Genomic DNA, 57,671 nt, shown 5'->3' on the forward strand with positions numbered 1-57,671 from the left:
CTATTAGCCAAACAGTATGGCGTTAAATGGAACGGACGTCGTTACGATCCTAAACAGTGGGACGCCTCGGATGTCGCAAACCAATGCCTATCAGCAGCAACCGCCTGCCTATACGGGATTACCGAAGCGGCTATTTTGGCAGCAGGCTACGCCCCCGCCATCGGGTATCTGCACACCGGCAAGCCGTTGAGTTTTGTTTATGACATTGCCGACATCGTGAAGTTTGAAACGGTGGTACCCGCGGCCTTTAGAGTCGCGGCGCGCAATCCGCCTATGCCGGAAAGAGAGGTTCGTATCGCCTGCCGCAATGCATTCAAGCAATCCCGCATACTCCAACGCTTAATCCCCATGATCGAAGATGTGCTTGCCGCTGGTGATATTCAGCCGCCGCCACCAGCACCCGATGCAGTACCGCCTGCGATTCCCGAACCACCTTCGGTCGGCGATGCCGGTCATAGGAGCGGATAAATGGCGATGCTCGTGGTAATTACAGAAGCCGTGCCGCCTCGTCTACGTGGCCGGTTGGCAGTATGGCTCTTGGAGATTAGAGCCGGAGTTTACGTGGGCGATGTTAGCAGGCGTATTCGTGAAATGATTTGGGAGCAGGTCGAGGCCCTAGCCGAAGATGGCAACGTAGCTATGGCCTGGGCCAGCAACCATGAATCCGGTTTTGAATTTCAAACCTATGGAGAAAACCGCCGAGAGCCAGTCGATCATGACGGACTACGTTTGGTGCGCTTTTTACCGCCACAAGTTAACTAGCTGATTTTATTGGATCTTTAAAAATTTAAGATGGTTAAAAAGTAAGCAAAATAGCTGGTAGAATTTTTATCTGCTATTTTTTTCTTGTAGATCAACTGTCTACAACAAGTCCGATCCCCGCACGAGCGGGGATGAACCACGCGCATCATTTAAGGGCAGCGATGCCGAGCCCCGATCCCCGCACGAGCGGGGATGAACCGCCAATCGTCGTCGCGAAAAACTGTTTCAGGCTCCGATCCCCGCACGAGCGGGGATGAACCGCACGACCTCAATTGTCACCAGCGGCGGAGTCGCCGATCCCCGCACGAGCGGGGATGAACCATAATCATTCTCATTGTAAGGTCTTGATTTTATCCGATCCCCGCACGAGCGGGGATGAACCGGTGGCGGCCCATATTTGCATTTGCCCGATGCGCCGATCCCCGCACGAGCGGGGATGAACCGGTTGAGCAGTTATGGGAGCAGTTGACGGCGCTCCGATCCCCGCACGAGCGGGGATGAACCGCTGGCACAAAGCAACAACACTGAAAGCAAAGACCGATCCCCGCACGAGCGGGGATGAACCGCACTGTCCAGAGGTAGAAGGTGACGCTTTCCGCCGATCCCCGCACGAGCGGGGATGAACCGAAAGCAACCGTAGCAAAGCCCTGGAAGCCGCCCCGATCCCCGCACGAGCGGGGATGAACCGCCAGGCAGCGGCGCGGCTTGCATCATCAACCACCGATCCCCGCACGAGCGGGGATGAACCGTACAAGAAGATGATACGCCGCCCGATTCACAGCCGATCCCCGCACGAGCGGGGATGAACCGGTAATACGTCGCGCTCGGATGCTGCACCAGGTCCGATCCCCGCACGAGCGGGGATGAACCGAGCGAGAAGCGGCGACGCATCCCCTACGACGCCCGATCCCCGCACGAGCGGGGATGAACCGGCGGCCAGCGAATCCATCCGTAACCGCACGAACCGATCCCCGCACGAGCGGGGATGAACCGGTAGTTTAATAAATAAACGTAATTCAGTCCCTCCGATCCCCGCACGAGCGGGGATGAACCGCGTTGCCGGGCCAACGGCGCCGTCTTCCTTCACCGATCCCCGCACGAGCGGGGATGAACCGACTCCGACGCTTCACAGCGTGAGAAGTAGGCGCCGATCCCCGCACGAGCGGGGATGAACCGGCGCCAATGTACTTAGTCGCTTTCTTCATGAGCCGATCCCCGCACGAGCGGGGATGAACCGAGGACGGAGCGCGCCATTCTTCAGGGTCAATACCGATCCCCGCACGAGCGGGGATGAACCGCAGGAGTCGCAAAAAACCAGCTATAACTAGGGCCGATCCCCGCACGAGCGGGGATGAACCGCTCCCGAGTAGTGCGAACAACGTCTATTGTGGCCGATCCCCGCACGAGCGGGGATGAACCGTGATGTTGCTTGGCGGGAAGGGTTGGCCATAGCCGATCCCCGCACGAGCGGGGATGAACCGGGTCGGGGCGCTAAGCCCTGATCGCCCGTAAACCGATCCCCGCACGAGCGGGGATGAACCGGGTAATCACTCCATCGTCATATACCCATTCCACCGATCCCCGCACGAGCGGGGATGAACCGGCCACAGCCGCAAGGGCAATAGCCAACACATACCGATCCCCGCACGAGCGGGGATGAACCGCTAAGCGCAGCGATAGACGACGCGGCGGACCGATCCCCGCACGAGCGGGGATGAACCGCCCAGCGTCTGGCTAGAGGCCGTAGTCAATCCCCGATCCCCGCACGAGCGGGGATGAACCGTGGCCACGTCTTTCAGTTTGATATGGCGTCGGCCGATCCCCGCACGAGCGGGGATGAACCGTTGGCTCAAAAGTGGGCACCACCCGAACGGATCCGATCCCCGCACGAGCGGGGATGAACCGATCGACTTGTGGCCCTCGGCCAGGCCGACAATCCGATCCCCGCACGAGCGGGGATGAACCGCGACCAGCTTTATGCCATTCGCCATACGCCGCCCGATCCCCGCACGAGCGGGGATGAACCGTTACTCATAAACACCTCTCTAATTAGGCGCGCCCGATCCCCGCACGAGCGGGGATGAACCGGAGGGCTCCACGTGTGAACTCCTGGCGCTGGACCGATCCCCGCACGAGCGGGGATGAACCGCTGTCGATTCGGCTTTCGATGTCATCAAGATCCCGATCCCCGCACGAGCGGGGATGAACCGATCATGCGCCGTGTAGTACCGGACGCCGTCGCCCGATCCCCGCACGAGCGGGGATGAACCGCAGATTACATATCTGGCCTTGAGGCCGACCTGCCGATCCCCGCACGAGCGGGGATGAACCGGACGCGGCGACCCTGTTTGCAGGCGGCATGATCCGATCCACGCACGAGCGGGGATGAACCGCCCGGTTTTGCCCTCTTTTTAAGATCATGCGCCCGATCCCCGCACGAGCGGGGATGAACCGTGCTTTATCGCTCCCGAGAAGCTGCGCGCCTTCCCGATCCCCGCACGAGCGGGGATGAACCGACACCAACGCTAACCAGGAGCAGCACTAATGACCGATCCCCGCACGAGCGGGGATGAACCGGACGGAACCCGGCGACGGTTTTCGAGTTTCACCCGATCCCCGCACGAGCGGGGATGAACCGTTCGGCGATCTCATCGACTAAGTCGTTAGCCGCCGATCCCCGCACGAGCGGGGATGAACCGGGTGGTCATTTTAGGGCGGCGGCTTGTTGGTTCCGATCCCCGCACGAGCGGGGATGAACCGCCCGGTCAGCGTGGTCGCCATCAATGCCCAATCCGATCCCCGCACGAGCGGGGATGAACCGCATAACCGAGCCCTTCGGCGGATTAAGTACTACCGATCCCCGCACGAGCGGGGATGAACCGGAAAAATGGGACGCCGCCATTGATTACCTGAACCGATCCCCGCACGAGCGGGGATGAACCGCTTGCCTAGCTTCTTCGTCCATGCCGTTCGCCCCGATCCCCGCACGAGCGGGGATGAACCGCCAGCGAGGTGCTCGAGGAGCGCGCGGTGAACCCGATCCCCGCACGAGCGGGGATGAACCGTTTTCGTAATAGAATTGCGCGCGGTCGCTGAACCGATCCCCGCACGAGCGGGGATGAACCGGTGGACAAGAAGCGTAAAGCCGAAACCCCTAAACCGATCCCCGCACGAGCGGGGATGAACCGCCCAGCGCGGACTGGCCGTAGAACCGGCCACCCCGATCCCCGCACGAGCGGGGATGAACCGAGCAGTTCGAGAACCTTGGCGCTACTGCTATCCCGATCCCCGCACGAGCGGGGATGAACCGCCCTGCTCTACCGCTTCGGCACCCGTTAGCCACCGATCCCCGCACGAGCGGGGATGAACCGGCGGGCGGCTTCGTGGGCGCTGATGGCGGGTGCCGATCCCCGCACGAGCGGGGATGAACCGCACCACCGGGATGTCGCGAATCATCGTCTTGACCGATCCCCGCACGAGCGGGGATGAACCGTGCTCGTTGTCTGCCTCGCCCCAGTCAACAGACCGATCCCCGCACGAGCGGGGATGAACCGTATTGAAAGTCATCGACCACGATTATTGATCGCCGATCCCCGCACGAGCGGGGATGAACCGTTGCGCGCCTTGATGGCGTCAGACCCGGCGACCCGATCCCCGCACGAGCGGGGATGAACCGTTAGCGAAACTTTTTGATCAATCCCCTGGAGACCGATCCCCGCACGAGCGGGGATGAACCGGTCAACGACATACACCGGCTGGTCAGGCGCATCCGATCCCCGCACGAGCGGGGATGAACCGCTAGCACCATTCAACTTGCACTAGCTAAGATTCCGATCCCCGCACGAGCGGGGATGAACCGGCGGCTAATTCATTGTCACTATAGGTTTAAAACCGATCCCCGCACGAGCGGGGATGAACCGCTAGTTAAAAAAGGCGACGCGGCTGGACTGGTCCGATCCCCGCACGAGCGGGGATGAACCGCCGATATTCAGAACCGACAGGACGAAGCGATTCCGATCCCCGCACGAGCGGGGATGAACCGTCGTCATAGGCCAATTCGTAGCTTTTGCCGTCCCGATCCCCGCACGAGCGGGGATGAACCGGGAACGGGGCGGCGCTGCGTTTGCTTATCGGTCCGATCCCCGCACGAGCGGGGATGAACCGGATCTCGGCAACGTAGAACGCCGCGCCATGCTCCGATCCCCGCACGAGCGGGGATGAACCGGAATCAACACCATGAAAATCAAAACAGCAGAACCGATCCCCGCACGAGCGGGGATGAACCGCCTGCATGATCAGGAGATAAAATGGCAGCACCCCGATCCCCGCACGAGCGGGGATGAACCGGCACGGCAGTGTTGATCGGCATGGCGTTAGGGCCGATCCCCGCACGAGCGGGGATGAACCGCACATTGATGCCGGATTGATCGAGCACTGGCCCCGATCCCCGCACGAGCGGGGATGAACCGCCGTTCAAAATTGTCGAGGATACAGATATTCCCCGATCCCCGCACGAGCGGGGATGAACCGGCCAACGCCTTTACCGTCGCGCACGGCAACGCCCGATCCCCGCACGAGCGGGGATGAACCGTACCAGGTGGCCCCGATCTGCCTAGACTTGAGCCGATCCCCGCACGAGCGGGGATGAACCGGTGCTGAGTTGGTCAGGGATCGGCTGAGAGAACCGACCCCCGCACGAGCGGGGATGAACCCCTTGATGGCATGCTTTCCGGCTTGCAAGAGCACCGATCCCCGCACGAGCGGGGATGAACCGTCAGTTGCTGGCGCACGCTTGAGGATTTTCAGCCGATCCCCGCACGAGCGGGGATGAACCGTGATATTGCAGTCCGTTTCCTCTTTGACGCACCCGATCCCCGCACGAGCGGGGATGAACCGTGCCCTTACGGCCAGCGCGACAAAAACCCACCCCGATCCCCGCACGAGCGGGGATGAACCGTCAACGGATACCGCCTTCCTTCATCTTCAAAACCGATCCCCGCACGAGCGGGGATGAACCGCCACGGCCCAGCTACGTAACCAACCCCGAGTACCGATCCCCGCACGAGCGGGGATGAACCGGATTCGGAATACCTCGCGCTTGAGCAGGTAGCCCGATCCCCGCACGAGCGGGGATGAACCGCACCAGTACAGTTACAACGGCTATCAAGATCGCCGATCCCCGCACGAGCGGGGATGAACCGCCGCGACCAATCCCCGGGCTGCATCCAGCGCTCCCGATCCCCGCACGAGCGGGGATGAACCGTGCGGTGTGGCCGGTGCGGTTGCCGCCGCGTTCCGATCCCCGCACGAGCGGGGATGAACCGCGAGAGTTAGCCAGGCTGAATGAGCAATTAGACCGATCCCCGCACGAGCGGGGATGAACCGTCGATGATGTCTTGTTCATCGTCGTACGCCAGCCGATCCCCGCACGAGCGGGGATGAACCGTACGGATGGTATAAGCGGGTAAGTCGCCTTGACCGATCCCCGCACGAGCGGGGATGAACCGCCGAGCGCCGACGTGCGCCAGGTATTGACGCGCCGATCCCCGCACGAGCGGGGATGAACCGCATGGGATCAACGACTCGCTAATGAGGGGGCCCCGATCCCCGCACGAGCGGGGATGAACCGGCTTAAGGTTATCCGTTCCGCGGAGCGATCTTCCGATCCCCGCACGGGCGGGGATGAACCGATCGATGAGGCAGAAGAAGAGCTTCAGCAGTGCCGATCCCCGCACGGGCGGGGATGAACCGACATGTATCAGGCGGCGATAGCGGACGTGGAGCCGATCCCCGCACGGGCGGGGATGAACCGGACGTGGAAAAGCTGAGCTCCTCATCAGTCCACCAATCCCCGCACGGGCGGGGATGAACCGGGCTCGCCGGCGCCAGGGTCGCGAAACTCAGCCCGATCCCCGCACGGGCGGGGATGAACCGTGCTCTCGGAAGTCGACCAAGGCGTTAGAATCCCAATCCCCGCACGGGCGGGGATGAACCGCTTTTTGTTCGTCCAGCACAGCGGGCGAGACTCCGATCCCCGCACGGGCAGGGATGAACCGCGTGAGAACCGCCACTACGTCAGCCACATCCTCCGATCCCCGCACGAGCGGGGATGAACCGTATTTCCCCATGATCCAGCAACACGCCGAGACCCGATCCCCGCACGAGCGGGGATGAACCGGGCATTACCGAGCAGCTTAGCGGCAGCGTTCCCCGATCCCCGATCCCCGATCCCCGCACGGTCGGGGTTGAACCGATCGAGCCGACCGGCGACGCAAACCGCGACCACCGATTCCCACACGGGTGGGGATGAATCGGTCGAACCATGTTTCTGTAGCTTTGTTTGAGCAGGTTCCCTGCGCCAGCGGGGTCTAATTTTATGGGTGTGAGTAGCCTCACTCCTCCGGACTTGGCTCCATAGCGCGCTTGTCATCGGGGAGGCGGACAATGTCGCCTTTGTGAAGCTTGCCGTGGCTGTCCAGGCGTTGGCCCTGGGGGCCAATGATTGCTACCACCGGGCCGATGCTGACCGCTTCATCTTCCTGGTAGCTTTGCACGTCGACTCGAACCGAGCAGCCCTGGTAGCGGGCTGAGAGAATGTCGCCGATATGCGGTCTGGCGTCGTGGTTGGGATCCTGGGCGTAGTGGTGCGCGACGCTGGCGCTGCCTGGCATATCCCATTCAATGTGCCGATGCATAGAAAACTCCTTCTTCGTGGTGCGTTGCAAGCGACATAGCTAAATATCGTTATATTAGCGTAGCTTACTTATTCGCTACTTTCGCCCTGGTTAGGCTGCCCGACGTGCTGAAACATGAAGTTAAGCGCCGCGGGCAGGCTGGCCCGCCAGACTTTCCAGGTGTGGCCGCCGGGGTAAAGGTCCATGTGCACCGAGGTGGGTTGAATCTTTTCCATGGCCTGGCGCAGTTGGCGTGCGTGAAACTCGGCGTCATAGACGTCACTGCGCCCTGCGCTGATATACATGGGAACGTGAGGCACATCGCTACGTTCTGCCATGGGGCGAGGCGTCACTTTGATGCGGTAGTCCTCGAGGTGCACGGTATAGTTCAACTGCTGCCAGAGCTCGCGGTCGAACTCGCCCTGTTCATCAAGAAAGGCAGGGTGACGGTTGGCCGAGGAGTTGCTGGGCGGAAAAGGTGCATAGCTCGCGGGGCTGAGCGCGGCGACGGCGGCGAAAAGGTCGGGACGTTCCAGCGCGAAGTTAACCGCGCCAAAACCGCCGGCCGAGAGCCCGCCCACGCCGCGCATCGAGCGCTCGTCGCCCACGCGGTAGTGCTCTTCCACATGGGGCATGAGGTCGTTGAAAAAGGCACTGCGGGCCGGGCCGTTATGGCCGTCGACCCACCAGCTGCGGCTACCGGGCATGATGAAGACGCTGGGCGGAATGTGCCCGGCGCGAATCAGCCGGTCAGCGGTCTGCTGCAAATTACCCTTGGCCAGCCAGTCACGTTCGTTACCAAACGAGCCGTGCAATAGGTAAACCACGGGGTAGACCGTATCGCTGTTTTCAGCATAACCATCAGGCAGGTAAACCGTGTAGGGGTAGGGGGCACCAAGCGTTGGTGAATCGAAGTGATGCCGTTCCACGCTGCTGGCGAGAGCGGTTGAAGTGGCCGCCAACAGGCCAGCGAATAAACCGAACAGGCTGATGAACGCGAACCGCCAAAGGGGGCGTTTCCTCATGTGCACCTCATCTGTCGGGAATTATCGTGTTCTACCCGGGTCGGACAGCTCACGGAGTGGGATGTTCAAAGCGCTCATGCGTTAGCGTCGCGCAATACAACCTGGCGGGAGGGTTCATGCAAAAAGTGGAAGAAATCTTCTGGCTGAGAGCGTATGGCTGTATCGCCGTTTTTTTATTCCATTTGATGGACCAGGTTAACAACTACGTCGACACTCTCGTCACCGATTTCATGCGCATCCCCATGGTGTTGGGGACGCCGATTTTCCTGTTTATTTCAGTCTTTGTATTCGCCGTTCGCTACGATAAAGCGGTACCTGATGGGTTTATACGCCAGCGGGTTAAATACGTCATGCTGCCATATTTCGTGTATGGATTTATCTATTCAACGGCGGAGTGGGCGACCAGATGGGCAGAAGGCGATTCGGTCAACTTCTGGGCCAATGCCGTTGAGTATTTTGTTTATGCAGGCTGGCACGGTTACTTCCTGATCATTGCGATGCAGTTTTATGTCGGCTATTGGCTGTTTACCCGCTTGCGTCTCTGGCGGGTCAATCCGGTGCCGTGGTTCTGGCTATCCTGCTTGATCAGCATGGCTTACTGGGGAACGGCGTATTGGCAGGGCGTCGACCCGCCGGGGTATCTGCTCTGGGTGGCGCCGCTCGGCTGGCTGTACCTGTTTTTCCTGGCGTTGGTACTCGTGCGTTACTACCCGCTGGCACCTGATGGTGACAAAGCAAAGCGACCGATGTGGATAAAGTACCTGGCTCACCCGGCCTGCCTGGGCCTGTTTGTACTGGGGCTTTGCGTGGCAACGCTTGCCCGCCTGCCGGAGTTCACCTCGAAAGAGGTCTGGGTCATTCCATTCTTTGTGCTGTTTACCCTCTGCGCGACGCGTCAGCTGAAAGGCTATGCCGCACCGAATTGGGTCCGCCAGATCAATGTGTATTCGTTTGGTATCTATCTGGCGCATCCGATGTTTTTCATCGTCACCGACCTGATCATCGCACCGTTGTCGCTGCCCATCATGGTTTACGCCGGGATTCTTGCGCTGGTGAGCATGACCGGCTGCATTGTGCTAAGCAAAGTGGTCAATACGTCCCGAATCGGGTCGATGATGTTTGGCAAGCAATTGAAGGTGGCAGTGCGCTAGGCGGCCCCTGGGGAGAAAGTGTCGTTGCTTGTCAGGGTGTGGATGCGGGTCGGGCAGGCGTGCAGTCGCTGGAGGAAATCGTGTAGAGCGCTGCGGTCGAGGTCGGGGTCGAACCCCCCCAGGCGCTCCAACCAGGTTCGTCGGACCGCTATGTAGGGCGGCGACTGTAGCGCCGTGGCCAAAAAGCGTTGCAGCAGGCGTGCGGGCAGGGTGGGTTCACTGGAGCCGAGTACGACGGCATCCACGGCGTAGCTATCCAGCATGGGGAGCATCGCCGACCACAGGGTGACCGGCAAGGCCGTGGCGTGCAGGGCAAATACCAGCCATTCGGCCTGGCTGGCGGCGGCCGCATGGTTAAGGCGTGCCCCCAGTGCGGTGCCTGGCAGTGTGGTGCAATGTGCGTCGAAGCGTTGCGCCATCTGCGTTAGCCGGTGGTCGTTATTTTGGCTGGTCACTTTGAGCGTGCAAAGGGTGTGTATGTCGGCAGTGGCTTGGTAAATGGTGTAAAGATGGCGAGGCAATTGGGCACCCGTTACGCAGGTGTCAACAATAAAGCAGACCGACTTCATGGGGTGCCCTCCGGCCTATGTACGTAGTTTTTTGCTTATTGTAACTAATTGTGTTGAAAAGTTTAATATAGTATCTACTGCTTGGCGCGCAAGCAAATTATGCGAGAGGGCCAGGCTTTATTGTTGTTCGCACCAAGATTGTGCAAAAGACCGCGTTTTTGTTCTTTATTGGTGCATAGAAAGGCCTTGTCGGGCCGTGTATTGGCAGCCACGCGTGAAATGCAACATGAAGTGGCACAAAACTGATTTTAAAAATTATTTAAAAACAAAAAGTTGCTATTTATTTATGCCATATTGGTGCAGAAGTGGCACGCAATCTGCATTGTCAACGGCAGCGGCTATGTAGGTCATAGGCAACTCGCCTTGCGGCGTGCTACAACATTAGCCGGTTTCTATCGCTAGACGTTCTGTTGATTGCAACGGACAAACGTTGAGTGAATAAGCAAGGCAGGCGTGCCATGATGCACGCAACATGTCGAACAACATTTACTGGTAGCTTACTGTCATTAGCTTTAAGCCACGCTCATACCGGAGGACACTATGTCAGCCAAGACTCTCGCGCTAATTGAAGAGCATGATGTTAAGTGGGTAGACCTGCGTTTCACCGACACCCGCGGTAAAGAGCAGCACGTGACCGTGCCCGCCCGCGATGTCGACGAAGAGTTTTTCGAAAACGGTCAGATGTTCGATGGTTCGTCCATCAACGGCTGGAAGGGCATCAACGAATCCGACATGATTCTGCGTCCGGAAGACGGTACTGCCTATCTTGACCCCTTCACCGAAGATGCCACCCTGGTGCTCCGCTGCGATATCATCGAGCCGGCCACCATGCAGGGCTATGACCGTGACCCACGCTCCATTGCCAAGCGCGCTGAGGCGTACCTGCAGTCAACCGGTCTTGGTGACACTGCTTTCTTCGGTCCTGAGCCCGAATTCTTCATCTTTGACGAAGTCCACTGGAAATCCGACATCCAGGGCGCCATGTACAAGATCACCTCTGAAGAAGGTGCATGGGCCACGGACAGTCAGGTAGAAGGCGGCAACCTGGGTCACCGCCCGCGTGTCAAAGGCGGTTACTTCCCGGTTCCTCCGGTCGACAGCTTCCACGATATCCGCGGTGCCATGTGTAACACCCTGGAAGCGATTGGCCAGTCGGTGGAAGTTCACCACCACGAGGTGTCCAACGCCGGTCAGAACGAAATCGGTGTGAAATTCAACACCTTGGTGAAGAAAGCCGACGAAGTCCAGGAAATGAAGTACGTTATCCACAACGTAGCGCATGCCTATGGCAAGACGGCCACCTTCATGCCGAAGCCGCTGGTAGGCGATAACGGCTCGGGCATGCACGTTCACCAGTCGTTCTGGAAAGACGGTACCAACCAGTTCGCGGGTGATGAGTACGCGGGTCTTTCTGAAATGGCGCTGTATTACATTGGCGGCATCATCAAGCATGCCCGTGCCCTGAACGCCTTCACCAACGCCTCGACCAACTCGTACAAGCGTCTGGTACCTGGCTTCGAAGCCCCGGTCATGCTGGCCTACAGTGCCCGTAACCGTTCGGCGTCCATCCGTATCCCGTATACCGCCAGCCCGAAAGGCAAGCGCGTTGAAACCCGCTTCCCTGACCCGACAGCCAACCCGTACCTGGCCTTTGCGGCCATGCTGATGGCCGGTATCGACGGCATCAAGAACAAGATCCATCCTGGCGATGCCATGGACAAGAACCTGTACGACCTGCCGCCGGAAGAAGGCAAGGCCGTGCCGACCGTGGCGAGCAGCCTGGATCAGGCGCTGGAAGCGCTGGACACCGACCGTGCCTTCCTCACCGAAGGCGGTGTGTTCACCGACGAAATGATCGATGCCTACATCGAGCTCAAGATGGAAGACGTGGAGCGTATTCGCATGACCACGCACCCGGTCGAGTTTGATATGTACTACAGCTGTTAAGAACGACAGCTGCTAAGAACAGCTGCTAATCTCACCGATGTGGTGCAGATAAGCCTAAACCCCGCCACGGCGGGGTTTTTTTTGTTAAGGGGGGGCATATGTCGCGTAAGGCGTTAGTGGCGCAGGCAAAGGGCTGGGGCATGGGCCTGGTGCTGGTCGCATGGGTGAATATCACGGCTGCATCGTCAACCGTCTATCGAGTGGTCGATGAACACGGCAATGTCACCTTTTCCGACACCCCGAGCGAGGGCGGCGAAGCGCTTGAGCTGGCGCCGCTGCCTGGATTGCCAAGCGAATACGCGGAGGCGCCCAATAAGCCACCGGCCACCTCGCCTGGCCAGCCCTTCATGCCTTACGACCGCTTCCTGATTCGCTCGCCAAGCGCTGGTGCCGAGGTGGGCGCCGCCACGCCGGTCATGCTCAGCATTGTGCCGCGGTTACGCGATGACCATCGGGTGCAGCTGCGGGTGAATGGCGAGATCAGCCAGTCGGCGCTGCACAGCGATGTGTTCTGGCTGGCGAACTTGCCCGCTGGTCGGCATCGGCTTCAGGCTGAGTTGTTGGATAGCCAGGGTCGACGGCAGCACCGCACAACCGCGGTGACGATTGTGGTGGCAGAATAGCACTAATGCGCCATTATGGTGCATGCGATGGCTGGAGGCGTCGATGGCCTGCGCTAAAACAGCTCGCCATGCACCGCCACACGGCGCAAGTGACGTGCAAATCAGCGCGCTGGCGCATTTGGCGCGCTTTTTGCAGTTCTCTCTACATCTTTCCAGCGGAAGGTTGACCCAAGATAATGGACGAGGCGACTTTGCAAGACACCACCATGCACCAGCGTTTACTTGAACACCTCACCACGGCGGTGCTGCTGCTGGACGGCCGCCTTAATGTGCGCTGGATGAACCCTGCCGCCGAGGCGTTGTTTGCCGTGAGTCTGAGCCGAGTACAGGGGATGAGCCTTGACGGAATGCTGGGCGGTGATGAAAGCATCGACGAAGTGCTGGCCAAGGCCCGCGACGCCTTTCATCCCTTTACCCAACGCGAGGCGCGCATTTCGCCGCTGAATAGCGATCCGCTCACCGTCGACTATACGGTGACACCGCTCTCCGACATGGAACTGCTGCTGGAAGTGGAGCCCCGCGACCGGCTGATGCAGATTTCCCGCGAGGAAGCGCTAACCACCCGCCAGGAAACCATCAAGGTGCTGGCCCGCGGCCTTGCTCACGAAGTCAAAAACCCGCTGGGCGGTATTCGCGGCGCGGCGCAGCTGCTGGAGCGCGACCTGGATAACCCGGCGTTGCGTGAATTTACCCATATCATCGTCGAGGAAGTCGACCGGCTACGGGATATGGTGGATTCCATGCTGGGGCCCAACTACATCGTCAAGCACGAGCCGGTCAATATTCACAAGGTGCTCGAACGCGTGCGTTCATTGCTGATCGCCGAGCACCCCTGGGTGGATATTCAGCGCGATTACGATCCCAGCCTGCCGGAGCTGTTCGGCGATGAAGCACAGATGATCCAGGCGGTACTGAACGTGGCCCGCAATGCGGTCCAGGCCATGGGCGATGCCGAGACGCCGACGCCGACCCTGGTACTGCGCACGCGCGCGCGCCGCCAGTTTACGCTGGGTGCCGAGCGTCATCGTCTGGTCAGCGAGGTGGGTATTATCGACAACGGTCCGGGCATTCCCGGCACCCTGCAGGAAACCCTGTTTTACCCGATGGTCTCGGGCCGTGCCGAAGGCAGCGGCCTGGGACTGTCGATCGCCCAATCAATTTTGCACCAACATCAAGGGCTGATCGAATGCGACTCACGCCCGGGGCGCACCGAATTTCGTTTATTGATTCCCTTGGTTATTAATGTCACCGGAGAAGCGTCATGACAGAGCCTGCCCGTAATGATGTTGCGCGGGTCGTCATTGTTGATGATGACCGTGCGATTCGCTGGGTACTTGAACGTGCGCTGGCGCAACCCGACCTCGAGGTTGAATGTATCGAGCGTGCCGACACGGCCCTTTCCCGCTTGCTTGAGAGTCCGCCGGATGTCCTGGTTACCGATATTCGCATGCCGGGAATAGATGGCCTGGACCTGATGGCACGGGTACGCGAGGCCCACCCCGACTTGCCGGTCATCGTGATGACCGCGCACTCGGACCTGGACAGTGCGGTGGCGTCCTACCAGGGCGGTGCCTTCGAGTATCTGCCCAAGCCGTTTGACGTTGATGAGGCGCTGGCGCTGGTGCGTCGTGCCATTGCCCATGCTCGCGAACGCCAGCGCCCGGTCACGGTACCGGAGGGGCTCAACGCCGAAATTATCGGTGAAGCCCCTGCCATGCAGGAGGTGTTCCGGGCCATTGGTCGGCTATCCCACTCGCACATTACCGTGCTGATCAACGGTGAGTCGGGGACCGGTAAAGAACGTGTTGCCGAGGCGCTGCATCAGCACAGCCCGCGCCAGGGCAAGCCGTTCATCGCGCTGAACATGGCGGCGATTCCCCGGGACTTGATCGAGTCCGAGCTGTTCGGCCATGAGAAAGGGGCCTTTACCGGTGCCACCTCACAGCGCCAGGGGCGCTTTGAACAGGCCAATGGCGGTACGCTGTTTCTGGATGAGATTGGCGATATGCCAGCGGAAACCCAGACGCGCCTGCTGCGCGTACTGGCCGACGGCGAGTTCTATCGGGTGGGGGGGCACACCCCGACCAAGGTCGACGTGCGGATTATCGCGGCCACCCACCAGAACCTGGAATCCCTGGTCGACGACGGGCGCTTCCGGGAAGACTTGTTTCACCGCCTGAACGTCATTCGCATCCACTTGCCGAAACTGGCCGAGCGGCGTGAGGATATCCCCAGGCTGACGAGTCATTTTCTGGCTGAGGCGGCCAAAGAGCTGTCCACGGATGTGAAGGTGCTGACCCCCGAAGCGGAAGCGCATCTGACCCGCCTGCCCTGGCCGGGTAATGTTCGCCAGTTGGAGAACATCTGCCGCTGGCTGACGGTGATGGCCTCGGGACGAGAAGTGCTGGTGGAGGATTTGCCAGCAGAGCTGCGCTCACCCAGCGCCTCGGAGTCCAGCGCCCATGGCGATTGGCGCAGCGCTTTTCGCGACTGGGCGGATCACGCCTTGGCGGAGGGCCATACCCATTTGCTGGAAGAGGCGGTGCCGGACTTTGAGCGCATCTTGATAGAAACCGCACTCAAGCATACCGGCGGACGTAAGGGCGAGGCGGCAGAGCTATTGGGTTGGGGGCGCAATACGCTGACCCGTAAGCTGAAGACGCTCTTACCTGCGCTGGCGGACGAGTAGCTGAAACGACCGCCAGGCGTTGCTACTTGTCTGCTTTTTTAAGGCGCTCTATTTCAGCGAGCAGCGCATCGGCTTCTTCCGTCAAGGTGGCGTTCGCTCGCATGTCACCGTTGCGGGAAGCTTCCATGGCGGCTTGCAGCTTGCGTTCGTAGTCTTGCTGTAGCTTCTTTTTAGGGTCGCGCTTGAAAAGGCCAAACATGGACGCTCTCCTTCTGTGTGTACATTCTTTGTACACCTTTGGAGAGTGTTTGTCTAATGCCGTGAGGCCTTTAGCGGCGTGAACAGGCGATCGAGCGGGCGTGCAATACGGCGCTGCATCGCATCAGGAAGGCGTCGAAGTCGCTGAGCAGGGTATCTAGGCTTTCGTGGAGGCGATGATCGTCATCCAGCATGCGCAGTGACAGCTGCTGACGTTCGGCCCAGTCAATGACGGGGCGAGGTGGGATCACATCATCCTGCCAGCCATGAATGACGTGAGTGCAGCTGGCTTGGAGCGTGGGGTCGGTTTCCGGATAATGCGGCAGCCCGATGGCCGGGGCCAATAAAAAGCAGCCCAACACGGGCTGCTGCGAACTGACCGCTGCGCTTAGCCAGCCGCCCAGGCTTGAACCGGCAAAAACGCAGCGTTCAGGGTCATCACCCCGGGTCTCCAGCGTCGCCATTAGGTGCTGAAGGCGCTGTTGCGGGTCGGGCTGGTCACGGTAATCCATTACCACGGCCTCACAATCGTCGAGCTTTTCGGCGATGCCTTTCAGCGCCTGCATTTTCAGCGCCCCGGGGCCGCTTTCCAGACCGTGTGACAGGTAGACCGTTAGCATAACCGTATTAACTCGCTGATTGCTGGATGGCTTCTCCACCCTGCTCGATGTCTTCACCCGCACCGCGGATGGTGTTGCAACCGCTCACCAGGAGCAGAACAGTGGTGCATAGAATGGCAATGGCCGTGACGCGTTTCATGGAAGTCTCCTTACTCAGGCAGATCGTGATATCAGCTAGATTAGCAAAGGTTTGCCGTTTAGCCACACCGCCAGTATGTACCTCTTTTGTCATATCACCATGCTGTTTTGTCGCATGTGCCAATACGCTACATGTTTTTTGTGCCATCGGCGCGATGAGTGGCCCATGTCGGTATAAGCTAAGTTCATGATTTAAATTAATTTTGTATTTTTTAAAGCCTGGTTGGCCTGATGTCTGCTCCATTAGCATTACATGCGAAATGTCATGGATGCTTTTTTATTCGCATGGATAAACCTCACTGTTATCAACGTCAAGGCAGTTGGTCAGTGTTGTTAAACAGAAAGTGGAAAGTTATTTCACAGGAAATTGAAAAGTTGTATTGGAAAGCTGTATTGGAAAGTCGTTACGTAGCAAGGTTGCTCTCGTGTTGGAAGGTAATAGGAAGGTAGTCGTCAGCTAGAAGGTAATGGGTAGGAAGTTACGGCAGTCGAAACGTCAGTAGTTGAAAGGTAAAGCGGGTCAGGGGAGTGTCGCAGTAGTAAAAGGAAGGCAGGAAGCCAATTGATAATGGATGGAACATTCAAAGGAATGGGCACTCCCCGCTTTAGCGTAAGGATGCGCTAAACATCAGCGTCATGGAATGGCGGCGATGCGAAATTACCACCTTGTTCCGGCGAGGTGGTTTTTTTGCGTCTGGACGATCACCCATCGCTGGACTGGCTAGCCCATAAGGTAAAGGCTGAGCAGCGCAAAGCCATAGCCCATGGCACCCCCGGCGATAACATCGCTTGTGTAGTGCAGGCCCAGGCCAACCCGGGAGATCGCAATCAGCATCGCCAAGGGGATGACCACAGGCAATAACCAAGGGGTGTGAGCGGCGACCAAGGCGCTGAACATCACGGCATGCATGGTATGCCCGCTGGGGAAGCTATAGCGATCCCGGGCCGGTGCGTTGCACTGAATACCGTTGCGATAAGTAATATACGGCCGCTCACGGCACAGGCGGGTTTTCACCAACCGGTAAATGGCGATGGCGATGATGGCGATCAGGGTGTACTGCAACATTCGCCAGGCACCATCAGGCTGGAGCCAGGGTTGCGCCAGGATCAGCAGCACCCAGGCTGGCCAGTCTCCCAGCCGGCTGGCGGCCTGGAGGGTCAGTCGCCAGGGCCGGTAGAGCGATAGGCGCGACACGCGTTGGCAAAACTGCCATTCCAGCAAATCAAGACGATCGAATACGACGAGGGGACGGGGTCGCATGATAAGCCTCCTGGGCCTTTAGAAGATAATCAAGAAACTGCCGGGCAATGCCCGCCCAGCTCTGCTCGAGGGCTTTCAGCCGGGCGAGCCGACTGTACTTGGCATAGTCTGCCGGGTGTTGGCATAGCGTCACCGCCGCCTGACAAAAGGCCGCAGCGTCGTTGATGGGCACGGTAATGCCGTTGTAGCCGCTCTGGATCAGCTCGGCGCTGGCCGCGTGCCGATAGGCCACCACGGCGAGCCCGCTGGCCATGGCCTCACTGACCACGTTGCCCCAGGTTTCGGAAAGCGAGGGGAAGATGAACAGGTCGGCGCTTGCGTAATGCCGGGCAAGCGCGTCGGGGTCAATAAAACCGGTAAAATGCACATCCGGAAGCGCGCTTTCAAGCTGAGCCTTGGCAGGGCCATCGCCCACGATCACGTGGGCCATGTCGGGGCGGACGTTGCGCATGGCGTGGTAGGTTTCCTGTAGCAACGCGAGGTTTTTCTCGGCGGCGAGCCGCCCGACATAAAGCGCCACTGGCTGATGGTCACTCACCCCCCAGGCACGGCGTAATTCAGGGTCGCGATGGGCGGGCGAAAAACGCTCACCATCGATGCCGCGTGACATCACCGCGACGTCGTTGATGCCTTGCTGGCGAAGTTGGCTGGCCTGCAGTTGGGTAGGCACCAGGGTTAAGCCGCAACCGTTATGGAAATAGCGCAAATAGCGGCGGGTGGCCGAAGCGAGCCAGGGAACGCCGTAATCGCCACAGTAGTGGTCGAAATTGGTGTGCCAGCCTGCCACCAGCGGAATGCCCATTTGGCGTGCCGCCAGGCGTGCCGACCAGCCCAGCGGGCCTTGGGTGGCCAGGTAAATCACATCGGGGCGCTGGGCTTTCCAGAACTTGCGCAAGGTCGCGGGGCGGCAAAAGCCCACCTGTACGTCGCGGTAGCCCGGGATGGCAAAGCGCGATACCTGCAGTTCGGCCATTGCCTGAGGGGCCTTGGCGGCAAGCGGGGGCTTTGGCCGAATCACATCAATACGTACCTGATGGCGGTCAAGCTCGCGGCTAAGCCGACTCAAGGTGTGCGCGACACCATTGATTTCCGGTGCCCATGTTTCACTGACGATGCAAAGCCGCATGTGCGATCCGCCCTCTTGTCCATTTATGCAGAGTGTGGGCGGCAGGCATGACATGACTAAGACAGACAGGTGAACAAGCGATGACAGCAAGGCACCTGTCAGCGTTTAAAGACGGCCAGCCTAAGGGTTGTGCAAGGATGTACCATGTTGCCGTGAATCGTGTTCCATCAATGGGAGTTACAGATGAAATCAACGGTGTTAATCACGGGGGCCAACCGGGGTGTCGGGCTGGCGCTGGCAGAGCATTATGCTGATGAAGGCTATCGCGTTATCGGTGTTTGCCGTCAGTCATCCGACGCGCTGGCGCGTGTGGCCGATCAGGTGATCGAGTCGGCGGATGTCACTCAGCCTGATGATGTTGCCCGCCTTGCCAAGACCCTGAAAGGCCAGACGTTGGACTTGCTTATCAACAATGCCGGACTGCTGCGCGATGAATCCCTGGGCAGCCTTGATTTCGACAGTATTCGCGAGCAGATGGAAATCAATGCCTATGCGCCGCTACGGGTAGCGGAGGCGCTGCTGCCCAATCTCGCCAAAGGCAGCAAGATCGTCAACATCACCAGCCGCATGGGATCCATCGCAGATAACGACTCGGGCGGCCGCTATGGGTACCGGGCGTCCAAGGCGGCGCTCAATGCCTTTGGTAAATCCCTGGCGATGGATTTAAAACCACGCGGCATTGCCGTGGCTCAACTGCACCCCGGCTATGTGCAAACGCGCATGGTCAATTTTGGTGGATTTATCAGCCCTCAGGATGCCGCGCTTGGCATTGCCGCGCGGATTGAGGCATTGACCCTCGATAACAGCGGCGGGTTTTGGCACAGCAACGGCGAGTCACTCCCCTGGTGATGGCGTGCGCTGCCCCGTGACGCTGTTGAACGGATGCAGCGCGTCGCGGGGCACGTAGAACCGCAGCGTTTCGCCTTCGGCCACCGGCGGCTGGCCGGAGACACGGATGACCGTGGGTTGGTCACTACCCGCGAGGTTTACATACAGGTGGCTCTCGGCCCCGGCGGCTTCAAACAGCGCAAGCGTTGAGTCGACGGTCAAGTGAGGCGCTTGGGGCGGCGCTAAGTGCATATCATCCGGTCGAATGCCGACGGTATCGGTGCCGTCGGGCAGGTTGTCCAGCAGGCCGCTTTCGCCCTGTGTTTTCAGGTAATCCACCTTCAGCATGTTCATGGCGGGGGAGCCGATAAACCCGGCCACAAACATGGTCGCGGGGCGGGCATAGATCTCCATGGGCGTGCCCACCTGCTCGATCTGCCCGGCGTTGAGCACCACCAGGCGGTCACCCAGGGTCATGGCTTCAAGCTGGTCGTGGGTGACATACAGGCTGGTGGTTTTCAAACGCCGCTGTAGCTGCTTGATCTCGACACGCATCTGCACGCGCAGCTTGGCATCCAGGTTCGAGAGGGGCTCGTCGAACAGAAAGGCGGCCGGGTCCCGCACCAACGCGCGGCCCATGGCCACCCGCTGGCGCTGACCACCGGAGAGCTTGCGCGGTTTGCGCTCAAGAAACTCCTCGATCTCCAGCATTTTGGCGGCAACGTGAACGCGCTGATCAATCTCGTCTTTTTTGAAGCCGCGGTTTTTCAGGCCATAAGCCAGGTTGTTGTAGACCGTCATATGCGGGTAGAGGGCGTAGTTCTGGAATACCATGGCGATGTCGCGTTCGGCGGGTTCGAGCTTATTGACCACCCGGTCACCGATTTTGAGCGTGCCGTCGGTGATGGTTTCAAGCCCGGCCACCATGCGCAGCAGGGTGGATTTACCGCAGCCGGAAGGCCCGACCAGCACGACAAACTCGCCGTCGTCGATCTGCAGGTCAACGCCTTTGACCGCCCGGACATCACCGCTATAGGTTTTCGTTATTCCCTCCAGAGTAATGCTGGCCATTTACTTCTCCGTCTCGGTCAGGCCTTTCACAAACAGGCGTTGCATGAACAGGATGACTAACACCGGCGGCAGCGCGGCCATGACCACCGCGGCCATCACCAGGTGCCACTGGGGATTCTCTTCCGAGGTCATGCGCTGGATGCCCATCACGATGGTGGTGTAGTCGGGGTCGGTGGTGATCAGCAGCGGCCAGAGGTACTGGTTCCAGCCGTAGATGAACATGATCACGAACAGCGCGGCGATATTGGTCACCGAAAGCGGCATCAGGATGTCTTTAAAAAACTTCAGCGGCCCGGCGCCGTCGACCCGGGCGGCTTCGAGCATTTCTTCGGGGACGGTCATGAAGAACTGGCGGAACAGAAAGGTCGCGGTGGCCGAGGCAATCAGCGGAATCGACAGGCCGGCAAAGCTGTTGAGCATGCTGAGGTCGGCCACTACCTGATACGTGGGGATAATGCGCACTTCCACCGGCAGCATCAGGGTGACGAAAATCAGCCAGAAAAAGAACATGCGGAAGCGGAAGCGGAAGTAGACGATGGCAAAGGCGGACAGCAGCGAGATAAACAGCTTGCCTATGGTGATCGCCATGGCCATTACAAAGCTGTTCCACAGCATCAGCGCGGCGGATGGAGAGTTGGCCGACGAAACGCCGGATTGCCACATTTGGGTATAGTTTTCGATCCCATGGCTGCCGGGTAGCAACGGCAGGGTCCCGCGCAGTAGCTCATCAGGTGCCTGGGTCGAGGCCACAATGGCGATATAAACGGGGAAAACCACCAGCGCCACGCCGATGATCAACACAGTATGGGCAAAGCCATTGGCCCAGGGCCGGTTTTCAACCATCACAACACTCCATCAAGGCCGGATTAGCAGACCGTCTGTTAATAATTAACGCGCCGCTCGATAAAGCGGAACTGAATCACGGTCAGCGCGACCACAATCACCATTAGCATCACCGACTGAGCGGCCGAAGACCCCAGATTCAGCCCTATGAAGCCATCCGCATACACCTTATAAACCAGGATATTGGTGGCCTGTGCAGGCCCGCCTTCGGTGGTGGCGTGGATAATGCCAAAGGTGTCGAACATGGCGTACACCACGTTGACGACCAACAGAAAGAAGGTCGTGGGCGACAACAGCGGGAAGACGATTGTCCAGAAGCGTTTGATGGGGCTGGCGCCATCAATGGCGGCCGCTTCAATCAGCGATTGTGGAATGGACTGCATCCCCGCCAGGAAGAACAGGAAGTTATAGGAGACCTGCTTCCAGGCGGCGGCGAGAATCACCAGCAGCATGGCGTCGCTGCCTGAATTGCGGTGGTTCCATTGGTAACCCACCATCTCCAGCATGTAAGGCACGATGCCGATGGAGGGATTGAAGATGAACCACCATAAAACGCCCGCGAGGGCGGGCGCGATGGCGTAGGGCCAGACCAGCAGGGTGGTGTAGGTGCTGCGCGAACGAAGCATCCGGTTGACGGTGCTGGCCAGTAGCAGCGCCACCGACATGGAGACCAGCGTGGTGCCTACCGCGAAGATCGCCGTCACCGAGAGCGAATTGAGATAGCTGCCGTCGCGGAACAGGCGGGCAAAGTTCTCAAGGCCCACAAAGGTAGTTTTCAGGCCAAAGGCATCTTCCCGCAGCAGCGACTGATACAGCGCCTGGCCCGCCGGCCAGATAAAGAAAATCAGCGTGATGACCACCTGGGGGGCCAGCAGGGCGAAAGGCAACCAGCGCCCCGGAAAGGTCATGCGTTTTGTTTGCATGGGCAGCTCTTGAACACAGCCGAAACGAAAGCGCCGCCTACCCTTGGGTAAGCGGCGATGTCAGTGCCTGGTTACTGATTGGCGGCTTCGAAGTCCCGTAGCAGCGCATTGCCGCGTTCCACGGCATCGTCCGCCGCTTCCTGACCGGATTTATCGCCGGTCATCACGGCTTCCATCTCTTCGGAGATGATGTCGCGGATCTGCACGAAATTGCCAAAACGCAGGCCTTTGGAGTTTTCGGTTGGCTCGTTGAGGGTCATCTGCTCAAGCGAGATATCTGCCCCCGGGTTCTCTTCGTAATAACCCTGCTCTTTACTCAGGTCCCAGGCGGCCTGGGTGATGGGCAGGTAACCGGTTTGCTGGTGCCAGTCGGCTTGTACCTCAGGCTGGGAAAGGTACTCGAAGAAGGCCGCAACGGCTGCGTACTCTTCTTCGCTATGGCCTTGCAGTGCCCAAAGCGTCGCGCCACCGATAATCGAGTTCTGCGGGGCATCTTCCACGTCGGCGTAATAGGGCTGCATGCCAAAGCCGACGTCAAATTCTGAATTGGCGGCGACATCGGCGCGAGAGGCTGAAGAGCCAAAGAAAATCGCGCAGTCCTGGGAGTAGAACATTGGCTCGGAGTCCGGGCCGGTGCCGGGGCCAGCCCAGCGGAAGATGTCTTCTTCCTGCCAGTCGTGGAGGTTATCCCAGTGGCGGGCGACCAGTTCGTTGTTGAAGTTGAGCTCGGTCTCTATCCCGCCAAAGCCATTTTCCAGCGTGCCTAACGGCGAGTTATGCATGGCAGAGAAGTTTTCCAGCATTACCCAGCTGGGCCAGGAGGTGGTAAAACCGCAGCTTGCCACGTCGGCATCCACCAGTTGGCGAGAGACATCCACCACCTCTTGCCATGTCTCGGGGGGCTGCTCGGGATCCAGGCCCGCTGCCTCGAACATGTCGCGGTTGTAGTACATGATCGGCGTGGACGAGTTGAACGGGAACGACAGCATGTTGCCGTTGGTGTCGGTGTAATAACCCACCACGGCGGGCAGGAAGGCATCGTTATCGAAAGCGCGGCCGTGCGCTTCCATCAGTTCATGCACCGGATAGATGGCGCCTTCGGCGTTCATCATGGTGCCGGTACCGACTTCAAAGACCTGCAGGATGTGCGGCTGCTCATTGGCACGGAAGGCGGCGATTGCACCGGTCATGGTCTCCGTGTAGGTGCCGCGGTAACTGGGGTTAACGCGGTAATCATCCTGGGACTGGTTGAAGTCTTCGGTAATGCCTTCCAGGATTTCACCAAGCTGACCGCCCATGGCGTGCCACCAGCTAATCTCTGTTGCCGCCTGAGCAGAAAGGCTTAGGCTGGCCGTCGCCACCCCTACGGCAAGCGCTTGCAGTGTAAAGCGAGGCATAAAAGCTCCTTGTGGGCCTGAGATGAATCAGGCAGTGCCCTACGTTTGTTACGGTTTTTGGATACATAGTTTTTTGGATGGATAGACTTTAGAAAGTGCAGATGACGTTTAGGTGAATACAAGATGAACTCCCTATGACAGCTTGCCGATGTAGGCGCCCACGGGGCGGGGTGATAGGCTTGCGGGAAGATAGCCAATGACAGGAAGGGCAATAATGAGCGACGCGGAACGACTGTTAACAAGGCTGGTGGCGTTTGATACCACCTCGAGCGAATCCAACCTGGCACTGGTCCGCTACGTGGAAGATTACCTGGCTTCCCATGGTGTTGACGCCGAGCGGGTGATGAGTCCGTGTGGCAATAAAGCCAACCTGATTGCCCGTATTGGCCCTGATGCGCCGGGCGGTGTCATGCTTTCCGGGCATACCGATGTGGTACCGGTGGCGGGGCAGCCCTGGTCGAGCGATCCCTTCACCCTGCGCGATGGCGGCGATGGTCGGTTATACGGGCGTGGCACCTGCGACATGAAAGGCTTTCTTGCCTGCGTCCTGGCCAAAGTTCCCGATTGGGTGCGTGCGCCACTCAAGCAACCTGTTTACCTGGGATTTTCCTACGATGAAGAAATCGGCTGTGTGGGCGCGCCGGCTCTGATTCGGCGTTTCTGCGAGCATTACTCGACCACCGCGCATGTGATTGTCGGCGAGCCGACCAGCATGCAGCCGGTCGTGGCGCAAAAGGGGGCGACGAACCTACGCACCACCGTCACCGGGCGCGAGGCTCACAGCAGTCAGGTCAACCAGGGCACCTCGGCGATTCACGTTGCAGCAAGGCTGGTGACCTTTATCGAAGACACCATGGCGGCCTTGGCCGACGAGGGCCGTGTCGATGAGGCCTTCAACGTGCCCCATACCAGCCTGCACGTCGGCAAAATAAAGGGCGGCACGGCGATCAATATCATGGCGCGGGAGTGCCAGTTTGAATGGGAGATTCGTCACCTGCCCACGGAGACCTTCGACGACATATACGCGCGTTTTGAAGCGTTCTGCACTCAGCTCAGTGCTGAACTGCAGGCCAAAGGCAAGCAGGTTGAGATCACCACCGAAGCGTTGAATGTGACAGTGCCGGGACTTGCGGATCGTGATAACGACCGCGTCATACGCCTGGCGAAAGATCATTTGCCAGCAGGGTGCTGCGACCACGCGGTGGCTTATGCGACCGAGGCCGGGCAATTTCAGGGGCAGGGCTTGCAGACGATCATTCTGGGGCCAGGCAGCATTGCCCAGGCGCATCAACCCGATGAATACGTTGAGCGCAGCCAGTTGGAGGCGTGTACAGCGTTTTTGGACAACATGACTGGAGCGATGCAACGTCATGAGTGAAACTGGCGGGAGTCCCACCCGGTGTCGGGTGGGACGGTTACTACCGTATCAATGCTGAGGATCTTCTACATAGAGCTCAGCCTTGGCATGGCGCATCACATCTTCACAGGCTTGCTGTTGTGCCAATTGAGAAAGCAAGCGCTGGGTCACCTCAAAGCCTTTACCCAAGCAGGTATCGACCTCGTGCTGGCTAACGGTCGGCGTTACGCGATAGTCAATCTTTACCGTACGTCCGCCGCCCTCCAACCGATCCGCAACCCCTCTGAGACGCCACGCGATTCTCTCTTTCCAGCCAGCTGATTCTTCCGCGCCTTCGTTTACGCTAAACGTGCACTGCCACTCGGGTTTGTAAACCTTCATAGGGAGAACCTCCTGCAATTTGGAAAGAATGATCGATCGTGATTCGTACTCCGTCAGTCTGATGTTAGTGCGCTACCACTATACCTAATTGGTCGCCTATTCCCTAAACAAAACGCATACCGTCTTTAGCATGATAAACACAAGGGACGTTGATGAAGTACACTTAATCTTGCGGGCCTTTCATCGTGAGGCAATGCCGTTGCGCCGGTTGGCTCACCGTTGAAGATAAGCCCCTCACGCAAGCCCCTGAGCTGCCGATACAGTGTAGTAACTGACGGAAAGTGAGTTGACCCGTGCCAGGTACGCGGCAGAAAAGGCAGTTAGGAAAGGATTCAATCGTTGACCGAGAAAATAGCCTTCTCACGTTAGCCCGTGTGGAGTGGTATTAGAGACTAACCAGGAGAAACTGCCCTCGTGCCGATCAATGCCCGCGATCTTGCGTTAGATACGCTGCTGTTAATGACCGTTGCCACACTGGGTCTCATGGGCGTGGTCGGCAGCCTCTTTGGCCTGTCCGAATCCCATTCATTGTTTGCCGTCGCGCTGGTACCCGATGCAGCGATCGCTACCTCCCTTGCCAGTGTCGGCGTGTTCGCCATCCTGCAAGGGTGGCAGCGTGTACGATGGCTATGCGCCCTGGCGCTAACGGGGCTGGCGCTATATACCCTTGTCCATAACGTCCTTGCTTCCAGCTCTGCTCCCTCCTGGTTAACCGGTCAGGAACGGATGACCAGTATTGGCGCGCTGATGTTGCTGGCGGTGGGGCTGGCGCTGTGGTGCGGCCAGTCAACGGCTAGGCGCCGGTTATTCTGGTTATTCAGTGGGCTTGGCCAGTGGCTTTTCGGCGGGCTGATGCTGGTCCGGCTATGGGTGGGCATCGAGCTGGATGATCCGATGTTTTCGTCGTCTCCGGTGGCGGTCGTGGTATTCACACTCCTGCTGGGAACCGCCATGGTGGGGGTTTACCTGCGCCGTTCGCCCGGGCCGCTCAACCTGACGCGCACCACCGCAGTGGCGTGCCTGACCGGGGTAGCCGCCAGTGCGGCGGCCTGGGGAATGCTCAGCCTGCAACAGTTCAACGATACGCAACAGCAGGCCGGGTATCTGCTGGATAATGTGCAGTTAAACGCCGAAAAGGCGGTCAAATCGAGGCTGCAACTGTTGCAGCGTATGGCCGAGCGCATCAACGCCGCGCCAGGCAACTTCGATCAAGAGCTGCTGACACTGGACGGGGAAAGCTATCTGCGTGATACCCCTAGCCTGCAGGCAATCGCCCTGGTCGATGAGCGTTTGAATCCCATCTGGTTTCATTCCCGAGCACCTGACAGCGAAGGGTGGCTTCGCCAGCAGCTCGGCAAGCCATCGGTGCCCGAGTGGTTATCGGTGCCCTTTGATCGTCCCTGGGTAGTGATATCTGACCCACACACGCCGAGTCTGGCGTTTGTGGCGATGCCTCTCGCCGAGCGGGATCAGCGTCTTGTGGCGAGCCTCGATCTGGCCGTGCTATTCAACTATGGCTTGCGTCTCGAGCTCGGACCCTTTCAGGTCCACATGAGTCGTAGCGGTACGCCTCTACTGATGCTTAAGCCGCCTCTCGTCCAGGCAGATAACGCGCTACGCCCAGGGCGGGTATTGGCAAAGCGCAATGCGGGCTTGCCCGGTGGGATCAGCCTGCGTCTGGAAGCGCTTTCTGGCAACCATTACAACTGGTATCTGGCCGGTTTCGCGCCCGTGGTGGTCGCCATGGTGGGGCTGATGCTGAGTGGTTTGCTGGCGTTTTGCATTGGTTTAGTGGTTGCCAGTATTGCGCGGGCGAAAGAGCTGGCGGAGGCGCGTCAAACCCTCGAAGATCAGCAGCATATACAGCAAATGATCGCCCAGGAAGCCTCCCTGGACGATATTCTGGAAAGCCTTTGCCGGTTGCTCGAGCGCCAACTACCCGGTTCGCTGTGTTCGGTCATGCTGGTGAATAAAGCGAAGACACACCTGACGTTGGCGGCGGGCAAGCGATTGCCTGAGGCCTTCCGCGAGGCGGTCGAGCGGGTGCGGATTGCCCCGTCAATGGGCGCATGCGGCAGCGCCGCTTACCAGCGCTGCCAAGTGATCAGTGAGTGCATCGCCGATGATGAGCGCTGGCAGGGGTTTCACGACATTGCCCGGCAAGCGGGATTGGTCGCGTGCTGGTCGAGTCCGGTGATGGGCAGTAATGGCCAACTGCTGGGAACTTTCGCCACCTATTCCCACCAACCTAGGGTGCCTGACGAGCAAGATCACTTATTGATCGAAAAGGCCGCTGGGCTAATGGCGTTGGCGGTTGAGCGTTTTCAGGTTCGCCGCTCGCTCGAGGAAAGCGAGCAGCGCTATCGTTCACTGTTCACCCACCATCCGGATGCGGTTTTCTCCCTTGATGAGCAAGGCCGGTTTGCGACCGCCAATGCCACTTGCGCGACGATCAGTGGCTATACGCTTGATGAGATTATCGGTAGCCACTTCAACTGTTTCATTTACGACGAAGACATCGAGTCGGTCAATCTGCGCTATCAATCGGTGATGCAGGGCAGCATCATTCGTTATGAGTTGGTCATTCGCGATCGCGCGGGCGAGCCGCATATTATGGACCTGATCAATCTGCCCATCGTGATCGATGGCGAGATTCAGGGGCTTTATGGGATAGCCCAGGAAGTCACCGATAAGCGGCAGCAGGAATCTCGGCTGCGCACCCTTGAACGCAGCGTGGAAGCCAGCGTCAACGGGGTGGTCATCGCCGATGCAACACAGCCGGGACTGCCGATTGTCTATGCCAATCATGCCTTTACCCAGATGACGGGCTATGAGCAGGCGGAAATACTGGGCCGCAACTGCCGTTTCCTGCAAGGCGATGGGACTGACCCGGAGGTTGTCGAAAAAATCCGTCAGCGGCTTAGTGAGCAGCGTGATGTTCATGTGACTCTGCGTAATTACCGTAAAGACGGCAGCCTGTTCTGGAATGATCTATACATCGCTCCGGTGCGCAACCCAGATGAACAGTTGACCCATTTCGTGGGTGTGCAGCATGACATCTCCAAACACAAGGCCTTCGAAGAGCGGCTGGCCTATCACGCAACCCACGATGACCTTACTCAACTGCCCAATCGCTCGCTTTTCGAAGAAACCCTAAGCGACGCCTTTACAAAAGCACAAGCGCAGCACCAGCGGGTGGCGGTACTGTTTGTCGACCTGGATGACTTCAAGCCGATCAATGACAACCTGGGGCACGCCGTTGGTGACAGGGTGCTGGAGGAAGTGGCCCAGCGGCTGCTCGGTGCGGTGGACGAACAGCACCTGGTCGCGCGCCTGGGGGGCGATGAGTTCGTCATTCTGCACCCAAGGGTCCAGGGTGAAGCCGATGTGGTGGAGGTGGCCGAGCGGCTGCTGGCGGCGCTGTCGCGTCCTTATTATATCGAAGAGCACGAGCTATATCTGACCGCAAGCGTGGGCATTGCCATCAGTGAGGAGGCTTTATTGGAGCCGCAAATGCTGATCCAGCAGGCCGACATGGCGATGTATAAAGCCAAGCAGCGTGGGCGTAATGCCTATCAATGGTTTTCGGCGGCATTCAACGACACCGCCAGCGAGCGGCTGGTGTTGCGCAACGAACTGCAGGAAGCCATCGAGAACCAGGCGTTTGAGCTGTATTATCAGCCGCTGCTTGACCGTAACGGCCAGCTCGCGGGTGTCGAGGCCTTGCTGCGTTGGCCGCACCCGACAAAGGGGTTTATCTCACCGGCGCGTTTTATTCCGTTGGCGGAAGCCACCGGGCAGATCATGCCGATCAGCGAATGGGTGTTGAACCGCGCCTGCGATGACATGCAAGCCCTCGCCCAGCAAGGGCTGGGAGAGGTGTCGGTAGCCGTGAATGTATCGCCACTGCAATTTCAGCGCTCGAATTTTCTGGCCACCCTGCACCAGACGCTCGCGGACACCGGCTTGCCGCCTAAGCAGCTGGCGCTGGAGATTACCGAAGGGATTTTGATGGAAAATACCGAGGTCGCCATCGATACCTTGCGCGCCTTGCGCAATATGGATGTTCGGGTCTCCATTGACGATTTCGGCACAGGCTTCTCGAGCTTGAGCTACTTGAAGCACTTGCCAGTGAATACGGTGAAAATCGACCGCAGCTTTATACACGAGCTGCATCAAAGTGAGGCCGACAGCGCAATCGTCAAAGGCATTATTTCCATGGCCCATCACCTGGGGCTGAACGTCGTTGCAGAAGGTGTTGAAACGTCTGAGCAGCATCATCAACTGCTGGACTATCATTGTGATGCTTTTCAAGGCTTTGGCTTGGCGCGGCCCATGCCGTTGGCGAGCTTGATCACGTTCATCGATGCGCTCGACCAGCAGCCAGTCGTCAGGAGCCAGCGGTGACTCAGTCAGCCAATCGATTGCCTGCGCCGGGGGGCGGCAAGTGGTATCTTTATTTGCTTGAATGCCAGCGCGGCACTTACGTGGGCATCACCAATAATTTGACCAGGCGTTACCGCGCCCATGCCTCGGGTAAAGGCGCACGTTTCACCCGTGCGAACCCGCCGGTGGCGCTGCTGGGCGCGCAGCCGTTTCCCGACCGGGCGAGCGCCAGTCGTGCCGAATACCAGCTCAAGCGTCAGTCGGCGCGGCAGAAGCGTGCCTGGGCATCAGCCTGGCCGAGCCCTGATTCTTTGCCGATGGCAGGAGAGACCATGCACATTTTTTATTCAGACAAGACCCGCCTGCGACAGGCGAGAACGGAACTCCATGACGGCGCGCTGGTGGCCCCCTTCGAATGCCCCGAGCGCGTTGATCTGGTGTTGAAGCAACTCCAGCAGGCGGCGGTAGGCGAGCTTTACGAGCCGCGCGCCTACGGACTGGAGCCTGTGCTGGCAGTTCACGATGCTGACTACGTCAATTTCCTGGCCGACTGCTGGCACGAATGGGTAGCCGCCGGACACGAAGGCGAGGCAATCCCCAATATCTGGCCGGCACGCACCCTACGTGGCGACCGTATACCCCGGGTGGTAAGCGCCAAACTGGGCTATTACGCCCTGGCGGCGGAAACCTCGATTAGCGAGGGCACCTTTGAAGCCGCGATGGCCAGTAAAGATGTGGCGCTAGGGGCTGTCGAGCAGACGCTTGCGACCGGCGAGCCCAGTTTTGGCCTGTGTCGACCGCCGGGTCACCATGCCGCTTTTGACCAGTATGGCGGCTACTGCTTTTTCAATAATGCGGCGATCGCCGCGCAGCGAGCACTGGCATCGGGCAAGCGCCGCGTGGCGATTCTGGACGTGGATTTTCACCACGGCAACGGCACCCAGCAGATCTTCTATGAACGCGATGACGTGCTGTTTATCTCGCTGCACGGCGACCCCGAGGTGACCTTTCCTTACTATTCAGGCTATGCGGATGAAACCGGGCGGGGCAGCGGCGAGGGGTTCAACGTCAACTACCCGCTGCCGCCGGGCACGGACGTCGATACCTGGATGGCTACGCTGGATAACGCCCTTGCCAGGATCACGGAGGCACAATGCGACATGCTGATCGTGTCGCTGGGCGTGGATATCTTCGAAGACGACCCCATCAGCGCTTTTACCTTCAAAAGCGAGGACTTTAGCCTGCTGGGTCAACGACTTGCACATGCTGGCCTGCCGACGGTGTTGCTCATGGAGGGCGGCTATGCCGTGGACGACATTGGTATCAATGTCGTCAATGTGCTACAAGGCTTTAAACAGGGTATAAGTTAAGACTTCAAAAGATGACTCCCGACGTAAGTTCGGGCAGTCTATCGCCCTTCATACAGGGCAGGGAGTACGCGTGTGGCCGTTTACGGCGGTATTCAAGCACATGAGCTGGAGCGTTGGTTAAATGCCTTGACCAACGCTGCCTACGATAGGCGCTGCCCGCTTTCCAAGGTGCACGGCGGCGATGCGCGTGCCCGTGCGGCACGCCAGAGCTTGTTACTCCTTGCCAATGACTATCGTGCTGGAGAGCTATCCCGCGAGTCATGTGCCGCCGATCTGGGTCGCTGGTGCGAAGGCTATCTGAGTGAGGCGGAATGGTACGTGCTGGTCGGCACCCGCCAAGCGCCCATCCAGCCGCAAAACGAAGAAGAACGAAGCCTCACCGTGCTCAAGCAGCATCGGGTGGGGTAACACACGCTCCCATTCGCCATGACGGCGAAACCGCCGCGCTGTTACAATGGATAAATGAACAGCGCTTTCGCGACGCCGACCGCCTCCCTTGACGACCCTTTCTACTACCTGACGAACTTCCGCTTCGTTCTGGACTGGGTGGGGGAGCGCCACGCTGACCTGCTTTCGCCAGAAGAGCGTGATTTCCTGGACCAGTTCGACACCCTGCCGCGCGCATCCCAGGCGCTGCTGGTGCGCATGGTGATGCGCAAAGGCGAGCTGTTCCGGGTTAGCAAGCTCCGCTATGCCGAGATCGGCGACAGCGCCACGGCAATGGCGCCTTTGATTGCGCTGGGGTGGGTCGATGATCAGCCTACGCTAGGCATTGACGAGCTGTTCAATCAGCTGCGCCTGGCTGAACTTCGCCACATTTTAGCCGATGAGATACGCGCCGCCGGGCTTAACGCATCGAGTGCCAAAACGGTACTTTATGACACGCTGGCAAGCAGGTTCACTAAAGCGGTTTCTCTTCAGACCTGGTGGCCCACCGCGCCTGACCGGGTGGTGCGTCTCACCGTGATGGATACCTGCGACCGCCTGCGCCTGATGTTCTTTGGCAACCTGCGCCAGGACTGGGCGGAGTTCGTTCTAACCGAGCTTGGCCTGCAGCGGTTTGAAACGGTGCCCTTTACGCCGCAATCCCGTGCTTTCCAGTCGCGCCAGGAAGTCGATACCTACCTGGCGCTCCATTATTTGCGCCAACGTCTTGATGAGGGCGAACTTCCCGCCGAGCTTCACCCTGAAGTGCCGTCGTCGTCGGATAACCGCTGGCTCGCCACGCGGCGCGCACGGCTGCTGTTGCAGCTGGGCCGCGAGGCGGAGCGTAGGGGCGAATCGACGCTCGCGCTGACGCTTTATGGCGATGCTGGCAGTAGTGAAGCGCGCGTTCGGCAACTGCGCGTGCTGGAGCGATTGGGCGAGCACCAGGCGGCGTTTGAGCTGGCCACTCAAGCCGTTGAGAGCAGCCCTAACGAAACCGAACGCCAGGCGCTGGCGCGGATTCTGCCCCGTTTGCGACGGCGGCTTAAACTGCCTGCTGTGCCGAGGGACATTGAGCCGTCCCATGAGCGTTGGGATCTCACACTGCCGGGGCCGCAATGTGTCGAGCGGGCGGTGGCAGAGACCCTGGGCGAGCCGCAAGCGCCGGTCTACTATGTGGAAAACAGTCTGATCACCGGGCTGTTTGGCCTGCTCTGCTGGCCCGCGATATTTGCGCCGTTGCCCGGCGCTTTCTTTCATCCTTTTCATAACGGCCCCGCGGATTTATACCGCGACGATTTCGTGGCGCTGCGGCGTGACGCCTTCGATGCCTGCCTGGCGCGTCTGGAAGACGGCAGCTATTGCGAGGTGATTCAGGCGACCTGGCGGGAGAAATTTGGTCTGGCTTCGCCCTTTGTCCACTGGCCAATTGTCGATGAGGCGCTTGTTGAGCTGGCGCTTGAGTGTATCCCCGCAGAGCATCTGCGCGCCTGTTTCGAACGGCTGCTGGGGGATCTCAAGGCCAACCGCGCCGGGCTGCCGGATCTGGTTCAGTTGATGCCCGATGCCACCGCGGGCACGCCGCGCTACCGGATGATCGAAGTCAAAGGCCCCGGTGACCGGCTGCAGGATAATCAGCGCCGCTGGCTCACTTTCTTTCACCGTCACGCGATCCCCGTCGCGGTATGTTACGTCCGCTGGGCGGATAGCGCCGAGCCAACGCCATGAGCGCGACCTATCGGGTGGCGGTGCGGGCGCTGTGCGATTTCACCGCCCGCGAAGGCGATCTCGACCACCGCTTTACCCCGGCGCCCAGTGCCCAGGAAGGCATGCAAGGGCATACGCTGGTGGCCAGCCGCCGCGGGGCGGACTATATCGCCGAACTGCCGCTGTCAGGCACCTTTGAGGGGCTGACGGTGTCAGGCCGCGCCGATGGTTTTGACCCTGCGGCCAACCGCGTGGAAGAAGTCAAAACCCACCGCGGCAGCCTGGAGCGCATGGCCGATAACCAGCGCGCGCTGCACTGGGCGCAGGTGAAAGTCTACGGCGCGCTGCTCTGCAAAGAGCGCGGCTTGGCGCACATCACCTTGACGCTGGTGTACCTGGAGATCGCCAGTGGCAAGGAGACATTGCTTAACCAGGAGGCGTCCGCTACCGAGTTGCAGGCGTTTTTTACGGCCCAGTGCCAACGCTTTCTCGCCTGGGCGGAGCAGGAGGCCGACCATCGCCAGCGCCGCGACAGCCGCCTGCAAACGCTACGTTTTCCTCACAGCACGTTTCGTCCCGGCCAGCGCGAGCTCGCTGAAGACGTCTATAAAGCCACCGGCACCGGGCGCTGCCTGCTCGTTCAGGCACCCACGGGCATTGGCAAGACCGTGGCAACGCTGTTCCCCATGCTCTCGGCCATGCCGCGTCAGCAACTCGACCGCATCGCCTTTCTGACCATGAAGACCCCCGGCCGCCGTTTGGCGCTGGATGCGCTCGCCACGCTGCGCGCTGGCCAGGGCGAGGAAGCCCAGCCGCTGCGGGTCCTGGAACTGGTGGCCCGGGACAAGGCCTGCGAATACCCTGACCGCGCCTGCCACGGCGAGTCGTGCCCGTTGGCGGCGGGCTTTTACGACCGCCTGCCTGCGGCGCGACAAGCGGCAGTCGAGCAAGCGTGGCTGGATCGCGACGCGCTGCGTGAAGTGGCGCTGGCCCATGACGTGTGCCCCTACTATTTAGGCCAGGAACTGGCGCGCTGGACAGATGTGGTGGTCGGCGACGTTAATCACTGGTTCGACAGCCACGCGCTGCTGCACGGCCTTGCCCAGTCTAACGACTGGCGAACGGGCGTACTGGTCGACGAAGCGCATAACCTGGTGGAGCGCGCCCGCGGCATGTACAGCGCCGAACTCGACCAGCAACGCCTTAAACGGGTGCGCCGTGCCGCGCCGCCAGCGCTTGTCCGGCCTTTGAACCGTTTAGCCCGCCAGTGGCAGGCATTGTTTCAAGATACGATTTGCAAAGACACGTCGCTTAAAGACGCGGGGCGGGAGGCGGTAGGCGAACTGGGTAAGCCAGCCTATCGGCTGCTCACGACGCTGCCTGACAAGCTGGTGGCCGCCGCTCAGCAGGCGGGGGCTTCGGTGACCGATCACCTGGGTGAGCACCCTGAAGACGCCAGTCTGGAACTCCAGGAACTGCTGTTCGAAGCGCTGGCGTTCTGCCGCCTTGCAGAGCGCTTTGGCGAGCACTCGCTGTGTGATCTTACACGCTATGGGCGAGGGCGGGCGGTGCTGGGACTCCGCAACCTGATACCCGCCGATTTTCTGGCCCCGCGCTTTAACGCCGCGCACTCGGTGGTGCTGTTCTCGGCAACGCTCACCCCTGGTCACTACTATCGGGACCTGCTCGGCTTGCCGGAAAAGACCGTCTGGCGCGAAGTGGCATCACCGTTTGCCGCCCGCCAGCTTGAGGTACGCATCCGTCGCGATATTTCCACCCGTTTTCGTGACCGGGACGCCTCCATCGAGCCCATCGTCGCTACCATGGCGCAGCAGTATCAGCGCAGGCCAGGCCATTACCTGGCGTTCTTCAGCAGCTTTGCCTACCTGGCGGCAGCGCTGGCGCGCTTTCGCGAGGCGCACCCGGAGGTGCCCGTGTTCAGCCAAACCCGCGGGATGCCAGAGGCCGAGCGCGAGGCGTTTCTGGCGCGCTTTACCCCCGGTGGAAAAGGTATCGGCTTTGCGGTGTTGGGCGGTGCCTTCGCGGAGGGTATCGACCTGCCCGGCGACCGGCTAATCGGCGCCTTTATTGCGACCCTGGGCCTGCCGCCGTTTAACGACTTCAACGAAGCGCTGAAAGCTCGCCTGGGCGCGCGCTTTGGTCAGGGCGACGACTATACCTACCGCATTCCCGGCATGATCAAAGTGGTGCAGGCCGCTGGCCGGGTGATTCGCAGTCCAGAAGACGAAGGCGTTGTGGTATTAATGGATGATCGTTTCGCGCAAGCTAATGTACGTGCGCTACTACCTTCCTGGTGGGCGGTGGAGACCTTTTCTCAATAACGGCTTTCAATAACGACGATGGTTAGGCAGGCGAACCAATGACGGATCTACTCTGGTACCAGTATGCATTGATCGGGCTAATTTTTGCCTGGAGCGGTTTTGTCAGGACGAGCCTGGGTTTCGGCGGTGCCGTGCTGGCGCTGCCATTTCTGCTGTTGGTGGTGAACGAGCCCCTGGTCTTCCTGCCGATTATTGCCATTCACCTGCTGATTTTCTCCAGTTGGATTGCCTGGCGCGGGCATCGTCAAGTGCAGCAAGAAGGGGGAGCAGGCGCCGCACCGGCGAGTAATATCGATTGGGGCTACCTGGCAAAAGCCTTGAAGATCATGATTATCCCCAAGCTGATCGGCGTGGTGGGGCTGCTGACACTGCCGGCTAACGTGATGACCAGCATCATCTTCGGCATCGTGATCATCTATGCCATTGGCTATGTACTTAACAAGCCGTTCAAGAGCAAGAACAAGGTTGTGGACTATGTGCTGCTGGCACTGGGTGGCTATGTCAGTGGTACCTCGCTGATCGGTGCGCCGCTGATCGTGGCGGTGTTTGCCACGCATGTCGCCAAGGAACAGCTGCGGGATACCCTCTTTGTGCTGTGGTTCATCCTGGTGGTGATCAAGATGGTGTCGTTCGTCATCGCAGGCGTCGACCTTCAGTTGATACACCAACTGTGGCTGCTGCCGTGCGCTTTTATTGGCCATTTGCTCGGCGAGAAGGCCCACCGCTATATGCTCAAGGCAGACACCGGACTGTTCTTTCGTGTGTTGGGCGCGGTGCTGATTCTGGTCAGCGTGGTGGGGTTGATTCACCCGCCGGGGTGACGCGCACACCTCCTTAACAAGAGGCGGTTGTCTATCCCGCACGCCAACAAAAAAACGGCCACTTGCTGTAATAGCGAAGTGGCCGTTTTCATGGAAATCTTTGGTCGGAATAGCAGGATTCGAACCTACGACCTCTGCCTCCCGAAGGCAGCGCTCTACCAAGCTGAGCTATATTCCGATTTCTTGCCGCATGGTGCGACAACGGAGGGGCATAATACGTAGTCAGGCGGTTTTTTTCAAGTCTTGCCAGGGCTGAAAACGCAATTATGTTTGCCGGTCAACCGCCAGGCGAGCGAGCTCTGCCATCGTGTCGCGATAGGGGCTGGGAGGCAGAGCGTCAAGCTGGGCAAGTGCTTTATCGGCCATTTCCTCGGCCCGCGCCCGGGTGTAAGTCAGCGCGCCGGTGGCGTGAACAATGTCGAGTACCGCGTTAAGTTGCTCAAGCCCACCATCGCGGATGACCTGGCGAATCAGCTTGGCCTGCTCGGGCGTGCCTTGTTCCATGGCATGGATCAGCGGCAGGGTCGGTTTGCCTTCGGCCAGGTCGTCGCCGACATTCTTGCCCATGGCCTCGGCGTCGCCCTGGTAATCCAGCAGGTCATCGATCAACTGAAACGCCAATCCCAGATAACGCCCGTAGAGTTGCAGCGCTTGTTCCTGTTCGGGGGTAGCTTCAGCAAGCACCGCGCCGCTGTGGGAAGCGGCTTCGAAGAGCATGGCCGTCTTGCCGAGAATCGTCTCGAAGTAGTCGTCTTCTGAAACACTGGGATTGCCGATATTGGTCAACTGCTGAACTTCGCCTTCGGCGATGACGCAGGTGGCACCGGACAGAATCGCCATGATGCGCATCGAGCCGACGTCGACCATCATCTGAAACGAGCGTGCATAGAGGAAGTCGCCAACCAGGACTGATGGCGCATTGCCCCAGGCGTCGTTGGCGGTTTTCTTGCCCCGGCGCATGTGCGATTCATCGACCACGTCGTCGTGCAGCAGCGTGGAGGTGTGCATGAACTCGATCAGCGTGGCCAGGGGGATATGCTTGTCGCCGGTGTAACCCAGCGAACGTGCCGCCAGCAACGCCAGCAGTGGCCGCAGGCGCTTGCCGCCACTCTCAGTGATGTACTGGCCGATGGTTTCGACCAGCGGCACCTTGGAATTGAGCTGGGCGACGATGGTCCGGTTAACGGCATCGAAGTCATCCGCCACCACGGCGTGCAGCGGTGAGGGCGTGGAGCTGGCAGGCTGGACTGATGAGACGTTAGCGGTCATGGAGTGTTCGTCGCGGCAGATGGAGGCGGCATATGCCGCGTTAAATTGAAGCCATGCTATGGGGCTGTCCGTTAGGCGTCAAGGCGCCTGCGGGTGTGTGATACCCTATCATCTGTAATGGCGCAATAGGCCTTGTAGCAAAACGCAATCATCGTTATAATCCGCGACCCACTCATCATGCTCCCTGTCAGATGGCTGCCAAAAGGGGCGCCACTCGCCGCAGGTCGACAAGAGCGATTTTTGATGAGCGCCGTTTTCGGTGATCAAAGCGGCAATATTGACGTCCGGAGAGAGACATGTACGCAGTTATTAAAAGCGGTGGCAAGCAGTACCGCGTTCAGGAAGGCCAGACCCTCAAGCTTGAAAAGATCGAAGTCGCCACTGGCGAGACGATCGAGTTTGACCAAGTGTTGCTGGTAGCCGACGGTGACGACGTCAATGTCGGTGCACCGCTGGTTGGCGGTGCAAAAGTGTCTGCCGAGGTGGTTTCCCACGGCCGCGGTGATAAGGTGACGATCATCAAGTTCCGTCGCCGCAAGCACAGCATGAAGCGCCAGGGCCACCGCCAGTGGTTTACTGAAGTCAAAATTACCGGAATTTCCGCGTAAGCGGCCAATTCCCTTTCAGGAGGATTTTGCAATGGCACATAAAAAGGCAGCCGGCTCCACGCGTAACGGTCGCGATTCCGAGTCCAAACGCTTAGGTGTGAAACTCTTTGGTGGCCAGGCAGCGAGCGCCGGCAGCATCATCGTTCGTCAGCGCGGCACGCGTTTCCACGCCGGTACCGGCGTTGGCCTGGGTCGCGACCACACGCTCTTCGCTCTTAACGAAGGCTATGTGAAGTTCGAGACCAAGGGTCCGCACAACCGCAAGTTCGTTAGCATCGTTTCCGAGTAAACGGCTAACGCTGCGCTCGCATTTGCGAGAAAAAGCCCCGCCATGGCGGGGCTTTTTTGTCTGTTAACCCCTTTTGCTGAACGCATGAAGCAAAGGTCGGGTGACTATCGGGCGGCGAAAGCGGCCGGGAGAAACCAATGCAGTTCGTCGATGAAGCCTCCATCATTGTTGAGGCGGGAAAAGGCGGCAATGGCTGTCTCAGCTTTCGCCGCGAAAAATACGTGCCCAAAGGCGGCCCTGACGGGGGCGACGGCGGCCACGGCGGCAGCGTTTACCTGATTGGTGACGATGCGCTGAATACGCTGATCGACTTCAAGTACCAGCGTTTCTACAAAGCCGAAAACGGCCAGGGCGGCATGGGCCGCCAGATGAGCGGCAAGGCCGGAGAAGACCTGCACGTCAAAGTGCCGGTGGGGACAACGGTGATCGACGAGGATACCCTTGAAGTGATTGCCGATGTGACCGAGATCGGTCAGGTCGTGCTGGTGGCCGAAGGCGGCCGTCGCGGGTTGGGTAATATCCACTTCAAGTCGTCCACCAACCGTGCCCCCCGGCGAACCACGCCGGGCACCGAGGGGGATCGCCGCAACCTGCGCTTTGAAATGAAAGTCATGGCGGATGTGGGGTTGCTGGGCATGCCCAACGCGGGCAAGTCGACGCTGATTCGTTCGGTATCGGCGGCCAAGCCCAAGGTGGCCAACTATCCGTTTACCACCCTGGTGCCCAACCTGGGCGTGGTAAAGCTGGGCATGCACGAGCACTTCGTCATGGCCGACGTGCCGGGCCTGATCGAAGGCGCGTCCGATGGTGCGGGGCTTGGGCTGCGCTTTTTGAAGCACCTGACCCGTACGCGGCTGCTGTTTCATGTGGTCGACGTGGCGCCGTTCGACGAGTCAGACCCGGTCGAAGCGGCCAAGGCCATCGTTCACGAACTGGGCCAGTTCTCGCCGGCGCTTTCCGAGCGCCCCCGCTGGCTAGTGCTGAACAAGTTCGACCTGCTGCATGAAGAAGAGCGCGAGGCGCGCGCCCAGGCGATTATCGATGCGCTGAACTGGCAGGGACCGGTGTTCCGCATTTCGGCGATCAGCAGCGACGGCACCGACAAGCTGGTGCAGGCAGCCTATCGTTGGCTTACCGAGCAGCAGCGCCTGGAACACGAAGACGAAGAAGCCCATGCCCGGGAGCAGGAAATGCGTCGGCGCATGGAGGAAGAGTCCGTGGCCCGCACCGAAGCGCGACTCGGCCGCAAGCGCAAACGCGACGATGAAGATGACGACGACTTCGACGATGATGATTACGATGTGGACGTCGAATACGCGCCTTGAGGGCTAAAGGCGCAAGGGCGCCAAAAAGGAGGAGAGCGACGTGGCAAGCAATGAGTCGGTGCTGGGTAGAGCGGCGTTGAGCAGGGCTCGCCGCGTCGTGGTCAAGCTGGGCAGCGCGCTGCTGACCAATGACGGTCGTGGCCTGGATGAAGTGGCGATTGGCCGCTGGGTCGATCAAGTGGCGGCCCTGCACCAGCGAGGCATCGAGGTCGTCTTGGTGTCGTCGGGTGCGGTTGCCGCTGGCATGGTGCGGCTGGGCTGGCAGGCACGCCCCAGCGCGGTACACGAACTCCAGGCTGCGGCGGCGGTGGGCCAAAACGGCCTGACCCAGTGTTACGAGCAGCACTTCGCCCGCCACGGTGTGCTGACCGCGCAGATTCTGCTGACCCACGACGACCTTTCCAACCGCAAGCGCTACCTTAACGCGCTATCCGCATTGCGCACCCTGGTGGAAATGCGCGTCGTCCCGGTGGTCAACGAAAACGACACCGTGGTCACCGATGAGATTCGCTTTGGCGATAACGATACCCTGGGCGCCCTGGTCGCCAACTTGCTCGAAGCCGACGCCCTGCTGCTGCTGACTGACCAGGAAGGCCTGTTCGATGCGGATCCCCGCCACGTCCCAGACGCACAGCTGATTGGCGAGGCCCGGGCCGACGACCCGCGCCTGGCGGCCGTTGCCGGTAGCGGCGGGTCGCTGGGGCGGGGCGGCATGACCACCAAGGTGCGCGCCGCTCAATTGGCGGCCCGTTCCGGTGCGGTCACGGTGATCGCCAGTGGTCGGCAGCCCGATGTCATCACCCGGGTCATGGCGGGCGAGGTGCTGGGCACGCTGCTGCGACCGGAGCAAGCCCCCATCGCGGCGCGTAAACGCTGGCTGGCAGGGCAACTCCAGGTGCGTGGCACCCTGGTGCTGGACCCTGGCGCGGTCAAGGTACTGCGCGATAAAGGCTCCAGCCTGCTGGCCGTTGGCGTGCGCACCGTCCAGGGCAGCTTCAAGCGCGGCGATATGGTGGCCTGTGTCGATGAACAGGGCACGACCGTGGCGAAAGGATTAGTCAACTACGGTGCCGATGAGGCCCGCCAGCTAGCGGGCAAGCCAAGCCATCAAATTGAAGCCATCCTTGGCTACGTGGAGGCTCACGAGTTGATTCACCGGGATAATCTGGTGGTGGTTTAATTCGCTTGCAAACGCGGTGGTAAAGGCACCTGGCGCGGCCAGTTGTCGGGCACGATAAACAGCCGCTCGCAGCGCTGGGTCGAGGGCAGGTATATCATGACCTGCTGCGGCTGATGCCGGGCCATCGCCAATAGCGGCATCAGTGATTGTGACGCTGGTTTGAAGGCGTCAAACGTTGGCGGCGCCAACCAATGCGGTTTTTCGAGCCAGGCCACCAGAAGATCAGCGGGGAGCGTAGAGGCAAACGCTGGCCAATCGCTAACGTGGCACCAGCGTCCTCTGCGGTGTGCAACGGTTGCACCCTCCGGCGATGGCATGGGCGCGTGCCATTGATAAAACAGCACGCCCGGCATGGCCATCCGCTGGGTTAGCTGCCCGCCAAGGTCCGCCTCTACAGGGCCTGTATCCCGAGGGGCCAGCCAGTGGCCGAGTGTTTCCAGCGCGGGTATTGTGGAAGACAGTGGCAACTGATGGCGCTGCAAATGGCGGTATTTCAGTGCCAGGCTATCCAGACCGCCGGGGCCTATCCAGCGGTTCTGGCTGGTGGCGTCGCCAGGCCCTTCGGGCAAGCCCAGATAAAACTTGATCGCCACTTCCAGGTGCACCGGTGCTGGGTAAACCCGTCTGCGGTAGAGCATGTCCAGCTCGCCCAAGGTAATGCGCTTGCGGGTAATCCGCACGTTATGGGCCAGCAGGCGCGTATTGGGCGCGCGGTCCAGCAGCCAGTGCCATAGCTGTTCGTGATAGTGCCCCATTCGGCTAGCTTGACGACCATTGCGGGCCAGCGCCGGTATCGCCAAGCCATTCAGCCAGGTTTCCAGGGCGCCAGTTAACCCCAGCTCGGCCTGACTGGGGCGGCCTGAAAATGGGCTGGATGGCGGGAACGCCACGATATCCGGTGTCACGACCAGCCAGGCGAGATCACGCAATAAGGCGTCTTGATGTGTCGACGCCACACCTTCCAGGTAACCGGGCGGCTTCAAGCGTTGTTCTCCGGCCCGCGTAGTCTGGCGGTCAGGCAATGGCTGATCATGGTGGAATTCCCAGGGCATGGGGGGGTTATAAAGCGTAATGACGACGGCTTTTGGTAACACGCTTACCGCTGATATGGAAGAGGCCGTCTCTGCAGGCGCATGATCAGGGATTGATAGGGGCGGGTGGCAGTAACGCAAACGGGCTCCCCCTGGGAGCCCGTAAAACGACATGGTTAAAGATCAGTCGCGATCCATCTGGGTAATATCGTAGGAGCCCTGGCGCACACTGATTTCCAGTTCACGGCCGTTTTCGTCGCGCCCTTCAATCTCGATAACGCCGCTTTCGTCGATATCCATATCTTCAAACTCGACCATGCCTTCCTGGCTGGCAACGTCCAGCGCCTGGCGAATATCGTCTTCGTCCATGCCCCAGGCGCCGGTAATCAACCGCTCGCGTTTTTCTTCCTGGGTTTCGCCGTCATCGATTGAAAAGCTGACGTCGGCGTACCACTCATCGTCCAGCCAGCCTTCGACTTCTGCGCGGCCACGGCTCTTGATGCTGATCTCTTCGAAATGCTTGAAGCCGTAATCGTTGGCATGGGTCAGTACGTCGTCAATCCGGTCCATCGCCAGAGAATCTGCCTGGGCAGTGCCCACTGCAGCCGTAAGCAGTAACGCCGAGGTCGGGATAATCAGCATTTTTTTCATCGTATTCATGGTTAATTCCTTCTTTCCATTCGAGGTGGTAAACGGCATTCGGCGAATGCGACAGTGACGTTATACCCCCGCTATGCTTTCCTTAAGCTGACAAAGCGGTTCATCTAGCGTTCATGTTGACTTTGGCATGCTATGGCAATGAAACACCTCCTCTCCTTCCTGGCAACGCGGCAATGCCGTGATACCCCGCCTGCTCTGCGTCGCATGATGCTGGGGGGAATGATGGTGCTTGGTCTGGTCGCGGGGCAGGCATCTTCTGATTCTTCGTGGGAGACCCTGCACGGCGAGGTCAGCGAGGGTGAGGTGGTGTCGCTGGAAACCATTCTCGACTGGCTGGAGGCTCATTATATCGGCGAGGTACTGGAAGTTGAGGTCGAGCGTGAAGGTAGCTACATCGAGTATGAAATCAAGCTGCTTGGTCCGCAAAACCAGGTGGTAGAGTTTGAATTTGATGGTCAGACCGGGCAGCTTATGGAGATGGAAGGCGTCAGGATCAACGACATGCGCCGCACGGAATAGAAGGCAGAAACAGTGGTGACCCGATGAAGTGTTTGTTGGTAGAGGATGACCAGGCGTTAGCCCGCGAACTGGGCCAGGCACTACGCGATGGTGACTGGCTGGTGGAGCATGCGTTCAACGGCCAGGAGGCCGATTTTCTGGTGCGCACCGAAGCGTACGACAGCTTGATTCTGGACGTTGGACTGCCCGACGGTGACGGCATTCGTTGGCTGGCGGCATGGCGGGAAGACGGCGTTGATCTGCCGGTGCTGATTTTAACCGCGCGTGAACGGTGGGCCGATAAAGCGGCCGGTTTTTCCGCTGGCGCTGACGACTATGTCACCAAGCCGTTTGAATCCGCTGAGGTCTTGTTTCGCCTGCGCGCGCTGGTACGCCGCAGCCATGGGCATGCGCATCCGGTGCTCAGGGTGGGAGAGTTAAGCCTGGATACCCATACCCAGCACGTGGCGTTAGCGGGGCGCCCCGTGTCGCTGACCGCCCAGGAAACGCGACTGTTGAGCTATTTGATGCACGCCGCGCCCCGGGTGGTGAGCCGCACCGAGCTGTCCGAACACGTCTATGACCGTGACCATGAACCCGATTCCAACGTCATCGATGTGCAGGTCAGCCGCTTACGCCGCAAGTTGGGCGCATGGCGTATTGTCACCCAGCGCGGCCAGGGCTACCGCCTGTTGGCCGAGCAGTCGGCGGCGGGATGATGCCCTGGCCATATTGGCAAGGCCGCTTTGCGCGTCGCTCAATCGCCAGCCGTCTGTTAGTAGCGACTCTGGTGATCGTCATCGTTGGGCTACCGGTGGCGGGGTCCTTGCTGTCCCACCACTACCGTGAGTCGGCGACGCAAGCCTTCGATGATCGTCTGGAAGCCTTGCTCAATGTGGTCATCGCCGGGGTCGCCTTCGACCGTGTCGAGCAGCGCCTGGTCTTTGATCGTGATCTGGGTGATCCGCGTTTCGATCAGGTTTACTCCGGCTGGTATTGGCAGATGACCGATGGCCAGCAGCACACGCTCACCTCGCGCTCGCTATGGGATCAGCGTCTGCCAACCCATGACGGCAATACCCTCATCGCACGAACCGTTAGCGGTCCCCGGGCAAGCTCGCTGCGCCTGGTCGAGCGCGATATCCAACTGGCACCGCTGGAGCAGCCGCTGCATATCAGCGTTGCGGCTGAAGATCAGGCGTTGATGAACAATGTGCGCCAGTTTCAGCAGTGGTTATGGGGCGGTTTGATCGGTCTGGGCGGGTTGCTGTTGGCGGTGCTGGCGCTACAGATCCGCTGGGGGCTGGCCCCATTGCGGCGCATGCGGGCCAATTTGCGCGAGGTGGAAAACGGCGAGGCGCAGCAGCTGGATACCCGGCTGCCCGATGAACTGGCCAGCCTGGCCACCACCATGAACGCCGTACTGGCCCGCGACCAACGCTTGATAGAACGTGGCCGCCATGCCGCTGGCAATCTGGCCCACGCGCTGAAGACGCCGCTCAGCGTGATGCGTTTGCTGGCCCGTCAGGCACCGGCCGAGCAGCAGAGCGCCTGGGAGGCGGAGCTGACACGTATCGACAACGCCGTGCGCCACCATCTGGCACGCGCCTCGGCGGCCGGCGAGGGCGGCAGGGTAGCGCCCATAGCGCTCAACGAAGCCCTGGCGCCGCTGGTAAGCGGACTGGCAAGGCTGGCCCAGCGCCGCGGTATCCATCTTCAGCATACCCTGCAACGCGATATGCAAGCGCACATGGATACCCAGGACGCCCAGGAGATCGTCGGCAATATTCTGGATAACGCCCTGCGTTGGGCCAAGGGCGAGGTCACCCTGACCCTGGAGGCACGGGGCGAACACCTCCAGCTGTGTGTCAGCGACGATGGCCCCGGGATGTCCGCTGCTGATTGCCAATCAGCGCTTCAGCGGGGCAAGCGGCTGGATGAGAAACGTTCGGGCAGCGGTTTGGGGCTCGCCATCGTTGCCGACCTTGTCGCCCTGTATCGCGGCGATATGCAGCTTGAGCGGGCCACCTTGGGTGGGTTGGCGGTCACCATAACGCTGCCCGTTGTTGTGGTGCCCCGCCCGGATAGCCGCTGAAAACGCATTACGAACACCGAACAGGCAAGGAGCGATCAATGAGCCACCCCGCGGCAGCCCTCCCGGATGTATTGGTTGGCCCCATTCTGCGCCGTATCACCCCTTCTCGGTGGGTGATGTGGTGCCTGACGTCGCGGCCGCTCACCATGTCCCTGGTGTTGCATCCCGGAGAGCCGCAAGCGCAGACGTATCCGCTCGCGGCTTACCAGCAATGCCTGCCGGTCGGGCAACATGCGTTTATCCATTTGATCGACGTGCCCTTGGCGAGCCCTTTGCCCCGTGATGAGCGCATTGCCTATGACCTGAAAGTGCAGCAACGCGATGGCGGTTACCAGTCACTTCCCGAATGGGCGCCGTGGTTATGCTACGACGACCAGGACTATCCGGGTTGTGTGATCGCCTCGCGGCATCATCGCCTGATGCACGGCTCCTGCCGCAAGCCCCACCATGATAGCGCCGACGGCCTGGTGCGTGCCGACCAGTGGTTGGGCGAGCGTCAGGCGGCGCCAGGTGAATGGCCCGCGTGGTTGCTGATGACCGGCGACCAGGTGTATGTGGATGACGTGGCAGGGCCGATGCTGCGGGCGATTCATGCCCTGACGGAACGCCTAGGACTGGTCGACGAGTATCTGGAAGGGGCGACCATCAGCGACAGCCAGGCGCTCTATGCGTCCCCAGACAGCTACTACCAGCGCAGCCAGTTGCTACCGGATACCACCAGCAACGTGGCGCTACGCGAACGCTTTTTTGGCGGCGTGAAAAAGCCCGTCTTTACCTCGGCCAATGCGCAGAATCACCTGATGACGCTGGGCGAAATGCTGGCCATGTATTGCCTGGTGTGGTCGCCCGTGGCATGGCAGGTCATCGCGCCCACTCAGCCACCACTGGGTGACAAGGACGCCGCGCTCTATCAGCAGGAGCAGGCCGTGATTGAGGCGTTTGTGGCGGGGTTGCCCCAATGTGCGCGCGCCATGGCGCATTTACCCAGCCTGATGATCTTCGACGACCACGATGTAACCGACGACTGGAACCTGACCGCCGAGTGGGAGCGCAGTGCCTATGGCCACCCGTTCTCGAAGCAGATTATCGGCAACGCGCTGATCGCTTACCTGCTTTGTCAGGGATGGGGCAACGCGCCGGAAAACCTCAACCCGCTGGTTGACGAGGCCGCGGCGATGCTCGAGTCGGTGGATAGTAACGGCTATCTCGCCAACGTGGCCCAGGATGGGCTGATTGACCGCCTGCTGGCATTCCAGGGCTGGGCGTTTCAGGTCGCCGGCGAACCGCCATTGATCGTGCTGGACACCCGTACGCGCCGCTGGCGTAACGAGCGACACCCGCAACGCCCTTCCGGCTTGATGGACTGGGAGGCGCTGATCGAAATGCAGCAAGCGTTGATCGGGGCGCCCAGCGCGGTGATCATTTCTCCCGCGCCGATGTTCGGCGTCAAGCTGATCGAAGGCATCCAGAAGCTGTTTACCCTGGCTGGCAAACCGCTGATGGTCGACGCCGAAAACTGGATGGCGCATCGCGGGGCCGCAAACGTGCTGCTACAGATTTGGCAGCATTCCAAAACCCCCGGCAACTACGTGATTCTATCCGGGGATGTACACTACTCCTTTGCCTACGACATCGTGGTGCGTCACCGCAAACAGGCGCCTAGGCTATGGCAGATCACCTCCAGCGGGGTCAAAAATACCTTTCCCGATTCGCTGCTGGACACCTTCGACCGGCTCAATCGCTGGCTGTATGCCCCCTGGTCGCCGCTCAACTGGTTTACCAAACGCCGTAAACTGAGTGTTCACCCCCGGGACCCCGACCGTGCAAGTGCTGGCGAACGGCTTTGGAATGCCAGCGGTATCGGGCTGGTGACCCTCGACGAACACGGCTGCCCGATCGACATTCGCCAGCTGGACGCCAGTGGCGGGGAGGCCTGCTTCCCGCCGCCCGATATACCGGCGGCGGGTTAGGGATTATAGCGTCTGTCATCATTTCGTCACGGTATTGGCCCACGCTTAGCGGATGGACAAAAACGCTAGGGATAACCGATTGTTATTTAATGTGACGAACAGGCAATGACCGCACAAGAAGCGCAGTGGCTTAACCGCATCATTCATACAGAAGACCTGCAGGTTCTTTTCCAGCCCATTGTGGATGCCAGCCAGCAAGCCATCTATGGGTACGAGGCATTGGTCCGTGGGCCTCGCAATTCTCCCCTTTATTCGCCGCTGCGCTTGTTTGAAGTCGCCACTCAGGCTGGGCTGCTGGTTGAGTTGGACCTGCTTTGCCGTCGCCTGGCAATCTGTCGCTTTGCAGAACTTCAGCTACCTGGCCTGCTATTTCTGAACGTCATGCCGCTCACCATTCTGGAACGTGATTTTCGCGAAGGCTTGACGCTAGGCTTCATTCGCGAAAGCGGCCTTCCTCCAGAACGTGTCGTGATCGAGCTGACAGAGCATGTGCCCATTCATGATTACCAGTTGATGCGCCAGGCCGTGGATCACTATCGCCAGATGGGCTTTCAGGTGGCCTTGGACGATCTCGGCGCGGGCCACTCAAGCCTGCGCCACTGGTCGGAACTGCGCCCGGACTTTGTCAAACTGGATCGCCACTTTATTTCGGGGATTGACCAGGAGCCTGCCAAGCGCGAGTTTCTGCGTTCCATTCTGGATGTCGCGCGTAGCCTGGACTGCCAATTGATTGCGGAGGGCGTTGAAACCGCCGCCGAGCACCTGTGTCTGTGGGAGCTTGATCGTGGCCTGGCCCTGCTTCAAGGGTTTTATTTTTCCAGGCCCAGCACGGAGCCACCGCTGCAACTGCATATGCGGCTGCCTGCCGCCAAACCGCTGGCAAGCAACGCCGGACGAACGGCCCGTTCGATCTGTCAGGTGATTGACGCGGTCACCCCCAACTGCGCTGTTCTCACGCTGGCCGAGCGCTTTCGACAGCAGACGAGCCTTCGCTGTGTGGCGGTGGTCGATGACGGCCAGCCAGTGGCCGTGGTACGCCGTAATGCGTTTTTAACCTTGTTTACTAACCCCTACAGCCATGCGCTGTATGCCAAGCGTTGCGTGCTGGATGTCGCCGACAACAAGTCATTGATCACCAATGCCAGTACGCCGCTGGAAATATTGAGTCAGCAACTTACGGATAGCCGCGATATCGAGCAGGAAGACTTTGTCATTGTCGACGAAAACAGCCACTACCTGGGCATGGGCAATATTGTCGACCTGTTGCGTGAAATTACCGCCATCCAGGTTCGCCAGGCGCGCCATGCCAACCCGCTTACCGGCTTGCCGGGCAATATCCTGATCAATGAAACCCTGGGGCGCTACCTGAATGCCGGTGAGGGAGTGGCCGCTGCCTATGTCGACCTGGACAATTTCAAGGCCTTTAACGACGCCTACGGCTATGCCCGAGGCGATCATATGATCATTTCGTTATCCCGGCTGCTGGAGGCCCAGGCGGATAGCGTCGGTGGCTTTATCGGCCATATCGGCGGGGATGATTTCATGCTGCTGCTGCCGTTGGCGCATTGGGAAAAAGCGTGCCAGCAGATCCTGCATCATATGGAATTGATGGCCCCGGGGTTTTATGAAGAGGACGACCGTAAGCGTGGTGGAATCCACATTGAGAACCGGCAGGGGACAACCAGCTTTTTCCCGTTCGTCAGCGTCTCGATTGCTGTCAAGCCGATTCCTCCCGCTGCCGACTGTAAGGCCCTGGATGTCGCTGCCGAGCTTTCGGAGTTAAAAAAACAGGCCAAAAAAATCCCTGGCAACAGCCTGTTTGTGGAGCGTCGCACAGCCCCAAAGCTGCCAGCTTGAAAGCGTCGTGACACATCACGTTCGTCAAAACGTCACGAAGGGGTCATCTAAATGTCCCGCCCCTGTCATCTGAGAGCGTCAGTATCGTTGTGTCTTCTAATAACACATCAGGTGATCCATGCAGATGTTATCTCTTCCTCGTACCCTCATCAGCGCCGCCGTTGCCAGTGCCTTTGCCTTCTCCGCCGTGGCGGTTCAGGCTGATCTTTCCAGCCGCTACCAGGATACGGACGGCGATCTGATCGCGGATGTACCCAGCGATGAGTCCCAGTGGGTTGACCCGGATACGCTGGTGTTTGCCTACACGCCGGTGGAAGACCCCGCAGTTTATGCCGATGTCTGGTCTGACTTTCTTGATCACTTGAGCGAGGCGACGGGCAAAGAGGTACAGTTTTTCCCGGTGCAGTCCAACGCTGCCCAGCAGGAAGCCATGCGCGCGGGCCGTTTGCACGTCGCCGGTTTCAACACCGGTGGCGTGCCAGTGGCGGTCAACTGCGGCGGTTTCCGTCCCTTTGCCATGATGGCCGCCGAGGACGGTAGCTTCGGCTATGAAATGGAAATTATCACCTACCCGGGCAGCGGCATTGAGTCCGTTGAAGACCTGCAGGGCCGCCAGCTGGCATTCACCTCCGAGACCTCCAACTCGGGCTTCCGCGCGCCTTCAGCGTTGCTGCGTTCTGAGTACGGCATGGAAGCGGGGGAAGATTTTGAGACAGCGTTCTCGGGTTCACACGACAATTCAGTCTTGGGCGTGGTCAACGAAGACTACGAAGCGGCGGCCATCGCCAACTCGGTAGCGCGTCGGATGCTGTCGCGTGGCGTTGTGGAAGAAGGTGATTACGAGGTCATCTATACCTCGCAAACGTTCCCGACCACCGCCTACGGCACGGCCCATAACCTGGCACCCGAGCTGGCGGAGGATATCCAGGACGCCTTCTTCAGCTACGACTGGGAGGGCACCGCTCTGGAAGAAGAATTCTCCAACTCCGGCGAAGCCCAGTTTATCCCCATCACCTATCAGGATAACTGGGAGGTGATTCGCACCATCGCCGATGCCAATGGGGTGACCTACGACTGCGACTGATCGCGGGATAGAGGTTGTTAACCGGCCAGGAAGGCTCGCCTTTCTGGCCGTTTCGCTATACACGCGAGGTAAGAAAATGTTGACACTCAGTGGTGTCGCCAAGCGCTACCCAACCGGGGACCGGGCGCTGACCGATATAGACTTGACGCTCCCCAACGGCCAGGTGATGGCGCTGATTGGGCCATCCGGGGCCGGTAAAAGCACCCTGATTCGCTGTGTGAACCGGCTGGTAGAGCCCACCCAGGGCAGCATTCGCCTGGAAGATACCGAGCTCACCAAGCTTTCAGGCTACAAGCTGCGTCATGCGCGGCGTTCCATGGGCATGATTTTTCAGGAGTACGCCCTGGTTGACCGGCTCACGGTGATGGAAAACGTGCTCTCCGGTCAGCTGGGTTACGTGGGGTTCTGGCGCAGCTTTTTGCGCCGCTACCCTCAGGAAGCGGTGGTGGAAGCGTTTCGGCTGTTGGAGCGGGTTGGCTTGACCCACGCAATCGATAAACGTGCCGATGCGTTATCGGGCGGTCAGCGCCAGCGTGTGGGGATTGCCCGGGCCCTGTTGCAAAGCCCCAAGCTGCTGTTGGTTGATGAGCCTACTGCCAGCCTTGACCCGAAAACCTCCCGTCAAATCATGCGCTTGATCCGCGAACTATGTGCCGAGCGCGATCTGGCGGCGATTATCAATATCCATGATGTGGCCCTGGCGAAGCAGTTTGCCGACCGCATCGTCGGACTGCGGGCGGGTGAAATCGTCTTCGACGGTGACCCCAGTGAGCTCACCAGCGAGATCCTCACCACGATCTACGGCGAAGAAGACTGGGATACCACGCCCGAACCAATGGATGACGAGGTTAGCGAAGACCAGCGAGATACAGGCTCGTACGGCGCGGCCCCCGCAATGGCCGTCGGAGGCGGACGATGAGCGAGCAGGCCGAGATGTTGACAGCGCGCCAGCAAGCGGCGCGCCGCGGCGAGTGGCGGCGGCTACCGCTGATCGAAAGCCCGCGGCTGCGCTGGGGCATTGTCCTTGGAGTGTTGGTGTATCTTGTGTTGGCACTGGCCTCGGTGGAGGTGGACTGGGAGCGCGTGGCCGAGGGGGCGGGCCGTGCCGTGAATTTTCTGGGCGCGTTTATGCAGCCCGATTTTGTCAGCCGTTACGACGATATCGTCGCGGGCCTGCTGGAAAGCTTGACCATGACGCTGACCTCCACGGTGATTGGGGTGCTGCTGGCGATACCCGTCGGGTTGGGGGGCGCGCGCAATATTGTACCATTGCCGATTTACACTGTCTGCCGGGCGATCATTGCGGTATCACGCACTTTTCAGGAGGTCATCATCGCCATCCTGTTCGTGGTGATGTTCGGCTTCGGGCCTTTTGCCGGCATGATTACCCTGGCGTTCGCGACGATTGGGTTCATGGCCAAGCTGCTGGCCGAAGATATCGAGGACCTGGATTGGCGGCAGGTCGAGGCAGTGCGCGCCACGGGGGCCAGCTGGTGGCAAACCATGAATCACGCGATTCAACCCCAGGTCATGCCGCGTTTGATCGGGCTTTCCATGTACCGCCTGGATATCAACTTCCGCGAATCTTCGGTAATCGGGATTGTCGGCGCAGGTGGTATCGGGGCCACCTTGAACACCTCGCTTAGCCGCTACGAATATGATACCTCCGCGGCGATCCTGCTGATCATCATCGCCATCGTCCTGCTGTGCGAATACGGTTCGAGCCATGTCCGCCGCTGGACCCAGTAACCCTGAATCAGTCCTTGCTGAATCGATATTTTGTGGAGAAGTTGAATGCCCGTTTCCACCTCACCTTTGGGTCAACCGGTCTGGCGGCGGCGTACGACCCGCGCACAATGGCTGCAGTACCTGGCCTGGCTGGCAGGAGTCAGCCTGTTTCTGCTCTGCTGGAAGCTGATTTCGGATAACACCATGTGGGTGTTTGTCGAAGACGCCGGCCGCCAGGGAGCCGACCTGATCAGCCGCATGACCCCACCGGCGTGGGGCTACGCCAATGTCTTGTGGAAGCCAATGTGGGACACCCTGAACATTGCCACCCTGGGCACGGCGCTGGGCATTATCATGGCCTTTCCGGTGGCGTTTCTGGCGGCTCGCAATACCACGCCGCATCCGCTGATTCGCAGCGCCGCGCTGGTGGTGATCGTGTCGTCGCGCTCGATCAACTCGCTGATCTGGGCAATGCTGCTGGTGACCATTCTGGGCCCCGGCGTGCTGGCAGGCATTATCGCCATCGCCCTGCGTTCCATCGGCTTTGTGGGCAAGCTGCTCTACGAATCCATCGAAGAGATTCATCCCACGCCGGTCGAGGCGATCAGCGCGACCGGAGCAAGCCGCATGCAGGTCATGAACTATGGCGTACTGCCCCAGGTCATGCCGGCGTTTGCCGGTATCAGCGTTTACCGCTGGGATATCAACATCCGCGAATCGACCGTGCTGGGTCTGGTGGGGGCGGGCGGTATCGGCCTGCAGTTGAACGCCTCGATCAACAGCCTTGCCTGGGATCAGGTCAGCGTGATTTTCGTAATGATTTTTGCCACCGTCTTGGTGTCCGAATGGATATCCGCCCGGGTGCGGCACGCGATTATATGACCATTTTGCAGAGTGGCGGTGTTTGCGCCATGCTATAGACGAATCGGCTTAATTAGAGGCGCATCCATGCCCATCGCGCGCGGCTTACCTGTGGTAGGTGTGCTAATCCTCATGATGGTGTCAGGCTGTGCCAGCCGCGACACCGTGCTCAATGAACGCCTCGACGATGCCCAGGGCTTGTCCATGGAGCGGGCGCTGATTCTTTCCCATGCCCAGCAAGCGCTGGGCACTCCCTACCGCTTTGGCGGTAACTCGCCCGACGGCCTGGACTGCTCCGGGCTGGTGGAGATGGTCTATCGAGCGGCGGGTATTAACGTGCCCCGCACCGCCGACCAGCAGTTTCGCCAATTGGCCACCGTGGATGCCCCGCGCCCCGGTGATCTGCTGTTTTTTGGCTCACGCCAGAAGGCCACCCATGTGGGCATTTACCGCGGTCAGGGGCAGATGATTCACGCCCCCGGCAGCGGCCGCAAAGTGGTGAGTGTGCCCCTGGATATCGACTACTGGCAGCAGCGCTTTCTGGGTGCCGCTAGTCCAGCCCCTTGATGTTGCTGCGCATTGAACTGCTCTGAAGCAACGTTTGCGCCTTGCAACCGTCTTCTTTGAGCGTTGCACCTCCAGAATGCTTGTCCTGCCCTAAAGATTAAACCGTGGCGGCCGATAGTTGCTTATGGAATTATTTTCCATTAAAAAACACGCCTGTGTCAGCACAATGCGTTTATGGTCGCTTCGACTATGTCTCATTTCGTATAAACTATTGCTAATTTGATACTGGTTCATGTGAACGCCTGTGGGCGTAAAGCTTTTTTATTGGCCACGAACTGTGGCGACCCTAGTGATGTAATAAGTTGAATTAATGCATCTTTATGATTGAAAAACGTTGGATGAAGAGCGTTGATTTCAAAACCGAAGTCGTGTCTTCTTGCGGGTGGTAGCGCGGCGATGACCGTTGTCATTTTATAATTAACGAGGAGAGCAAGGACGTATGAGCCAGTCTTTTACGATGCCAAAGGTGCAGTCTTTGCCTCAATTGCATGTATCGTCGTTAACGCCTAACGACCCCACGACTATGTCCGAACTGTTACCCGCTCAGGCGGCGTTCTTGCATGCCAACGAGGCGATTATCATTACCGACGCCGATAACCGCGTTATCGATGTCAATCCGGCCTTTAGTGAACTCACCGGCTGCCCGCTTGCCGTGGTAAAGGGCAAGACACCCGAGGCGTTCAGTATCCTGCCGTTGGATGATAGTCGCACTACCCGGCTGATGCGTGAAGAGCTCCAACTGCGCGACCGCAGTAAAAGTCAGGTGAGTTACCGTAGCCACGATGGTCAGTTTTATCCCGGCATGATGTCGATTAACAGGGTGCGCGACCATAAGGGCAACGTTGACCACCATGTGATTGTCCTGGCGGATTTATCGGCCATTCCTGCCCATGCTCGGCATCTGAACAGGGAAGTCTATTTTGATGCCTTGACCGGCTTGCCTAATCTCCAACTGCTAACGCAGCTCATCCAGGAGTCCATTCAACACGCTGAAAGCAAGCAGATGCCCCTGGCGGTCTGCTCGCTGGACATCGATTTTTTCAAGTCGATCAACGATCGTTTGGGCTCGAGCGTGGGCGATACGCTGCTTTCGACCTTCGGTCAGCGCATCAGTCATCTGCTGTTTGGCGACGATGTGCTGGCTCGAGTGGGCGGCGATGAGTTTGTATTATTGCTTCACCATGGTGTGGAAGAAGCCTTCTTTGAGAACTTGCTGGCCTCTATACGTCGCCCTTTATTTGTAGACGGGCACACGGTTCAGTTCACGGCGAGCCTCGGAGTGACGTTTTATCCCAATGACCCGGCTCAGGGAGATGGCTTGCTGCGTCATGCCAATCAGGCCATGTATCGGGCAAAGCAGCGCGGCCGCGATACGTTCCACGTCTTTGATCCTAATCACGACCGGCAGCTGCAGGTGCGCCACGAGAAGCGTCAACGCTTTGTGGATGCGCTGGCGAACGACGAACTGCGACTTTATTACCAACCCCAGGTCGATATGCGTACTGGCCAGGTGGTCGGCGTCGAAGCGCTGATTCGCTGGCAGCATCCCGAGCGGGGGCTGATGGCGCCGGGCCAGTTCCTGCCGATCATTGAGGCGACATCGCTCGAGGTCGATCTTGGGGAGTGGGTGCTGGAACAGGCGATGCGCCAGCTGGTGGCGTGGCAATCAGCGGGCATCATGCTGCCCATCAACGTCAATATCAGCCCTTCGCACCTGCTGCTGGGCAATTTCAGCCAGCGCCTGGGTGAGCTGCTGGCGCGCTATCCACAGGTTCCTCCAGGGCTGCTCAAGCTGGAGGTGCTGGAAAGCGCCGCCATGCATGACATACAGGCTGCACTTACCACTATGGCTAAGTGCCAGGCGTTGGGCGTCAACTTTGCCATCGATGACTTTGGCACCGGGTTTTCATCGCTGACACATTTGCGTCAGCTGCCGGTGAACCTGATCAAGATCGACCAGAGCTTTGTCCGCGACATGCTCAGAGACCCGGATGACATGGCCATTGTTGAGAGCGTTATCTACATGGCGAACCGCTTTCAGCGGCCGATGCTGGCGGAAGGAGTGGAAACGCTGGCCCATGCCAAAGCGCTGATCGAGCGTGGGTGCGAATTAGCCCAAGGCTATGGTATTGCGCGTCCTATGCCCGCTGAAGAGCTGCCCAAATGGTTGGTGGCATGGCCCAAGCGGGACGACTGGAGCGGGCTTGGAAAGACGCATTAACCGTCAGGCGAAAAAGCCGACAGCTTAAGCAGCGCTTGGCGCGTTGCTAGGGTTCAGGGCGCTGTCAGTCGTTGTATCGTTGGCCGGTGTTGTACCTTCTGCGCTGGCACGTGCCTGAGCCATTTCGCTGGTTTGCATGGCCGCTTCAAGCTTGGCTTCGAGCAGATATTGCCTGGCCTGGGCGGCGACCTGATAATCCTTTGGTGAAGGATCGGCGGGGGCTAGCGCGGCGGCAATCACGGTTTGCATTTTCTCAATGGTGGCTTTGGGGTCGTTAGGTACCGGGCCGTAATCGATCGACACCTCGCCCGCGACGGCGTAGCGCTGGCCGTCAGGGCCTACTTCGTAATCATAGCTTGCACCGCCTGCATAAGCACCGCCAACCGTCTGGTGGGCCATCTCGTGTTGCCTGACTGCGCGGTCGGTCTGCTTGAGCTGCTCCAGCTGTTCAATTTCTTCTGGGGCCATCGGCGTACCGTCGGCGCGCTTTGGGCCCGCCGATTCGCCACGGGTCGCATTGTCCGATGAGACTTCGTCGGATGAGGCTTCCGGCTCTGCAGATGGCGCGTTAGCCGCCTTGGGCTCAGCCGTTGTGACCTTGGCCGAACCTGCATTGAAAGTGGGGGATGCCCAGGCTGACAGCGAGGCAGCCCCCAACACGGCGATTGTCATGGCAAGCGCTCCATGAAAACAAAGAAGTGTCGTAAAGTATCGGTGAGGTAAGCCGGTCGCGCAAGTTAACGTTGGCTGAATGGACCTCCGAGACGAGGAAAACAGGCGATGCAGACGATTGATGTGGTGATTAATCTCTCCTATGAGGCGTGTCTGGCGCACTACGAGGGGCGCATTGCCCAGGTCTATACCTACAGCCTTGACGGTCGCCGGGTGGTGTTTCCGGCAGAGGCGCTGCGTCGCGTCATGACTCACGACGGCGTTTACGGTTACTACCGACTAAAGTTTTCTGAAATGGGCCGATTTATCAGTATTCATCCGCTCGGTATCTGTTGAGTGTATATGCCCGATACTAAATCTGACGTGTCATTATATGAGGTCGTTTACGAGGTGATTCCCAACCTCAATACGGCCGAAAAGCTGATCAACAATACCCTGGAAAGCATCATGGAGGCGTCCGCGGATCCACTGGAGATCATGCGGCGCAAAGAACAGCAGGACGCTTTCCGTCTGGAGGCGCGCCTTGTGCGCATGCACCTCGAGCATGTGTTGACGCGCTATCGCGAGGAAGTAGAGGCCCTGGTGAACGCCGACGGCCGTGAAAGAGGCCCGCAGGTGACCCTTGACCCTGACGAGGCACAGGCGTTGCGCAGTGCCGTTGAGATTTATCAGCATGTGCGGGCCTATCAGCGGGGTGAGCGCCGCCATCCTCTGGCGAACCGCTAAGTTCCCTCTGCAGGTCCGAACCTCCAAAAGACCTCTGTCTAGGCTATAATGATCGCTTCAATGAACGTCCTGGCTTACCCGCCGGGTACGTTGGCAGCCTGCCTACCCGGCGACGGCTGCTGAGCTATCAGGAGATATACCATGTCTGCCTCACCGGTCACCTTGATGGTGGCGCGTCGCGTTGCCAAAGAACGTTATCCGCATTTCACCCGCTGGCTCAATGAGGGCCGCCATCTGGCCGCGGACTTCCCCGGTTACCTGGGATCTGGCGTGTTGGCACCGCCCGCCGACGACGATGAGTATCAGATTATCTTTCGTTTCAGCAGTGCCGAGACACTGGCTGTTTGGGAACATTCGGCTTCCCGGCGCGCCTGGCTGGCCCGTGGCCAGGGCCT

General features: G+C 59.6%; 50 protein-coding genes, 1 tRNA gene, 1 pseudogene and 1 CRISPR repeat array (2 of these 53 only partly in view). Of the genes and pseudogenes, 34 read left to right on the top strand and 18 right to left on the bottom strand.

Annotated features, from left to right (window positions below; translation table 11 throughout):
- Positions 1-468 carry the 3' portion of a type I-E CRISPR-associated endonuclease Cas1e gene (cas1e, locus tag NH395_RS13935; RefSeq protein WP_253025676.1) on the top strand. It extends 453 nt beyond the left edge of the window, so 468 of the gene's 921 nt are visible here — the last part of the coding sequence; its start codon lies off the left edge, out of view; the stop codon is at positions 466-468.
- Positions 469-762, top strand: coding sequence for a type I-E CRISPR-associated endoribonuclease Cas2e (gene cas2e / locus NH395_RS13940; protein ID WP_035564117.1), 294 nt, complete (start codon positions 469-471; stop codon positions 760-762).
- A 110-nt stretch (positions 763-872) separates the two neighbouring features.
- Positions 873-7,076: direct repeats of the CRISPR family, unit length 29 nt; unit sequence CCGATCCCCGCACGAGCGGGGATGAACCG.
- 78 nt (positions 7,077-7,154) lie between these two features.
- Here cas2e and NH395_RS13945 read toward each other — a convergent pair.
- Both NH395_RS13945 and NH395_RS13950 read right to left on the bottom strand, forming a co-directional pair.
- Positions 7,155-7,457: a hypothetical protein gene (locus NH395_RS13945; protein ID WP_253025678.1), complete on the bottom strand. Its 303-nt coding sequence runs from the start codon at positions 7,455-7,457 to the stop codon at positions 7,155-7,157.
- Positions 7,458-7,525: 68 nt separating this feature from the next.
- Positions 7,526-8,461: an alpha/beta hydrolase-fold protein gene (locus NH395_RS13950; protein WP_253025680.1), complete on the bottom strand. Its 936-nt coding sequence runs from the start codon at positions 8,459-8,461 to the stop codon at positions 7,526-7,528.
- Positions 8,462-8,577: 116 nt separating this feature from the next.
- Here NH395_RS13950 and NH395_RS13955 point away from each other — a divergent pair, with 116 nt between their 5' ends.
- Positions 8,578-9,612, top strand: a complete 1,035-nt coding sequence (locus NH395_RS13955) for an acyltransferase family protein (protein ID WP_253025682.1) — start codon at positions 8,578-8,580, stop codon at positions 9,610-9,612.
- Here the strand turns inward: NH395_RS13955 and NH395_RS13960 are convergent.
- A complete protein-coding gene (locus NH395_RS13960; protein ID WP_253025684.1) occupies positions 9,609-10,181 on the bottom strand; it encodes a hypothetical protein in 573 nt (190 codons plus the stop codon). The genes NH395_RS13955 and NH395_RS13960 overlap by 4 nt on opposite strands.
- 540 nt (positions 10,182-10,721) lie before the next feature.
- Between NH395_RS13960 and glnA the strand changes: the two genes are divergently transcribed.
- From glnA to ntrC, 4 genes are all read left to right on the top strand, one after another.
- Positions 10,722-12,128: a glutamate--ammonia ligase gene (glnA, locus tag NH395_RS13965; RefSeq protein WP_253025686.1), complete on the top strand. Its 1,407-nt coding sequence runs from the start codon at positions 10,722-10,724 to the stop codon at positions 12,126-12,128.
- Between the two features lie 98 nt (positions 12,129-12,226).
- Positions 12,227-12,751 (top strand): DUF4124 domain-containing protein, encoded by a 525-nt coding sequence (locus NH395_RS13970; RefSeq protein WP_253025688.1) that lies wholly within the window; start codon positions 12,227-12,229, stop codon positions 12,749-12,751.
- A gap of 206 nt (positions 12,752-12,957) precedes the next feature.
- Positions 12,958-14,016 carry a nitrogen regulation protein NR(II) gene (gene glnL, locus NH395_RS13975; protein ID WP_290443846.1) on the top strand — a complete coding sequence of 353 codons (1,059 nt, stop codon included), beginning with the start codon at positions 12,958-12,960 and terminating at the stop codon, positions 14,014-14,016.
- Entirely contained in the window at positions 14,013-15,440 is a 1,428-nt protein-coding gene (ntrC, locus tag NH395_RS13980) for a nitrogen regulation protein NR(I) (RefSeq protein ID WP_066316268.1), read from the top strand. Before glnL ends, ntrC begins: the two co-directional genes overlap by 4 nt.
- Positions 15,441-15,462: 22 nt before the next feature.
- On the opposite strand, the gene NH395_RS13985 is transcribed toward ntrC, so the two are convergent.
- From NH395_RS13985 to NH395_RS14005, 5 genes are all read right to left on the bottom strand, one after another.
- The gene (locus NH395_RS13985; protein WP_139197158.1) at positions 15,463-15,639 is read right to left on the bottom strand and encodes a DUF6435 family protein; all 177 of its coding nucleotides are present in this window, start codon (positions 15,637-15,639) and stop codon (positions 15,463-15,465) included.
- 70 nt (positions 15,640-15,709) lie between these two features.
- A complete protein-coding gene (locus NH395_RS13990) occupies positions 15,710-16,258 on the bottom strand; it encodes a YqiA/YcfP family alpha/beta fold hydrolase (RefSeq protein ID WP_253025690.1) in 549 nt (182 codons plus the stop codon).
- 7 nt (positions 16,259-16,265) lie between these two features.
- Positions 16,266-16,397, bottom strand: a complete 132-nt coding sequence (locus tag NH395_RS13995; RefSeq protein WP_066316266.1) for an entericidin A/B family lipoprotein — start codon at positions 16,395-16,397, stop codon at positions 16,266-16,268.
- Between the two features lie 720 nt (positions 16,398-17,117).
- Positions 17,118-17,657, bottom strand: coding sequence for a phosphatase PAP2 family protein (locus tag NH395_RS14000; protein WP_253025692.1), 540 nt, complete (start codon positions 17,655-17,657; stop codon positions 17,118-17,120).
- Entirely contained in the window at positions 17,620-18,783 is a 1,164-nt protein-coding gene (locus tag NH395_RS14005; protein ID WP_253025694.1) for a glycosyltransferase family 1 protein, read from the bottom strand. The genes NH395_RS14000 and NH395_RS14005 overlap by 38 nt, the downstream gene beginning before the upstream one ends.
- A gap of 183 nt (positions 18,784-18,966) precedes the next feature.
- Between NH395_RS14005 and NH395_RS14010 the strand changes: the two genes are divergently transcribed.
- Positions 18,967-19,632, top strand: coding sequence for an SDR family oxidoreductase (locus NH395_RS14010; RefSeq protein WP_253025696.1), 666 nt, complete (start codon positions 18,967-18,969; stop codon positions 19,630-19,632).
- Here NH395_RS14010 and NH395_RS14015 read toward each other — a convergent pair.
- The 4 genes from NH395_RS14015 to ugpB all read right to left on the bottom strand — a co-directional run bounded on the left by NH395_RS14015 (position 19,618) and on the right by ugpB (position 23,845).
- The gene (locus NH395_RS14015) at positions 19,618-20,682 is read right to left on the bottom strand and encodes a sn-glycerol-3-phosphate import ATP-binding protein UgpC (RefSeq protein WP_253025698.1); all 1,065 of its coding nucleotides are present in this window, start codon (positions 20,680-20,682) and stop codon (positions 19,618-19,620) included. The two genes, NH395_RS14010 and NH395_RS14015, sit on opposite strands and share 15 nt — an antisense overlap.
- Positions 20,683-21,525 (bottom strand): sn-glycerol-3-phosphate ABC transporter permease UgpE, encoded by an 843-nt coding sequence (gene ugpE / locus NH395_RS14020; protein ID WP_253025700.1) that lies wholly within the window; start codon positions 21,523-21,525, stop codon positions 20,683-20,685.
- Between the two features lie 38 nt (positions 21,526-21,563).
- Entirely contained in the window at positions 21,564-22,448 is an 885-nt protein-coding gene (gene ugpA, locus NH395_RS14025) for a sn-glycerol-3-phosphate ABC transporter permease UgpA (protein ID WP_253025702.1), read from the bottom strand.
- A 71-nt stretch (positions 22,449-22,519) separates the two neighbouring features.
- Entirely contained in the window at positions 22,520-23,845 is a 1,326-nt protein-coding gene (gene ugpB, locus NH395_RS14030) for a sn-glycerol-3-phosphate ABC transporter substrate-binding protein UgpB (protein ID WP_253025704.1), read from the bottom strand.
- 214 nt (positions 23,846-24,059) lie between these two features.
- Between ugpB and argE the strand changes: the two genes are divergently transcribed.
- Positions 24,060-25,223, top strand: coding sequence for an acetylornithine deacetylase (gene argE / locus NH395_RS14035; protein ID WP_253025706.1), 1,164 nt, complete (start codon positions 24,060-24,062; stop codon positions 25,221-25,223).
- Between the two features lie 48 nt (positions 25,224-25,271).
- On the opposite strand, the gene NH395_RS14040 is transcribed toward argE, so the two are convergent.
- The gene (locus NH395_RS14040) at positions 25,272-25,583 is read right to left on the bottom strand and encodes a hypothetical protein (RefSeq protein WP_253025708.1); all 312 of its coding nucleotides are present in this window, start codon (positions 25,581-25,583) and stop codon (positions 25,272-25,274) included.
- Positions 25,584-25,997: 414 nt separating this feature from the next.
- On the opposite strand from NH395_RS14040, the gene NH395_RS14045 reads away from it, so the two are divergent.
- The 7 genes and pseudogenes from NH395_RS14045 to NH395_RS14075 all read left to right on the top strand — a co-directional run bounded on the left by NH395_RS14045 (position 25,998) and on the right by NH395_RS14075 (position 36,635).
- Complete coding sequence (locus tag NH395_RS14045; protein ID WP_253025710.1) at positions 25,998-29,990, top strand: EAL domain-containing protein; 3,993 nt, start codon at positions 25,998-26,000, stop codon at positions 29,988-29,990.
- A pseudogene (locus NH395_RS14050) lies at positions 29,987-30,232 on the top strand (GIY-YIG nuclease family protein); the annotation flags it as partial. The gene NH395_RS14045 and the pseudogene NH395_RS14050, both read left to right, overlap by 4 nt.
- Before the next feature lie 69 nt (positions 30,233-30,301).
- Positions 30,302-31,339, top strand: coding sequence for a histone deacetylase family protein (locus NH395_RS14055; protein WP_253025773.1), 1,038 nt, complete (start codon positions 30,302-30,304; stop codon positions 31,337-31,339).
- A 72-nt stretch (positions 31,340-31,411) separates the two neighbouring features.
- A complete protein-coding gene (locus NH395_RS14060; RefSeq protein WP_253025712.1) occupies positions 31,412-31,747 on the top strand; it encodes a hypothetical protein in 336 nt (111 codons plus the stop codon).
- Between the two features lie 54 nt (positions 31,748-31,801).
- Positions 31,802-33,493, top strand: a complete 1,692-nt coding sequence (locus NH395_RS14065) for a VRR-NUC domain-containing protein (RefSeq protein WP_253025714.1) — start codon at positions 31,802-31,804, stop codon at positions 33,491-33,493.
- Complete coding sequence (locus NH395_RS14070) at positions 33,490-35,814, top strand: ATP-dependent DNA helicase (RefSeq protein ID WP_253025724.1); 2,325 nt, start codon at positions 33,490-33,492, stop codon at positions 35,812-35,814. The genes NH395_RS14065 and NH395_RS14070 overlap by 4 nt, the downstream gene beginning before the upstream one ends.
- 38 nt (positions 35,815-35,852) lie before the next feature.
- The gene (locus NH395_RS14075; protein ID WP_253025726.1) at positions 35,853-36,635 is read left to right on the top strand and encodes a sulfite exporter TauE/SafE family protein; all 783 of its coding nucleotides are present in this window, start codon (positions 35,853-35,855) and stop codon (positions 36,633-36,635) included.
- Positions 36,636-36,736: 101 nt separating this feature from the next.
- Here the strand turns inward: NH395_RS14075 and NH395_RS14080 are convergent.
- Both NH395_RS14080 and ispB read right to left on the bottom strand, forming a co-directional pair.
- Positions 36,737-36,813: transfer RNA gene (locus NH395_RS14080), tRNA-Pro, on the bottom strand.
- 86 nt (positions 36,814-36,899) lie between these two features.
- On the bottom strand, positions 36,900-37,904 hold the full coding sequence (ispB, locus tag NH395_RS14085) for an octaprenyl diphosphate synthase (RefSeq protein ID WP_253025728.1): 1,005 nt from the start codon (positions 37,902-37,904) through the stop codon (positions 36,900-36,902).
- A gap of 296 nt (positions 37,905-38,200) precedes the next feature.
- Between ispB and rplU the strand changes: the two genes are divergently transcribed.
- The 4 genes from rplU to proB all read left to right on the top strand — a co-directional run bounded on the left by rplU (position 38,201) and on the right by proB (position 41,306).
- Positions 38,201-38,512, top strand: a complete 312-nt coding sequence (rplU, locus tag NH395_RS14090; RefSeq protein WP_027337601.1) for a 50S ribosomal protein L21 — start codon at positions 38,201-38,203, stop codon at positions 38,510-38,512.
- A gap of 31 nt (positions 38,513-38,543) precedes the next feature.
- Positions 38,544-38,801 carry a 50S ribosomal protein L27 gene (gene rpmA, locus NH395_RS14095; protein WP_066316237.1) on the top strand — a complete coding sequence of 86 codons (258 nt, stop codon included), beginning with the start codon at positions 38,544-38,546 and terminating at the stop codon, positions 38,799-38,801.
- A 137-nt stretch (positions 38,802-38,938) separates the two neighbouring features.
- The gene (cgtA, locus tag NH395_RS14100) at positions 38,939-40,126 is read left to right on the top strand and encodes an Obg family GTPase CgtA (RefSeq protein ID WP_066316227.1); all 1,188 of its coding nucleotides are present in this window, start codon (positions 38,939-38,941) and stop codon (positions 40,124-40,126) included.
- Positions 40,127-40,166: 40 nt separating this feature from the next.
- Complete coding sequence (gene proB, locus NH395_RS14105) at positions 40,167-41,306, top strand: glutamate 5-kinase (protein ID WP_066316224.1); 1,140 nt, start codon at positions 40,167-40,169, stop codon at positions 41,304-41,306.
- On the opposite strand, the gene NH395_RS14110 is transcribed toward proB, so the two are convergent.
- Entirely contained in the window at positions 41,303-42,400 is a 1,098-nt protein-coding gene (locus NH395_RS14110) for a DUF1853 family protein (protein WP_253025730.1), read from the bottom strand. The two genes, proB and NH395_RS14110, sit on opposite strands and share 4 nt — an antisense overlap.
- A gap of 120 nt (positions 42,401-42,520) precedes the next feature.
- Positions 42,521-42,997 carry a PepSY domain-containing protein gene (locus NH395_RS14115; protein ID WP_253025732.1) on the bottom strand — a complete coding sequence of 159 codons (477 nt, stop codon included), beginning with the start codon at positions 42,995-42,997 and terminating at the stop codon, positions 42,521-42,523.
- Positions 42,998-43,135: 138 nt separating this feature from the next.
- On the opposite strand from NH395_RS14115, the gene NH395_RS14120 reads away from it, so the two are divergent.
- The 11 genes from NH395_RS14120 to NH395_RS14170 all read left to right on the top strand — a co-directional run bounded on the left by NH395_RS14120 (position 43,136) and on the right by NH395_RS14170 (position 55,878).
- The gene (locus NH395_RS14120; RefSeq protein ID WP_253025734.1) at positions 43,136-43,516 is read left to right on the top strand and encodes a hypothetical protein; all 381 of its coding nucleotides are present in this window, start codon (positions 43,136-43,138) and stop codon (positions 43,514-43,516) included.
- Between the two features lie 23 nt (positions 43,517-43,539).
- Positions 43,540-44,214 carry a response regulator transcription factor gene (locus tag NH395_RS14125; RefSeq protein WP_253025736.1) on the top strand — a complete coding sequence of 225 codons (675 nt, stop codon included), beginning with the start codon at positions 43,540-43,542 and terminating at the stop codon, positions 44,212-44,214.
- Positions 44,211-45,590, top strand: coding sequence for a HAMP domain-containing sensor histidine kinase (locus tag NH395_RS14130; RefSeq protein ID WP_253025737.1), 1,380 nt, complete (start codon positions 44,211-44,213; stop codon positions 45,588-45,590). The genes NH395_RS14125 and NH395_RS14130 overlap by 4 nt, the downstream gene beginning before the upstream one ends.
- 38 nt (positions 45,591-45,628) lie before the next feature.
- On the top strand, positions 45,629-47,560 hold the full coding sequence (locus NH395_RS14135; RefSeq protein ID WP_253025738.1) for an alkaline phosphatase family protein: 1,932 nt from the start codon (positions 45,629-45,631) through the stop codon (positions 47,558-47,560).
- 105 nt (positions 47,561-47,665) lie between these two features.
- Positions 47,666-49,417, top strand: coding sequence for a bifunctional diguanylate cyclase/phosphodiesterase (locus NH395_RS14140; RefSeq protein ID WP_253025739.1), 1,752 nt, complete (start codon positions 47,666-47,668; stop codon positions 49,415-49,417).
- 118 nt (positions 49,418-49,535) lie between these two features.
- On the top strand, positions 49,536-50,501 hold the full coding sequence (gene phnD / locus NH395_RS14145) for a phosphate/phosphite/phosphonate ABC transporter substrate-binding protein (RefSeq protein ID WP_253025740.1): 966 nt from the start codon (positions 49,536-49,538) through the stop codon (positions 50,499-50,501).
- Between the two features lie 76 nt (positions 50,502-50,577).
- On the top strand, positions 50,578-51,420 hold the full coding sequence (phnC, locus tag NH395_RS14150) for a phosphonate ABC transporter ATP-binding protein (RefSeq protein ID WP_253025741.1): 843 nt from the start codon (positions 50,578-50,580) through the stop codon (positions 51,418-51,420).
- Positions 51,417-52,250: a phosphonate ABC transporter, permease protein PhnE gene (phnE, locus tag NH395_RS14155; protein ID WP_253025742.1), complete on the top strand. Its 834-nt coding sequence runs from the start codon at positions 51,417-51,419 to the stop codon at positions 52,248-52,250. Before phnC ends, phnE (NH395_RS14155) begins: the two co-directional genes overlap by 4 nt.
- 45 nt (positions 52,251-52,295) lie before the next feature.
- Positions 52,296-53,111, top strand: coding sequence for a phosphonate ABC transporter, permease protein PhnE (gene phnE, locus NH395_RS14160; RefSeq protein WP_066316207.1), 816 nt, complete (start codon positions 52,296-52,298; stop codon positions 53,109-53,111).
- A gap of 66 nt (positions 53,112-53,177) precedes the next feature.
- Positions 53,178-53,657 (top strand): C40 family peptidase, encoded by a 480-nt coding sequence (locus tag NH395_RS14165; RefSeq protein ID WP_253025743.1) that lies wholly within the window; start codon positions 53,178-53,180, stop codon positions 53,655-53,657.
- A gap of 523 nt (positions 53,658-54,180) precedes the next feature.
- Complete coding sequence (locus NH395_RS14170; RefSeq protein ID WP_253025748.1) at positions 54,181-55,878, top strand: GGDEF domain-containing phosphodiesterase; 1,698 nt, start codon at positions 54,181-54,183, stop codon at positions 55,876-55,878.
- Positions 55,879-55,902: 24 nt separating this feature from the next.
- Here NH395_RS14170 and NH395_RS14175 read toward each other — a convergent pair whose 3' ends face one another.
- A complete protein-coding gene (locus NH395_RS14175; protein ID WP_253025750.1) occupies positions 55,903-56,550 on the bottom strand; it encodes a putative metalloprotease CJM1_0395 family protein in 648 nt (215 codons plus the stop codon).
- Positions 56,551-56,658: 108 nt separating this feature from the next.
- Between NH395_RS14175 and NH395_RS14180 the strand changes: the two genes are divergently transcribed.
- The 3 genes from NH395_RS14180 to NH395_RS14190 all read left to right on the top strand — a co-directional run.
- Positions 56,659-56,886: a DUF2835 family protein gene (locus NH395_RS14180; RefSeq protein ID WP_092827153.1), complete on the top strand. Its 228-nt coding sequence runs from the start codon at positions 56,659-56,661 to the stop codon at positions 56,884-56,886.
- Between the two features lie 6 nt (positions 56,887-56,892).
- Complete coding sequence (locus NH395_RS14185) at positions 56,893-57,276, top strand: hypothetical protein (RefSeq protein WP_253025752.1); 384 nt, start codon at positions 56,893-56,895, stop codon at positions 57,274-57,276.
- A gap of 141 nt (positions 57,277-57,417) precedes the next feature.
- Positions 57,418-57,671, top strand: partial view of an antibiotic biosynthesis monooxygenase gene (locus NH395_RS14190; protein ID WP_253025754.1) — the start only. 322 nt of this gene lie beyond the right edge of the window; only the first 254 of its 576 coding nucleotides appear in the window; it begins with the start codon at positions 57,418-57,420; its stop codon lies beyond the right edge, outside the window.

It is taken from the genome of Halomonas sp. Mc5H-6 (assembly GCF_024124705.1).
GTDB classification, from domain to species: Bacteria; Pseudomonadota; Gammaproteobacteria; order Pseudomonadales; family Halomonadaceae; genus Vreelandella; species Vreelandella subterranea.

Bases quoted from the DNA above. Each gene is read 5' to 3' on its own strand.
- NH395_RS14130 (WP_253025737.1), top strand. From the start codon at position 44,211: ATGATGCCCTGGCCATATTGGCAAGGCCGCTTTGCGCGTCGCTCAATC.
- rplU (WP_027337601.1), top strand. From the start codon at position 38,201: ATGTACGCAGTTATTAAAAGCGGTGGCAAGCAGTACCGCGTTCAGGAA.
- cgtA (WP_066316227.1), top strand. From the start codon at position 38,939: ATGCAGTTCGTCGATGAAGCCTCCATCATTGTTGAGGCGGGAAAAGGC.
- NH395_RS14075 (WP_253025726.1), top strand. From the start codon at position 35,853: ATGACGGATCTACTCTGGTACCAGTATGCATTGATCGGGCTAATTTTT.
- NH395_RS14120 (WP_253025734.1), top strand. From the start codon at position 43,136: ATGAAACACCTCCTCTCCTTCCTGGCAACGCGGCAATGCCGTGATACC.
- NH395_RS13995 (WP_066316266.1), bottom strand. From the start codon at position 16,397: ATGAAACGCGTCACGGCCATTGCCATTCTATGCACCACTGTTCTGCTC.
- argE (WP_253025706.1), top strand. From the start codon at position 24,060: ATGAGCGACGCGGAACGACTGTTAACAAGGCTGGTGGCGTTTGATACC.
- NH395_RS13955 (WP_253025682.1), top strand. From the start codon at position 8,578: ATGCAAAAAGTGGAAGAAATCTTCTGGCTGAGAGCGTATGGCTGTATC.
- phnC (WP_253025741.1), top strand. From the start codon at position 50,578: ATGTTGACACTCAGTGGTGTCGCCAAGCGCTACCCAACCGGGGACCGG.
- NH395_RS14140 (WP_253025739.1), top strand. From the start codon at position 47,666: ATGACCGCACAAGAAGCGCAGTGGCTTAACCGCATCATTCATACAGAA.
- NH395_RS14165 (WP_253025743.1), top strand. From the start codon at position 53,178: ATGCCCATCGCGCGCGGCTTACCTGTGGTAGGTGTGCTAATCCTCATG.
- NH395_RS14135 (WP_253025738.1), top strand. From the start codon at position 45,629: ATGAGCCACCCCGCGGCAGCCCTCCCGGATGTATTGGTTGGCCCCATT.
- rpmA (WP_066316237.1), top strand. From the start codon at position 38,544: ATGGCACATAAAAAGGCAGCCGGCTCCACGCGTAACGGTCGCGATTCC.
- NH395_RS13970 (WP_253025688.1), top strand. From the start codon at position 12,227: ATGTCGCGTAAGGCGTTAGTGGCGCAGGCAAAGGGCTGGGGCATGGGC.
- NH395_RS14040 (WP_253025708.1), bottom strand. From the start codon at position 25,583: ATGAAGGTTTACAAACCCGAGTGGCAGTGCACGTTTAGCGTAAACGAA.
- cas2e (WP_035564117.1), top strand. From the start codon at position 469: ATGGCGATGCTCGTGGTAATTACAGAAGCCGTGCCGCCTCGTCTACGT.
- glnL (WP_290443846.1), top strand. From the start codon at position 12,958: ATGCACCAGCGTTTACTTGAACACCTCACCACGGCGGTGCTGCTGCTG.
- NH395_RS14005 (WP_253025694.1), bottom strand. From the start codon at position 18,783: ATGCGGCTTTGCATCGTCAGTGAAACATGGGCACCGGAAATCAATGGT.
- NH395_RS14170 (WP_253025748.1), top strand. From the start codon at position 54,181: ATGTCCGAACTGTTACCCGCTCAGGCGGCGTTCTTGCATGCCAACGAG.
- NH395_RS13990 (WP_253025690.1), bottom strand. From the start codon at position 16,258: ATGCTAACGGTCTACCTGTCACACGGTCTGGAAAGCGGCCCCGGGGCG.
- NH395_RS14180 (WP_092827153.1), top strand. From the start codon at position 56,659: ATGCAGACGATTGATGTGGTGATTAATCTCTCCTATGAGGCGTGTCTG.
- glnA (WP_253025686.1), top strand. From the start codon at position 10,722: ATGTCAGCCAAGACTCTCGCGCTAATTGAAGAGCATGATGTTAAGTGG.
- ugpA (WP_253025702.1), bottom strand. From the start codon at position 22,448: ATGCAAACAAAACGCATGACCTTTCCGGGGCGCTGGTTGCCTTTCGCC.
- NH395_RS14070 (WP_253025724.1), top strand. From the start codon at position 33,490: ATGAGCGCGACCTATCGGGTGGCGGTGCGGGCGCTGTGCGATTTCACC.
- NH395_RS14175 (WP_253025750.1), bottom strand. From the start codon at position 56,550: ATGACAATCGCCGTGTTGGGGGCTGCCTCGCTGTCAGCCTGGGCATCC.
- NH395_RS13950 (WP_253025680.1), bottom strand. From the start codon at position 8,461: ATGAGGAAACGCCCCCTTTGGCGGTTCGCGTTCATCAGCCTGTTCGGT.
- NH395_RS14115 (WP_253025732.1), bottom strand. From the start codon at position 42,997: ATGAATACGATGAAAAAAATGCTGATTATCCCGACCTCGGCGTTACTG.
- ugpE (WP_253025700.1), bottom strand. From the start codon at position 21,525: ATGGTTGAAAACCGGCCCTGGGCCAATGGCTTTGCCCATACTGTGTTG.
- ntrC (WP_066316268.1), top strand. From the start codon at position 14,013: ATGACAGAGCCTGCCCGTAATGATGTTGCGCGGGTCGTCATTGTTGAT.
- NH395_RS14065 (WP_253025714.1), top strand. From the start codon at position 31,802: ATGAACAGCGCTTTCGCGACGCCGACCGCCTCCCTTGACGACCCTTTC.
- phnD (WP_253025740.1), top strand. From the start codon at position 49,536: ATGCAGATGTTATCTCTTCCTCGTACCCTCATCAGCGCCGCCGTTGCC.
- NH395_RS13960 (WP_253025684.1), bottom strand. From the start codon at position 10,181: ATGAAGTCGGTCTGCTTTATTGTTGACACCTGCGTAACGGGTGCCCAA.
- ispB (WP_253025728.1), bottom strand. From the start codon at position 37,904: ATGACCGCTAACGTCTCATCAGTCCAGCCTGCCAGCTCCACGCCCTCA.
- NH395_RS13945 (WP_253025678.1), bottom strand. From the start codon at position 7,457: ATGCATCGGCACATTGAATGGGATATGCCAGGCAGCGCCAGCGTCGCG.
- phnE (WP_253025742.1), top strand. From the start codon at position 51,417: ATGAGCGAGCAGGCCGAGATGTTGACAGCGCGCCAGCAAGCGGCGCGC.
- NH395_RS14000 (WP_253025692.1), bottom strand. From the start codon at position 17,657: ATGCGACCCCGTCCCCTCGTCGTATTCGATCGTCTTGATTTGCTGGAA.
- NH395_RS14125 (WP_253025736.1), top strand. From the start codon at position 43,540: ATGAAGTGTTTGTTGGTAGAGGATGACCAGGCGTTAGCCCGCGAACTG.
- NH395_RS14010 (WP_253025696.1), top strand. From the start codon at position 18,967: ATGAAATCAACGGTGTTAATCACGGGGGCCAACCGGGGTGTCGGGCTG.
- ugpB (WP_253025704.1), bottom strand. From the start codon at position 23,845: ATGCCTCGCTTTACACTGCAAGCGCTTGCCGTAGGGGTGGCGACGGCC.
- NH395_RS14015 (WP_253025698.1), bottom strand. From the start codon at position 20,682: ATGGCCAGCATTACTCTGGAGGGAATAACGAAAACCTATAGCGGTGAT.
- phnE (WP_066316207.1), top strand. From the start codon at position 52,296: ATGCCCGTTTCCACCTCACCTTTGGGTCAACCGGTCTGGCGGCGGCGT.
- NH395_RS13985 (WP_139197158.1), bottom strand. From the start codon at position 15,639: ATGTTTGGCCTTTTCAAGCGCGACCCTAAAAAGAAGCTACAGCAAGAC.
- NH395_RS14055 (WP_253025773.1), top strand. From the start codon at position 30,302: ATGCACATTTTTTATTCAGACAAGACCCGCCTGCGACAGGCGAGAACG.
- NH395_RS14185 (WP_253025752.1), top strand. From the start codon at position 56,893: ATGCCCGATACTAAATCTGACGTGTCATTATATGAGGTCGTTTACGAG.